The following is a 57,671-nucleotide window of genomic DNA, read 5'->3' as shown; positions in this document are numbered from 1 at the left end:
TGCCCTGAAAGGTGCCGATCAGGCCGCCGGCGATGATGCCGATCAGCAGCGTGATCACCCAGGTGAAGGGGCTGTCGAAGCCGATATATTCCGGCAGGATCTTCGCCTGCGTCACGCCCATGATCATGCCGCAGAGGCCGAGCACGGAACCGACGGAAAGGTCGATGTTGCGGGTGACGATGATCAGCACCATGCCCGTCGTCATGATCGCGATGTCGGTCGTCTGGACCGAGAGGTTCCAGAGATTGCGCGGGGTCAGGAACAGGCCGCCGGTGATGATGTGGAAACCGATCCAGATGATGACGAGCGCGCCGATCATGCCGAGCAGGCGGGTGTCGATCTCGGTCGCGCGGAAGAAGCGGGTCACCGGATTGGCTTCCGCCGTTCGCGGCCCGCTTGAAGTCGTTGATTTTAGCATGTCGGCCATGGGTTTGCCGTTCCCCCATTCTTGTTTAGACGGGCGCCTGCGTGCTGGAGCTTGGCCAAAGGCGTCATTCGTCTGTCTTCAACTGACCACCGCGATGCTTCCGGAAGCCGGTCGCGTGGCGTCGCGACGCTCTTCCGGCAGGGAATGCAAGTCTGCGATGGTGTGGCGAGGCGGAGAAAACTTCGTCTTGGAATTCCCGTCCGCATCCGGCGCCGCAGCGGTCTTCGCTGCGGCGCCGGTCATTCTAGTTCAAAGCTGGCTTACTTGCAGGCGGCAACCGTGCCGGCCTTGACGCCCTGGCAGGCTTCAGCCTTGGAAATCCAGCCGGCGTCGATGACGACGTTCAGATTGTCCTTGGTGATCGCAAGCGGCTTCAGGAAGACCGACTGCATTTCCACGCCCTTCGGTCCGCCCTTGAAGGCCTGGGCGCCGTCGATCTTGCTCATGTCCTTGCCGCCTGCGAGGTCGAGAGCGATTTCAGCGGCGCGCTTGCCGAGTTCGCGGCTGTCCTTCCAGACGGAAACCGTCTGCGTGCCGAGCGCGATGCGGTTCAGCGCCGCCTTGTCGCCGTCCTGGCCGGAAACCGGAACGGAGCCGGCGAGGCCCTGGGCGTCGAGCGCTGCGATCGCGCCGCCGGCCGTGCCGTCGTTGGAGGCGACGACGGCGTCAACCTTGTTGTTGTTGGCGGTCAGGAACTGCTCCATGTTGCGCTGAGCATTCTCCGGCAGCCAGCCGTCGGTATAGGCTTCGCCGACATTCTTGATCTTGCCGGCGTCGATCGCAGCCTTCAGCACTTCCTGCTGGCCCGAGAACAGGAAGTCGGCGTTCGGGTCGGAAGAAGAGCCCTTGATGAAGACGTAGTTGCCTTCCGGCTTGGCCTTAAAGACGCCCTCAGCCTGCAGGCGGCCGACTTCCTTGTTATCAAACGTGATGTAGAAGGCAGCCGGGTTTTCGATCAGGCGGTCGTAGCCGACGACCGGAATGCCTTCGGCAGCGGCCTTTTCGATCGCCGGGCCGATAGCGTCGGAGTCCTGGGCGAGAATGATCAGCGCGTTGGCGCCCTGCGAGATCAGCGATTCGACGTCGGTCAGCTGCTTGGCGGCAGAGGACTGCGCGTCAGCGGAAATATACTTGGCGCCCTTGGCTTCCAGAGCCTTCTTGATGGCGGCTTCGTCGGTCTTCCAGCGCTCCTCCTGGAAATTCGACCAGGAAACGCCGACGACGAGATCAGCAGCCATGGCGGCGGTATGCACGGAAACGAGAATGGCAGCCCCTGCCATGAGTTTCAAAATAGACTTCATAAATTGTCCTCCCGAGTGAGTTGCGACCGGCCCAGCCCATGCTTCCTCCGGCCACCGCGAAAGCTGTCGAGATTTTTTTCTCGACAGTCGAGAAATTAACTGTCAGAGATTTTTTCAACTGTCAACTCTGCATCGCCGGCTTAATTCGCTTGCGCAAGAGCGGCCGCAGATGCAGGGGAAGGTGAGGGCGATGAAGGCATGATGCCGAAAACCGTGAGCGGTTTTTCGGGAAACATCATGCTCTCACGAAAGCAGGAGGAGAGGGCGGCATCCATGCTGACCAAGTCGAGCACGGAGCTGGTCCGGCAGAGAAACAGCGTGCTCGTGCTGTCCGTGCTGCGGCGCCACGGTGCGCTCGCCCATACCGAAATATCCGATTTCACCGGCCTTTCCTCGGCCACCATTTCGGCGATAACAGCCGATCTGGAACGCGCTCAGATCATCGAAAAATCCGAGCAGCAGGCGGCAAGCGGCCGCGGCCGGCCGCGTGTGCTTTTGCGCCAGCGGCGCGAATGCGGCTATCTGATCGTCGTCATCATCTCCTCGGATGCCGTGCAATATTCGCTTGTGGATTATGCAGGCAAGCTGATCGACCGTTTCAGCGATGAGCGCTCGCGTGATCCGTCCGGTGCCGCCCGGTTCGTCGCCGGGGTGCAGGCCGGGCTCTTGCGCATTCTTGATCGCTCGAGGATTTCGCAGGAAAGGGTGCTGCTGATCTCGATCAGTTCCAAGGGGCTGGTCCATTCCACCGAGCCGGTGCTTCTGTGGTCGCCGATCTTCGGCAGCGACCAGATCGATTTCGAATCGGCGCTGCGGCCCGCCTGGCAGGCGAAGGTCATTCTCGACAACGAGACGCTGCTCGTCGCCGCCGCGCTCGGCGCCCGTGAGGAGATCGCCAAGGGCGCTGATTTCCGTTCGCTCGCCGCACTTTCGCTCGGCCACAGCATCGGGCTCGGAATCGTCCGGCGCGGCGGCCAGGCCGGCCAGGAGATCTCCGCCCCCAATTTCGGCCACATGCTGCATATGGCGGGTGGCGGTCTCTGCCGTTGCGGCACTCGCGGCTGCATCGAAGCCTATGCCGGCTTCTACGCTATCCTGCGCAGCGCCTTCGAAGTGCCGCTCGATACGATCCCGGCCAAATTCGTGCCGGTCGCCGAACTCGACAAGATCGCCGCCCGCGCCCGCCAGGGCCACCGCACCTCCGCCTTCGCCTTCCGCCAGGCGGGGCTCGCGCTCGGCAACGGCCTGTCGCGCATGCTCAGCCTGACCGAACGCATGCCGATCGCCATCACCGGCCCCGGCACCCGCTATTACGACCTGCTGCGGCAGGGCATCGAAGAGGGCCTCGGCCAGTCGCATATCGTGCGCATGGAAGGCATGCCCGAAATCCGCGTCGTCCCCGACGAACCCATCCTCGTCTTCGAAGGCCACCTCAACCGGGCGCTCTCTGTGATCGACCAGGACATCGTGCTGTCGGGGGGGCAGGGGACGGATTGAGATGGCTTGCGGCATATCCCTTCTCCCCAGCGGGGAGAAGGTGGCCCGAAGGGTCGGATGAGGGGGCCACACGGCACGCCATTCATCACTCTTCGCTGCGCTCAGCGCACGCGCTCGAACGAAAACCCCTCCCCACAAGGGGGAGGGGCTACTACGTGGCGCCCACCTTGGCAGACCTCCACCTTTCTGCGGATGAAACCGTGGAGTGGGAAGCAGCGGGGTGCGGCAAGTTAGCCCCTCCCCCTTGTGGGGAGGGGTTGGGGAGGGGTCTTGATCGCGCTCTGCCATCCAACGCAAAACGGCCGGGCAGAGCCCGGCCATCTCATGCACGACCTTCGGTCGGGAGAGGACCGTCAGCCGATCTTGATCAGCTTGCCTTCCTTGACCGACTGGACGGCGGCGTCGGCGAGAGCCAGCGCTGCCAGGCCATCCGCGCCGGAGGGGGTGATCTTCGAACCCTTTTCGATCGCGGCGATGAAGGCGGCGATCTCGTTGGCGTAGGCTTCGGTGTAGCGGGTCATGAAGAAATCATGCAGCGGCGGGCGGGTATAGCCGTCGCCGTTCGCCACTTCGATCGAGACCGGGCGCTGGTTTTCGGCTGCCGCCATGCCCTTGGAACCGTGCACTTCGATGCGCTGGTCGTAGCCATAGGTGGCGCGACGGGAGTTGGAGATGACGGCCTGCTTGCCTGAAGCGGTCTGCAGGATGACCGAGACACTGTCATAATCGCCGGCTTCGCCGATCGCCTTGTCGACCAGCACGGCGGCGGTCGCCAGCACCGAGACCGGCTCTTCGCCGAGCAGGAAGCGGGCCATGTCGAAATCGTGGATCGTCATGTCGCGGAAGATGCCGCCCGAACGCTTGATATAATCGACAGGCGGGGCGCCGGGGTCGCGCGAGGTGATCGTCACCATTTCAACGTCGCCGATCTTTCCGGCGTCGATCACCTTGCGCACCGCCATGAAATGCGGGTCGAAGCGGCGGTTGAAGCCGACCATCAGCTTGGCGCCGGTTTCTTCCACCACCTTGATGCAGGCCTTGACGCGGGCGACGTCGAGATCGATCGGCTTTTCGCAGAAGATCGCCTTGCCGGCGCGGGCGAAGCGCTCGATCAGGTCGGCATGGGTGTCCGTCGGCGTGCAGACAACGACGGCGTCGATGTCTTTGGCGGCTTCGATCGCCTCGATGGTGCGGACTTCGCAGCCATAGGCCGAAGCGATGGCTTCCGCCGCCTGCGGAAAGGCGTCGGCGACGGCGACCAGCGTCGCATTGGCATCGCCGCTGACGGCCTTGGCGTGAACCTTGCCGATACGGCCGGCGCCGAGCAGACCAAATCTTACAGTCATTTCAATCTCCCTTGAATTCGGAACAAATAAACCGAATTGCCAAAAATCTGGAATTTTCATTCCATCATCTGCGCGTCTCGTCAAGCCCGCGACTCTTTCACATTTGCAAGATTCAAACTAAAGGACAGTGCGACAAAATGCGACCGCGGGGACAGACATGCAGCTTATCGATCCGAACCATCCGGCATACCAGCGCCTCTGGGTGCGTGTCGGCATCGTTGCAGTCTGTTTCGGCTGGGCGGCGATCGAGATCATCGGCGGCGATCCCTTCTGGGCGGTGATCTCCGCTGCAGCCGGCGCCTATGCCTTCTATATGCTGTTCTGGACCTTCAAGCCGCAGTCGGCCGAGCCGGTTGCGCAGCCCGACGCCGGGGGAGAGGACGAGGCCGATGAGACATCAGCCGAAAAGCCTTCGAAAGACGGGCAGGCGGAATAGTAGCGGGCGGCTTGCCGATCAAGAGATCGGCGAGCATCATCGGCTTCGTCGCAGCCGAACAATCGAAGCGCGCCGCGCTCTTTCCGATGCGCGCCGCGCTTGACATCTTTGTTCGATATTATCGCAAAACCGGCGCACGGCTTCGCGTGCAGCGAGCCTGATCCATTCGCATTCCCGTCCCGTCAGAGCGACAATTCCCTGGCCTGCGCGTCGATCTTTTCGCAGGCATCGCCGAATGGATCGCTTGTCGGTACCAGCGGCGAAACGCCGAGCAGGAGAAGCGCTTTCAAGTGTGACCAGCCACCTCCGAGCAACGGCGCAAAGGGTGTCATCATGCTGCGTTCCCCGCCATAGAGACGCTGGTACTCTGCAAAGTTGCAGAAGTTCTCGTGATTGCTGTTCTTCAGATGGAAGGACTCGGCCGCAGCACCTTCGGCTAGGATAACCTCGTGCGCATCGAGCATGACGGCATAATAGTCGATCGAAGCGTCGGGCGCGGGAGCGACCGGTGCGATCGTCGTGCCGTTCACGAGCTCCTTCACCTGGATCAGAACGCCGTTCAGGTACAGCCCATGGCCAGGCGACAGGTAGAGATCCGAATGGGGTGTGTGCCCGTCCAGCGCGTGACGGCAAACCCGGATCGGCACCACGTCTTTCTGCCAGCGTGCGCCGCTCTTCTTGAAGCTTTGGCGGCCGACCCACTTGACCGCACGGGTGCTGCCGTCCGGAAGGGCAACGCGATCGCCGATGCTGAGATCCTCGACGGGCTTCTCACCGCAATCGGTGAGGATCGCCGTTCCGCGCAGGAAGCAATTTGCGCCGCTGCCGCCATGGCCACCTCTTCCGCCGGAACCCCCGTGTCCACCGGAGCCGCCCCGCCCCCAGCGCCGACCCATCGCTTTGGCCGGAGAGATTGAAATTGCCGTGGCCATGGCCGCCGCGCCGGCGAGACGAGCGCCGGCGGCCGCAACCACTCCTAGAAAATGTCTGCGCGCAGTGTTGCGCGGCTGCTTCGGATCTTCCGTAGACTGCATGTGGGCGATCTCCTGAAAACATTAAACCGCCCGATGCTACAACATGTTGTATCGCATTCAATTTCGCCAGTTAGCGCTGTGCCTTACTGAAAAGGACGTAGGCATGGGTTAGGCGGTCCCGAAATACGCTATGTCAGATACCAAAAAGCGGGAGGTTTATCTGCTACCCCAACGCGAAAGAATCGAACTGAGTACCTTGGTGGGCGGTTGAATCGCTGGAAAACAGCACATATAGCTTGCGCGGACCAAGCCGGATGGCGGCTCCTCCGTGGCGTCGGAGTGTTTACCCGCGCTTGAGATAGCTTCAGCTATGCGGCAGGCGGCGCATCGCCTCGTCGATCAGCAGATTGGCGATCATCATGCGCCTGTTGGCATTGGCGGAAAGGCGCTGCGACACCATCAGGATAGTTGGCCTTGGCAAAGGCGCGCCGATTCGCTGCGAAGCGACCAAGCGCAACCGTCAAATCTCAACCGCCTGATATCCGCCAAGTCATGTTTCAGAGTCCCGAGCGAGGGCGGGAAACTGGAGAAGCTGGCTACGAACTCAATGTCCGGCGAATACCAGGGTCTGAACCGGCAGCAACATCGCCTGTATACGCAGGATCATCGCATGCACGACACCCACCGTGTCGACGACATGCAGGAACATCCAGCGCGGCGTGCTGATATTGGGATCGGCGAGCGCATCGTGGTTGTTGGTATAGGCATTGGCAATGCAGCTGCTGCCCGGCGGCACATCAGCGAGGCCGCCGTCGAAGAGCGGCTGAAGGAACACCGTCAGAGTGCCGGGTTTTGCCATCTGCTGAACATCGACCAGCTGGTCGGTGGGGCGCAACTGGCCGGCCGCGATCACGTCCTGCACGTCGGTCACGACGAGCGGGATGATGGTGAACGGCTTGCCGACGCAGACAGCCTCCGCGACCATTCCGGGTTTCATCACCTGCGCCTCGATCTGCCCGAAACCGGCGATCAGCGTGCCGCGGCCCGCTTCGCTCGGCACCAGGATGCCGGCAGGACGCAGCATGGTGTTCAGCACATCACCGGGCCGCAATGTGAATTGCTGGACGGTGCCCGAAACCCCCGCCTTGACGATTGTCTTGTCGAGTTCCACCTGCGCCTCGGCTTGGGCGGCCTCCGCGCTCGCCTTCTGCGCCGGCAGGAGAACGCTGAGCTTGGTTTGCAGCGTCTCTTTCTTAGCGAGCGCGGCGCTCAGGGAGCCTTTGCGACCTTCGACCGTATTGGTGAGGCGGACCACCTCGCGGCGGGCAACGGCATCGTTTTTCAGGAGCTGCGTCTTCATCTCCAGCTCGTCCTCGGCCACTCGCAAGGCGCCTTCGGCCTCCTGAATCTGGCCATCCATGCTCGCAAGCTCGGTCTGTGAGACCCTCGCTTCCGCCTCGGTCTCGGCAATCTTCCGGCGGGCGGTCTCAAGGGCCGCCTTCTGCTGTGAATCGTCGAGCCGGAAGAGCGGCGCGCCGGCGGCGACCTTTTGGTTGACGCCGACAAAGACTTCATCGACCCGGCCGGACGCCTCCGGCAGGATCGTCACGGTGCGGAACACCGCCGTGACGGTTTTCGTCGAGGGATGGAAATAGAAGATCATGGTGATCAGCGAGACGGTCAGGATCAGGCAGGCCGAGATTCCCCAGCGCAGTTCGTACCACATGCTGTAAAGGGTGATCTCCTGGCCGATGCGCTTGCCCTGGGCATAGCGCCGGTAGAGATAGTCCGGGAAGATGGTCAGCATTGAGCAAAGCATCAATTCGAGCATGATCATATCCCCTCTTCGTGCAGTGTCTTGGCGGGCGCCCGGACGGGTGCTTCCGCCACTGGTTCCGGCGCAGGCGGGCGGACCGGTTCCGGGTGATCGGCTGCGACCGGCGCCTCGTCCTCGAGTTCGGCCGGATCGCGGCGGGCAAGCCTGGCAAGCGACCGGGCGATCGAATAAAGGGGCGTCGAAAAATCGGGAAACCGGATGAATGCCAAGAGCAGGCCGAGGATCCAGTAGAGATGATTGTGGGTGAAGAGCGAGATCAGCGCCAGAACCGCGACGATCTCCATCTGCACCTTGTTCGTGTGATGGGCGATGCGTTCGGGAACGGCGTGCAGCTGGAAGTACAGGTTGCCGACCACAAGGATCATCACGATCAGAAAAATGATGACGCCGACGAACAAATAGTCGGTCTGGCCCGGCGCGGTGATGAAGCCGGGCACGTGATCGGTGAGAGCGGAGTGATAGTCTTCCATCGAAATCTCCTTTCCTGAACGCCATAGTAGCCAGGCCCGCCAGCCGGCAGGCCAAATCGATCATGTCAGCTGGCGGCAGCCGCCAAGGCCTGTTTCTGCGCAGTCAGTGCCTGCTGGGCAGCCGCGGCCGGGTCAGCAACCTTGTCGCCGGCGACCTGGACAGTCGGCACGGCTATGCGGATGCCATTTTCATTAAAGGCCTGATGGATCATTCGCAGCGCCCGGCGCTTCAGCGTGAACTGCTCTCCGGGAAGCGTCATGACCTTCATGCGCAGCAGCAATCCGGAGTCGCCCAGGCTGTCGATACCCTGCATCTTCAACGGCTCGATCGTAATGGGCTTGAACTCGGGGTCAGCGAAGAGTTCCTGGCCGATCTTCTTGATGATCTTGCGAGCCTTTTCGACATCGGCATCATAGGCCACGGTGATCGTCATCTTCTCGATCACCCAGTCGCGGCTCATGTTCTGGATCGCGCCGAGTTCGCTGAAGGGCACGATGTAGACGGCGCCGCGGTGATGCCTGAGCTTCACCGACCGAAGGCTGAAGGATTCGACGCTTCCCTTGTAGTTGCCGCTCTGAATGTATTCGCCGACGCGGAAGGCGTCGTCGAGCAGATAAAACACGCCGCTGATGATATCCTTGACGACGGTCTGGGCGCCAAAGCCGATCGCAACGCCGACGACGCCGGCGCCGGCGATCAGCGGCCCGATCTCGACGCCGAGCGAGGACAGCGCCATCATCACCGCGATCGCGGCAAACAGGATCATCAGCACGTTGCGCAGGATCGGCAGCAGCGTCCGGATCCGGGCCCGGCGGCGTGCCCCGTCGCTGCCGGCCTCTTGGGGCGTATCGGTCTCGCCGAGCTTCCGGTCGATGACGACACGCACTAGGCTCCAGGCGAGATCGATGACGAGAAGGATGATACCGGCGCTCAGCATGCCCCTGACGATCCGCAGCATCGGGGTGTCCTGCATCGTCATGCGGGTCAACTCGACATCGAGAGCCTTGGCAAGCAGGAGGATGGCCCCGACGATGACGGCTGCCCGTACACCGCGCTCCACCAGTACTGAGGTGATGCTTGCTTGCTCGGCTTTTTCCTCGCCGGCAGGAGAGGACAGAATATTGGCGATGGAGACGCGGGTGAGCGCGAGGACGGCCGGCAAGGCGGCGCATACTGCGACGATCCAGAAGAGCCTCATCGCACCGACCACCCAGAGAGCCCAGAGACCGATGAAATAGGCGGTCCATAGCCAGTTGCGGATCGTCCGGCCGATGCGGGGCGTCCGACTCTCGACCGGCTCGTCCACCGGCCGGCGCCACAGGCTTTCGATTGTGATCGCCAACAGCACGGCACCCAGCGTATAGGCGACGAGGAGGCGTGAGGCGGGGGGAAGGCCGAGCGTTGCAAGCAGCCGCACCGTCACCCAGCCGAAGGCGAACCAGCCGCAGAGATAGGCGAGGCGGCGCGCCCAATGGGCCGCGGCCAAATCGCTGACGGGGACCACGCGAAATCCTGGCTGCGCCGCGGCGGGGGGCGTCAGCCAAGCGCGCAGCAGCGCGGCCGCGAGGCGGAAGGCGACGAAGGCGAAGAGGAAGCCCACGACGACTTCGCGTACGAGCGGCGGCCAGTCGAAGATGAGGAAGAAGCCGATGCTGCCGAGCGCGAAAGCGAGCACACGGCATGCTTCCCAGAGAAGCTTGGCGCCGAGAAGGACAAGCCGCTCCCGCACGGTCGAAAAGGGCGCCTGCTCCATCCAGGCGTGCCAGCCGCCGCTGATCCGCCGGAAAAACCACTGGGCGGCAAAACCTGCTGCCATGAAGGCGATCAAGAGCACCACCGGCCGGGTACCGCCGTTCGCCTGGATATCACGCTCGAGCACGGCCGCAGCCGCCATCATCTGCGATGGAAACGAGGTTGCAGCGTTCATCAGATCGGAAGAATGCCGGCGGAATCGGGTGGCGAATTCGGCGAAAGAGGGATCGGTAGGCTTTGCCCCGTCTGGTTCGGCAGCCGCTTTTGCCGCCGCCTGCTGCTTCAGCCAGTCCTGCACCGCCGGATCGGTGGACAAGGCTATGAACTGCTCGATCCTTTCGGCCGGCACTCCGGCCGGCGGCGTCTGCGACATCACGGGCATGGCCGTCAGTGCGGCGGCGAGGAAGGCCATCACCGCCAGGAGCAGCGTGCGAAGACCATTCCTTGATGATACTATCGGCATGATCCCTCCCAATCCCGCGTATCGAATACGGCGCCCTATGGCCGGCATTCCGTCCTGAACGCATTGCCACATGCCGGTTTCGACTTGCCGCCGGGCCCGGCAACCGCGCTGACATCGGCGGCATAGGCGTCGCGTGTGTCCTGATCGACGACGGCGGCAGGCGCCGCCAGTACCAGGCCCGCGGCGGCCGCCGTTTCAGTCGTCGCCGCAAGAATTCTCTCGCCGAGGCCGACGCGGCTGTCGGTCAGCGTCTGTCCTTCCGAAATCCGGGCGCCGATCAGCTGGACGATCGCGGGCGAGGCTGCGAATTTGGCGTGGTTGAGCCGGTCGCTGGTCTTCACCTTCGTCAGGTCGATGACATTGATGTCGTATTCCTCGAGCTCCTGCTTGTAAGGCGCCTGTTCCGGATCGATTGAGCCGAGACGGGCGACATCGCCCCAGACCCTTCGGGAGACGGCGAGCGCCTTATCGTCACGCGATACGAAGAGGGTGAATTGGGGGTGCTGCTTTCCCATGTCGGCGATCTGCTGGCGGAACACGTCGACATCGACGTCGGGAGCCGCGAGCATGACATTCTTGAATTTCGCTGGCAGGCGGCCATTGCGGATCGCCATCTGCCGCAGGCCTTCCATGGCAAGCCAATTGCCCATCGAATGGGCAAGGATCGAGACCTCCTTGATCTCCGGATCATGGTAGAGATACTGAAACAGCTTCTCCAGCGCATTGCGGGTGTAATTGGTACTCTCCCGATCATAACCATAGGCGAGCAGCCGCCCGCGCGAGGGCCATGTCACCAGCACCGGCGCGCTGTGCACGCCGGAATCATGAACGATCTGGGCAAAACGGTAGACGGAGTCCTCGAAGCGGGTGTTGTAGCCGTGGATGAAGACGAAAACGCTCCTGTCGGGGCTTTTACGCACGCTGGCGCTGAGCCAGGCCTTTGCGGCGTCGACATCCAACTCCGTTGCCTTGAGCGTCGCAAAATCGGTCTTGGGGTTGGACGGCAACTTCTTCGGCCAGGCGACTTCGCCGGCTTTGCGGCCAGGCGGAATCGATACGGTGATATCGGCAAAGGTGGGCTGGCGGGCGCGCTCGCCGCTGAACATCTCTCCGGGAACAGGCGAGCGGCTGCGCGTCGTGGCGACCAGCATGTCAACGCGATCGGCGCGAGGAGCAGTCTCCGCGACCGGGGTCAGCACGCCTTTCGGATGCCCGCCGCAGCCTGACAGGCACATCATCGCAACGCAGATCAGAAGCCGTCGCAGCGTCTGCCGAAAAGCGGCCTGACTGCCGCGCATGTTGCTTATGTTCACACTGCTCCCCACCCTGACGCATGCTGCCGGGGGCTGACCCGGTCCTGCATGGAAGAGATTGGGCCAAAGACGAAGCCGCAGGCATGTATGATCCTGTATGTTACAGGTAACAGCACCCTGCGCTTCGTTTGGCCGATGGCGAGGACAGCCGGTCGCACACCGTCGTCAATTCGCCGGCCGGTCGTTTGGAACGGGCAGGCCGGCAGCCTCCAATCCGGCAAAAAAACGTTCCTGGTCCTCGATCCTTGCCAGCCGCCGGACGACCTCACGCCGGACATTAAGGATCAAGGCGGGCGAGCGGGCCTCGATCCAGTCGATTTGCTCCTTTGCCTCCGCCGATTTTCCGAGGGTGCCGAGGATCGAAAGCAGGACGAGGCGATGCATCGGATTGTAGTTGAGGTCCGACATGCGGGACCATAATTCGGCAGCCTGGGTATCGCCCCGCATGAAGGCACAAAGCGCCATCCCAACTTCATAATATCCCTGCGGTCCCGCATTCTTGCTGACCGCCTGCGAAATCAGCTCGCAGCCCCTTTCCCAATTCCCCGACATTTGCCAGGCGCAGGCCGTATTCGCCGGCAACTTCCGTGTCGTTCGAATTGCTGGCGTAGGCCGCTTCACCGGCGCGGAGGGCCTCGGTCGGGTCATTGCCGAAAAAATTGGCAAGCATCAACGCCTGCAGAGCTCGGGCATTCTTCGGATCGAGCCGCACGGCTCGTTCGGCTAGCTCCTTGGCAGTTGCCAGCGTGGCAGCGGTCGGTTTCGTGTCCAGCTGATATGGAAAGCGGAATTCGTCGAGATAGGTGAGCGAAAGAAAAGCCGCGATATTGGAATCATCGGGCATCTTTTCGGCAGCATGCTTCAGGCAGGATTTTGCCGTTTCCTGCGCCTGCGGGGTCATTTCGCTCCGGTAGCTGTAGTAGGACAGGATGCAGGAAAACGCGTCTGCGTTTCCTGCGATGCTGGCGGTGTCCGCCTGAAATATCACGCCGAACGGGCGCGCAACCGCCGTCGCAATGTCCTCGGCAAGACTTGCCTGCGTTTGCAGGAGACCCTGGACTTTCATGTCGGCGTCGTAATTATTGGCCCAGATGACGGTCCCATCGGCTCGCCGCACAAGCCGGGCCGTCGAGCGCAGCGTTTCGCCTTCCAGCCTGATACTGCCCTGCAAGGCATAGATCGGTTGCGACGACAACTGACCATCGCGATTGCGCGGCAGAACGGCGGCGACGACGATATCGTTGAAGGGAACCAGTTTTTCGATGATGTCGTCGGTGATACCCTGGGAGATGTCGGATGCTACCCCGCTGCCGGACGCGCTTTCGAAGCGCTCGACGACGATGATTGGGCGGCCGACAGCTCCGGACGGCATCTCTTTCCCGGTATCGAACAGCCTCACATGCTGAAGCGCCGCGGCAGCGGCGGCAAAAACGACCACCGCGCCTGCGGCGAGCCAATATCGGGGCCATGACACACGCCGGTCCGCCTTGTCCCGGCGGCGCCCATCCGCTGCCGGAGGGACCTGCTGCGCATAGTCTGGGGAGGGCCGCAGCTCAGCGGACTGTCCCGTTTGCGGCCTTTCTGCAGGCTCGGCTCCTCGCCTTACTTCGAAGATGGGCGCATAGCCGCCTCTGGGAATTGTGATGATAACCCGGTCGCTGGCTCCGGCGGTCAGGTAATAATGTTCCAGTTCCCTGCGCAGTCGTCCTGCTTCGATACGGACACACGGATCCTGCTGAGCATCGAAACTTGCATCTCGGCCGAAAACGGCCTGTGCGATGGTAAATGCCTTCAGGTAGTCGCGATGGCCGGCAAGCGTCTCGGTCACCACGAATTCAAGGAATCTTCCTGCCCGCTCCGGAAGACGAAACTCCGGACTGGACAGAATACGCTCAAGTTGCTGCTGCACCTCTTCGGGTGAAGAAATGTCGCTGCCTGCCCTGTCAGCGCCTGCATTTTGCATCGGCTCCCCCAAGACTCCGATTGCGATCAACCTGCAGTATTAGCCATCGACGATAGACCCGAGTCGGCATAACGGCAATGCGATTTGCAAGAATGTGCTAATTAAGGATCACCTTAGTCGATGGTCGCCAACAGCCAATGCAGGCCAGTATAACCCGTATCAGCGTAGGATACCGTATCCTACCGGCGCGGACATGTATTTTACTGCCATCGTCACTCCGTGCGCTCTATCATCGCCTAAACATTCTGGAGGAGGCGACGATGACATCACCCGAAGCGTCCACATCATCCATGACGAGCGCCGAGGACTTGCGCAAACGCGCTTTGGAACTCCAGCTTCTGGAAATCGAGCGCAGCGAAAAGATCAAGTCGCGCGAAGCGAAGAAGCATGCTGACTTCGTCGAGGATTTCTTCCGCAAGCAGATCGGAGAAGCGGAACGCGCTGTCATCAAACGCCTCGTGATGAAGGCGGCCGCGGACGGCAAATACGAGGCGCTGATCTACAGCTTTCCATCGACGTTCTGCACGGACAGCGGCCGGGCCGTCAACAATAACCTTCCTGGGTGGCAGAAGACGCTACAGGGAAAGGCGAAGGAACTGCATGGACTGTTCGAGGAGGTCGCCAAGCCGCAAGGCTACGGGCTCAAGGCGATGATCATCAATTTCCCCGACGGCATGCCCGGCGACGTCGGCTTCTTCCTCACCTGGGAACCCCCCGTCGAGTAACGGCAAAGAGCAGGCGTGAGCAAGGAAATATCCTATTGAAAGCGATAGAGATCGAGCGAAAGTTCCTGGTCCGCGACGACAGTTGGCGCGCTTGCGCCGACGAGCCGCACGTTCTGCAGCAGGCCTATCTCTGCCTCGATCAGAACTGCATACGCGTCCGCCTGATCGACGGGCATTCCGCGCGCCTGACGATCAAATTCCGCTCGCCAGGCCTCGCTCGCGAGGAATTTGAGTATGACATTCCGGTCGAGGAGGCACGCGACCTCCTGCTCCATGCAGGTCATGTCCTTGAAAAGACGCGATACCGCGTCCTGCATGACGGCCGGAGCTGGGAGGTGGACGTATTCGCCGGCGCTTACCAGGGATTAACGCTCGCCGAAATCGAAATGGCGAGCGAGAATGACCGGTTCAATCTGCCGCAATGGCTGGGGCGCGAGGTCACGGGCGAGAAGCGATACTCAAACCGCGCCATGGCAGCTGCTCCCCGTACTCAGCTGGCGGCGCAGGGCACTGCTGGCTGGCCTCTCAATCCTTTACCACAGTCCAGCTTGCGTCCGGATTGAAATTCTTGATCGCCGCGGCACGCTCTTCCGTTGTCGGACCCAGATCGCGCTGGTAGATGACGCTCATCCCGTTGACCATGAACGTCTGCACGCCGGTGACCCTGTATTTGACCGGCCAGGCGATCAGTGCAAAGCCGCCGGTCATATAGCCGTTGATGATATAACTTTGCTTGCCGCCAAGCACGTTGTCGCCCTGGGATGTCAGAATGCGGTAGCGATATCCGTAATAGCCCTCGCCGCGTTTGGCGGCTCCGAAAGCGGCCGTTTCGACCAGCGCGCTTGCCGGGCTTTCCTCGGGGTATACGCTGGGATCCCAGTAAAGACCATCGAGCTTGCCGGGGCTGCTGATCAATTTCTTCGCGAACTCGTAGATGCCGTCGCCGTCACGATCCTCGGATGCGAACCAGTACTGGGCAGCCACATATTCACGCATGGTATCGATGGTGGCGAGCTCGTTCTCGCCGACGCGGCGATTGATGATTTCTTCAAGGCCACGCTGAGTATCGAAGAACCATTTGCCATCCTTGTCTTCGGTCAGCGGAAACGGCAGCGGCCAAAGCCGATCGCCGATCGCAGCGACCTTCAGATTGCCGAGATCCTTCAGAACCACCTGGCGCTCTGCGCCCTCGCGGATCAATCCGTATGCGATCATCGCCTCGTTGCTTGAACGGAGCTTGTCGGCGTTGAGGCCCAGCAAGGCGGCAAGATCGTCGATGTTGTTGGAAGCCAGCACCGACTTCAGTTTGTCGATCGCAAGCTGCGCACTGTCGAACTTGGGCGAGGACGTCGCCGCCTTGTAGGCGGAGAGATCCGCCTGCGCCAGTGAGAGCGTCGGCGTTGCCGAAAAAGTGCAGAGCGCTGCTGCGAACATGAGCGAAATTACAGTCGATTGGCGTCTCATGATGTCACTCCCTGAGCTGAAACAGGTGTTACCGCCGTCCACCGCCGCCACGGCCACCGCCGCCACGACCACCGCCACCGCCACCGCGGCCACCGCCGCCGCCTGGCGGGCGGCGATACTGAGGTGGACGGGCCGAAGGACGCTGGCCCATGCTCTGCGAGCCGCGGTGTGAGGAGACGGCCTCCCGGCGACCCGACTGCGGGTTGCCGAGAGCGCTTGGCTGGCGTCCGCGATTGTCTGGTCTCGCAGCCATTTGCGGCTTGTTGGCTTTCTTGACGGATTTCTGGGCCGGTTTGGCGGGGCGATTGGCGGCCTTCTGAGGACGGGCCTCAGGCCTCGACGCTCCCTGCCGATCGCTTGCCGCCGGTCGATTGGCGGCGGGCTTGGCCTTCAAACCTTGCGCCGTGTTTCTGCGGATGTCTTCAGCGCGTGCGGCGTTACCGCGATTGCCGGGCCTCTGGCTTGCCTGGATATCGTTGGCCCTGTTGCGCAGCTGGTTGCGATTGTCGCTCTGGAGACTGGATTTGATCGACGACCGGTCCAGCTTCGAAAACTGGTCCTTGCCTATACTCAGTTTGCTGCGATCGACATTGCTCCAGTCGACGTCGTTAAGCTTGAGCTTCCCATTGAAATTGCGGTCGTTCAGGCAATTGTTGCAGTCGATGTCGATATCGCCGCCGTCCCAACGGCCGCCCCAGACGCCCCAGTCGTCCCAGTTGACGATGGCCGCCCACGTCAACCCGGTTACCGCAGCCGCAAAAAACCCCGCCCCGGGGTAATAGTAGCTGTCGTAATAATCCGGATAGTAGGAGATAGGCTCCGAGGCATAACCCGGTTCGTAGAGCATTTCCGGTGGATATTGCGGGATATAGATCTTCTCGGGATCGGTCGGCCGGATGATGATATTCTCGTTCTCGGTAACGACGGTCACCTTGTCATCCGTCTTGATGATGTTCTTTTCCACCGCTTCGTCGCGAAGCTGCTGGATGGCAATCAGAACATCCTTTTGCTGATTGGTGAGCGCATCCGCCAGCGATTGCGTCCAGTCGAGGTCCTCGCTCATCATCTTGACGATGTCGGGATAGTTGAGCAGCGAAATGACGCTGCCGTCCCAATCGCTCTTCGGCTTGAGGTCGGAATTCTTCTTTTTTGCCTCCAGGAAACGCTGTGCCTCGATGATCTGCAGCGGAAAGAGCGAGGCAGCCGAGATTGCTGCGACCAACTCGTCCGGATAAAGGGCAATGCGCGCCACGAGCACTTCCAGTTCATCGTCCGACAGAAGCGCCGCAGCGGGCTGTTCGGCAGCAGTCTGGGCCGGCGATGCCGCTGGTGCAGCCGCCTGGGCGCGCGCGGGCAAGGCCGGCTGCAACGCGATGATCGCGACAGCCGACAATCCAGCAATGACTTGGCCAGCGAGGAGCCGGCCAAGTGGGAACCGGCCCCCAAACACTTTGCGGGAAATGGCTTTCATCGCATCGACCTCCCTTGGATCAAACAATGACGCATGCCTTTATGAAGACTTCGGCCTGATGAGAGGCGGTCGCCCCAGCACGACGACTTTCGATTGGGCGATTGCCTCCCCCATCTCTTTCAGCAGAGCCTCTAGCAGGCTCGCATATTCCTGCCGCCGCGCCTCTCGAACCGCCTCCGGCAGACCTTCGAGATGCGCCAGAGCCTGGGCGGCGGCCGCGAGATCCTCACACATGCTGTGAAAGGACTCGTTGACGTAGAAAAGCCGCTGTACCAGCCGCGTCTGGTTGGGAAAATAAGTCTCGGCCGTCTCAAGGGCGGATAGATATGTCGAACCTTTATCTCCCGACGCCATCTCCACCCCCGCCGCCGACTGCGCTCAGCAGATGTTAAGACTATACAACAGCCGCACCCGCGGCTGACGTAAAATACGCGATCCTCTACGGTAGCCGGCTGTTGAGTCACCGGGGGAATTCGAGGCAATGGCCGAATGGCAGGAATCTAGACGATCGCGTCGCGCCGCTTCTCAGGCGCTGACGATCACCGCAAGGGCCTGGCGGCTAGCGATCCGATAGAGATTACACGATGCTACGAGCCTCCACGCCGAAACGGGCCTAATATCGACCGTTGATAGAGATAAAGGGTGAGGCCAGACCGGTCGGAAGGAGCGGCCGTGTTTCGACTATCTTGCCTTGAGCCTCCCTGGTTTCGTCGTCACCATCCTTGTCTGAGACGTGATGGCGATCGGCGTTCAGATCTGATTGCTAACGTATCAAACCACCCTCATCAGCACGCCGCGAACGCTGCCAAACGGGCGGTTTCAATTCGCGGTCTTGCGATTTGGCTATCGTAGTTGACGCCACCGTGCGGCCAAGCAGCGCGATGATCGGGAAGAACAACGGTAAGAGCATAGGAGCCAGCGGTGATAGGTAGCATTCCGATGTTGCGAGGCCTGAGCGGTTTCAGCTGGGATTGGCTTCGCAGCGATATCCCGGCCGGGCTGTCGGTCGCTGCCGTCGGCCTGCCAAGCGCCATCGCCTACCCGGCGATCGCCGGTCTGCCGCCGGAAACCGGCATCTATGCCAGCATTCTTGCGCCGATTGCTTATGCGATTTTCGGGCCGTCGCGGTTGCTGATCGTCGGGCCGGATGCCGCGACGATGACGGTGCTTGCCGCTGCCATGGGCGCCATCATCGCGGCCTTGCCTGCCGGTACCGCTGTCGATCGGGTCGCGATCGCTTCGGCGCTTGCCATCGGTGTCGGCCTCTTCTGCATCGCTGCGAAACTATTGAGGCTCGGCGTTCTCGCAAGCTTCCTGTCCCGGCCAATTCTGGTCGGGTTTTTCGCCGGGGTGTCGCTTTCGATCCTGGTCGGACAGATCGGCCGCTTCACCGGAGTTAAGATCGAATCCGACGGGCTGATCGCGCCGCTCGTCGAAATGCTCGCCAAGAGCGGCCTGATCCATTGGCCTTCGCTCATCCTCGGCCTTGCGATGTTTGCACTGCTATGGATCGTCCGGGCGCTGCACTTGAAGGTTCCCGGCCCGGTTCTCGTCGTAGTGGTGTCTGTCGTTCTGTCGGCGATCTTCGATTTCCGCGGGCAGGGCATCGCCGTGGTCGGCGACTTGCCAAGCGGCCTGCCGGCCCTCTCCCTGCCCGCGTTTCATCAGATGCCTCTCGACAAGATCGTGCTCGGTTCAGCCGCGATTTTTCTCGTCAGCTTCGGTGCGGGCATAGTGGCGGCGCGCAGCTTCGGCTCGCGCACCGGCGAGGAAGTCGATGCAAACCAGGAATTGATCGGCCTTGGCGCGGCCAATATCGCACCTGGTCTTTTCGGTTCGTTTCCGATTAGCGTGTCGGATTCCCGCACAGCCATAAACCTGTCGACGGGAGGTGTCTCTCAACTTGCAGGTCTGGTCTCTGCCGCGACGCTGGTTGCGGCGCTGGTCTTCCTGAATGATGCGCTGCGCATTCTCCCGATCCCGGCGCTGGCGGCCATCCTTGCAACGGCGGCGATCAGCCTCATCGATGTCGATGAACTCAGGAAGATCTGGCGCATCAGCCGCATCGAATTCATCTTCGCGCTGATCGCGATGTGGGGCGCGATCAGCTTCGGCGTCCTCAATGGGGTGATTGTCGCTATCGCGGCGACCTTCGCCTATCTCCTGCGTCAGACGATGTTTCCGCGTGACGGCCTTCTTGGCCGCATCGAAGGGCGCCACGGTTTCTTCGATCTGCAGCGCTTTCCGGAAGCCCGTCCCATCCAAGGCGCGGCCATCTTTGCGGTCCAGGGCAGCATCCTGTTCTACAACGCCGATTATGTGCGCTTGCGCATGATTTCGGTGATCAAGGCGCTTCCCCCCGAGACCCGATGCCTGGTCCTCGATGCAAGCGCCATCACATATATCGACAGCACCGGGGCGACCGCACTCGAGGCCGTGGCCGAAATGCTTGCCAAGCGCAACATCCTCTTCGCGATTGCCGATCTCAGCGATGAAAGCCGCGCCATTCTCGGCCGTGCCGGGGTCATCAAGGCGATCGGCGCCGACAATCTTTTCAACGGTAGGGAAGAAGCCTTGCGGGCGCTGATCGGCGATATCGACCAGACCGACCGCACCGTTTCGGCCGGCAACGCATCCCAGTGACAGAAGGAGGGAGAGCCATGGACGAGAATTATGAGCCGAGACAGGCCGAAGTGGAGCCAACCCGCAACGGCAAGGATAAAAAGAAAAAGAAATCTTGGGATTATGAGAAGGAGATCAACCGGCTGCAGGTGGAACTGGCGCATCTTCAGGCCTGGGTGAAAAAGTCGGGCGCAAGGATCGTCATCATCTTCGAGGGGCGGGACGCCGCCGGCAAGGGCGGCATGATCAAGCGGATAACGGAGAGGGTCAGTCCTCGGGTTTTCCGCGTCGTGGCGCTGCCCGCGCCCACCGACCGCGAGAAGTCGCAGATCTACATGCAGCGTTATATCGCTCATCTGCCGGCGGCCGGTGAAATCGTGATATTCGATCGCAGCTGGTATAACCGGGCCGGCGTCGACCGTGTCATGGGCTTCACCAGCGAGAAGAAGGCGCAGCGCTTTCTCGAGCTTGCCCCTCGCTTCGAAGCGGCGATCGTCGAGAGCGGCGTCATTCTGCTCAAATATTTCCTGACGGTCAGCGAGGAGGAACAGGAGCGCCGCTTCAGGCGCCGGATCGACGATCCCCTGCGGCAATGGAAGCTCAGCCCGATGGATGTCGAATCCTACCAGCGCTGGTGGGATTATACGCGCGCCTATGACGATATGCTGCGGATGACCGACTCCAAACACGCTCCGTGGTGGATCGTGCCTTCCGACGACAAGAAGCGCGCCCGGATCAACTGCATCTCGCACATCCTGCAGTCCATTCCTTATGAACGGCTGAAGTTCGACGAGCCCGACCTGGGCAAACGGCAAAAACGGCCGGCCGATTTCACTGAGGATCGCAGCGTCCGCCATGTCGTGCCTGACATGACATCGTAGGGCATGACGGTCCGGCCTGTAACCCGACGGATGCGACGATGGAGCAGACAGCCGATACGACAACGCAAGGGACCGGCGCAGGTCAGATTTCGATAGAGGCGAGAGTAAGCGATCTCGTCCGTCTGGGCATTATCTGCCTTTTCGCTTATTGGACGATGACGCTGATTGCTCCTTTCGCGCTTATTCTCATCTGGGCCGCCATTCTCGCCGTCGCTCTCTTTCCGATGTTTGCGACGCTCTCGCGACTGATCGGAAACCGGCCGGTGATCGCCGCCATCGTCATCGTCGCCGGTTGCCTCGTCCTGATCATCGCGCCGCTCGCCCTTGTCGCGGTCAATTTCGCCGACACCGCAGAGGCGTTGATCGGCAAGTTACGAACGGGAGAATTTACCCTGCCGGCAGCGCCTGACGCCATCAGGGATTGGCCGGTTGTCGGTGAGCGGCTCCATGACATTTGGAACCGCCTTGCCGGCGATCTGGCTTCGACGATCATCAAGTTTCAGGCGCCCATCCGAGAGGTCATGGGCGCAGTGGTCACAAAGCTTGCCTCGATCGGCGGCGGTGTATTGAGTTTCGTCGTCTCTATAATGCTCTCCGGCCTGTTCCTCACCCAGTCAACGCGCCTGGCGGCAGCGATACAGATTCTGGCAAGCCGGGTCGCGGGCGACAAGGGCGTTGGTTTCGCCCGGCTGTCGGGAACCACGGTCCGGAATGTCTCACGCGGTGTCATCGGCGTGGCTTTCCTGCAGACCCTGCTTTGCGGATTGTGTTTTGCCATCTTCGACGTTCCAGCGCGTGGAGCGCTCACCTTCGTCGTCTTCATCCTGTGCGTCATGCAACTCGGGCCAGCGCTGGTGCTCCTTCCCCTCGTCATCTGGGCGTGGTTCTCCTGGCCATTCGCCAGCGCCTTTGCCTTTACCTGCCTTGCCGTGCCGATCTCGATCGTCGACAACATCCTGAAACCCATCCTGATGGCGAGAGGCCTCTCGACTCCCATGCCCGTCATCCTGATCGGCGTGATCGGCGGCACTCTGTCCCACGGGCTGCTGGGGCTTTTTCTGGGGCCGGTAGTGCTCAGCGTCTTCTACGAGCTGCTGAGAGCCTGGGCCTGGCCTGCGGCAATGACGGAAGGATCAGAACATGATCGCGCGCCGGCCCTTGAGGTCGAGCGCGCCGGATAGTCTTCTTCGGCGTGTCTACCTGTTGGTACAGTAGACCACGACCTCCTGCTCTATGTCGCGACAGAGCTCCTCATATTCCGCAACGAGCCTGTCTTCTCTCGGGCTCTGGGTCCGGAACCGATCCAGCGCATCGACTGCAAGATCGTAGGCCTCGAACAGTTCTCCGAGGGTCTCGTTGGTTATGTCCGCCAGCAGATGGCGGATATCCGGAAGCCGCAACATCAGTTTTCTGCGGCCGCGTTCTTGGCTCATGAACTAGCTCCGCACTGGTACCGCGTCCTGCAATTGATACGAAGTCAGAAAGGTGCCGGATTGTTCCCGTGGTAACATTAACTGTATCAGAAAGACAACATTAGTTCGGTAGCGGACAATCGGCGCCGCTCATCCGCGCCAAGAACGGTCCGCGCCCAAATTTGGGGCGTTCTGCGCGAATCCCAAAGCAAAACTTGCAACCAAAGGCTGGCGCGGTATGATGTATTAGAACGGGCTTAGATAATGCGTGACTTGTCGTGGGGCGATCATGAGGAACGCAAAGGTCAATGTTTTGGGCAGTCTCGAGCCGACGGTTGATGAAATCTGCCGTCAGGTCGAGCGAATTCTCGCAAGCGAGGAATTTCATGCGCCGAAGCGGGGGCGGGATTTCCTCGAGTTCGTCGTCAACGAGACGCTCGCCGGCCGATCGGGGTTCCTGAAAGCTTTTACGATAGCGAATGTTGTTTTTGGCCGCGAGGCTTCATTTGACCCGCAGAATGATCCGGTCGTCCGGATCGAGGCCGGTCGGATCAGAAAGGCGCTCGAGCGTTATTACCTCGTCGCAGGCCGCACGGACGAGGTCGTCATTACCGTGCCCAAAGGCGCATATGTGCCCCATTTCGAATATGCACAGGAAGTCCCGCCTCCGTCCTCGATAAATCCGGAAGAACCTCAGGCTGCAGAGCTCAACGTCCAAGACAGCCCTCGTAGCACGATGCGTGCTCCGACGCTCTCGGCAGCTCGGGGCTTCGGGATCGTCATATCAGTGGGGTTTGGGGTCTTCGCCTTGGCCCTTGCAATTGCGCTGTCTGTTTGGAACGGGCGACCGACTGCGACGCTGCCGCTGGCGAGCGCCCATCCGAAGGTGCTCGTCGAATTCTTTTCCGAAAGCGGTTCCGCCGGCGCCGGTTCGGACATCGCTCGCGGCCTGAGGGACGATGTAATCGGTCAGCTTGCCCGGATCGACGACATCATCGTCGTTGCCGATCCGCTACGCGGCGGGCAGGCCGCCGTTGCCGACTACTCGCTCCACGGCAATGTCCAGCTCGACAAAAGCAGGTTGCGCGCCTCAGCGAGGCTCGTGCGCCAATCGGATGGCGCGGTCATCTGGGCCAGAAATTTCGATGCCGATCTTCAAGCCGAGAACAAGCTCGTCATCCAAGCCAACATTTCCCGGCAGATTTCCACCGCTATCGCGCATCCTAATGGCGCCATCCTTCAAACCGAGACGGATAAGATCGTCGGACCAGCGCAGAATGGCGACCAGGATGACTATGCCTGCACGCGCGCCTATTACAGCTACCGTCAGGCCATGACCGCGCAAAGCCACGCTGCCGCACTGGAATGCCTCCGGCAGGCGACACAGCGTTTCCCCGATAACGTTGCTTCCTGGACATTGCTTTCCATGGTCTATCTTGATGAGGTGCGGTTTCGCTACAAGCTCAGCACCCCCTCTTCGGTTCGACCGCTCGAAATGGCAAACGCTGCGGTGGAGAGGGCGGCATCACTCGCGCCCAGCGATTCCCGGGTTCTGCAGGCACTGATGTTGGTGGGCTTCTTCCAGGGAGATGTCGACAAGGCGCTGAAGGCTGGCACGGCGGCCTACGCCGCCAATCCCAGCGACGTCGAAGTCGCGGGCGAATATGGCTATCGACTGGCGCTTTCCGGGAAATGGCAGTCAGGCTGCGAACTACTCTCGATCGCCCTCAACAGAGGCGTCGGTCCCAGCGGATATTATGAAGCCGGCATGGCGCTCTGTGCATTCATCAAAGGCGATCTCGAACAGGCGGAGCGCTGGTCGCGAAAATCCGATCTCGGCTCGAACCCTGTCCATCGTCTCGTCCTGCTATCCATTCTCGGGGCCGCCGGCAAGACCGAGGAAGCCGAAGCGGAAAAGCGCTGGCTTTATACCCATGCGCCGGCATTGATGGTCAATATCCGCGAGGAAGTTTCGCTGCGCTTGCAACGGCCTGAAGATCAGGAGCGCTTGCTGAACGGATTGCGTGCCTCGGGGCTTGATATCGACGCCACCGCGGCAAGATAAGGCGCTTATCGATCGGGCGGTGTGGTGCTCTGCTTGCGGCTTTCCGCAATTTCCAGAGCGATTTGCATGGCGATCTCGTCCTCGATATCGAGAATGGTCCGGCCTTGGAGCTCGCGATCATATCGATTTGCCCATATGACCGTGCCGTCGGCGCCATTGATCAGGCGGACATGCAGATGAAGGGCCGATCCCTCGATAACCACGCTTCCCTGCAGATTGAACTGTGGAACGATCGGTTGGGCACCTGGCCGATCGGGCCCGAGCACGACAAGATTTTCCGCTCTCATCAGCTTCGTCAGCAGCTGGTCTGCTAAGCCTTTCGCAAAATTTAAGCCTTCGGAGCTGCCGCCGAGAGCCGCGAAGGGCTCGACGACGATGCTGGCCTTGCTTGCAAGCGTCGACGCGGCGGGCGCCGGCGGCGCCTTTGGCCTTGAAAAATAAGATTCCAACGGGCGGATGACAGCCAGAATCGCGATCACGCCCAACAGCGCCGGTAGGCCAATCGGCAGCAGAAGATCGCGGTAGGCGATCGGCCGATCAAGACCGCCCTGCTTGTTTCCGGGGTTTTGAGAATTCGTTCCAACGCCGGAATTCGAGGTGCCATTGGTGCTTGAAAAATGCGGCGAATAGCCTCCTTTGGGGATGGTTATACCGATCGGATCGCTTCTTCCGCTGACGAGGTAATATCGCTCGAGCGCGCGGCGAATCCGCCCCGCCTCGATGCGCACGACCGGGTCATTCTGCGCATCGAAAGAGGCGTCGCGCCCGAAAACCGCCTGCGCAATCGTATAGGCCTTGAGCTGTTCGCCGCGTCCTTCCAGCATCTCTTCGACGATATATTGCAGGAAACGCCTCCCACGCTCGGGAGCATGAAATTCGGGACTGGCGAGGATGCGATCGAGCTGCTCGCGAACGGCTGCGGGATCGTGATGTGCGGGGCTGGTTCTTCCCTCATCCGATACCATCGAGCCCTCCCGCGACGCTACCTGTTGCCTTATACACCCGCTGATGGCTCTGGACTTCCGTAGCAATACGTAACTGAGCGGCACTCCCGGGCGCGTCTTGCGCAATGATTGAGAACTAAGTCCGGCCGCCGGCGACGCCGTTGCAATAGCGCAGCAGAGCAGGAATCAAGGCTCCTGGTCGTCCGCATTCAGAGCTTTCACCGTAACGGCCGCGACGACGCCGGTCAGCACGATGCCCGCAAAGCCGATCACCAGCGCCAAAATCCGCGACGTAATATGTTTGGGGGTAAAATCGCCGTAGCCGATCGTCAGGCCGGTGACGAAAGTGAAATACATCGCTTCGTCAATGCGCCAGTTTTCGATACGCCAGATTGCAAGCCCGGATCCGACCATCAGGGAGACGATCCCTGACACGATTGGCCAGATCACACGAAGCTGCGTTGCGAGCGCGATGAAAAACAGGCGCCGCATCCGTCTATGGCTCGACTTTCGGCCAGCTCTTACCGACACCTTCCGGCCTTCCTGCAGTTGGATCAGGGCATTGGTCAGACTTACGCAGCATTATCGCCGGCAACCGAGCCTCACGTCGATCTCGCGCAGTTTGTTTGCCAAGCCATTATGCGGCCTCAAGAGCCCCGATCGGGCAAAACATACAAAGTCGTGGCGAAGATCATGTAAACCATCAGCACCAATATGCCGACGAACCACGCTGAACGCCCGCTGTTGGTGACGAACATCGCCGTCATGGTCGCCAGCAAAACCATGACGACCACGCCCGGAGAAAACTGCAGATCCATCGGCGTCGGCCCGATGACGTAGCTCAACAGCACCAGCACGGGCGCCACGAAAAGGGCTATCTGCGAGGCGCTTCCAAGCGCTATGCCCACGCTCAGGTCGAGGCGGTTCTTGCGTGCACCGGAAAATGCCGAAGCCATTTCGGCTGCGCCGCCCACCAGTGCTACGACGATGAAACCGACAAAGGCGGACGTCATTCCAAAAACCTTGGCAGCCTCCTGCACCGACTCGACGAAGATTTCGCTGACCAGGGCGACCAGTATCGTCACACCGGCGAGTGTGGTCAGCGCCACCCCGATCGGCCACGGGGTTTCGTCGGTCTCGGCGTGCTCGGCGGCAGCAAAAAACTCCCGATGCGTCTTGAGGGTGAACAGCAGTCCCAGCGCGTATCCGACGATAAGCAGGACCGCCAAGCCTAAGCTGAGCTTGTTGATCACTTCCGTAGCCGAGGTCGAATCCATTGACGCAACCGCCGATGGCATCAGCAGGCCGATCGTGGCGAGGAAGAGCAGACCGGCCTGAAGACGCGCATTGGCTCGGTTGAATTCCTGGCTGTGATGTTTGAGGCCGCCGAGCAAAAACGATGCCCCCAGCATGAACAAGGTGTTGGTGACGATCGCACCGGCAACCGATGATTTTACCAGCGTATATTGGCCTGCACTTAAGGCCGTCAGCGCGATGACGAGCTCCGTCAGATTGCCAAGCGTGGCATTGAGCAGCCCGCCAGCGGCGTCGCCGGTTTTCGCCGCAACGGATTCGGTAGCGTGACTGAGGAGCCCAGCCAGGGGTATCACGGCAAGCACCGACAGGATGAAGAGCACCGTATGAGCCTCGGGGGCAACGCCCGCAGCGACGAAGACCACCGGCACCGCGGCGAGCAGCCACAGCATGGGATTGTGACGGATTTCTTTCCAGAGAAGACTCACCCCGTCGCTCCCGTTCAGTTACTTCAGCCGTTCAGCGGGTTTGCAGATCAATATGGTCCGCTCCGGAGCACGCCACGTGTTTGGCGGCTCGATCCGTCGCAGTGCTATTCCGGCAGCGCTGTTTGCTGGAAAAATGTCACGGTCCCTTCGTCCGGCGGCCCGAACCAGGTTGTGAAGAATGTCCGGAAATCCGGCCCGGCATAGGCCTGGCTGAGCGCGCGATCGACGGCAAGGCGGAAGTCCTCATCGCCGCGCGCGAGCTCAAGGCCGAGCGGTTCGTAGGTGAAATGGCGCTGCAGGACGATCAGATTGCCGGAATTGTCACTGCGGGCGGCGGCATCCATCAGGATTGGCATGTCGCCGAAGAGCACCGCCGAACTGCCATCTACGACGCGCTCGATCCCCTGCTGGTAATTGTCGACCGGCGCAGCCGTCGCAGCGAGTTGAAAAGTCTTGATCCTGTCGCTTAGCCAGCCTTCGCTCGTCGTGCCGGCAATTGAGGAGAAGGTCTTGTGCTCGAGGATCGTGCGCGCCGGTGAACCGCGCCAGACGGGGCGGGTCGAAGGTTCGCCATACTGCAGCACTTCCCGCAAGGCCAGCGGCGAGCTGGCGCTCAGGAGCGCGCCGGTGCCGCTCGGGAAGATCGGGATGGAAAACGACACCTGCTGCCGGCGCGTCAATGTCACCGGCTCCGCACCGCAGACAATATCAGCGGTACCGCTCTCTATCGCTCGTGTCTTGACGTCGCCTGAAAGCGAAACCCATTCGACATCGAGCTTCGGCAGGTTCAGCTGTGCCCTCAGGCTATCGGCAATCTTGTTGCAGAGGGCGACGGCATAGCCATCCGGCCGTCCCTGTTCGCCATTGAACGAAAAGGGCCTCGCATCCGGATCGTAGCCGAGCTTCAGCGCGCTGCTTGTTCTGACGCGATCGAGCGTCTGAGCCTGCGTGGGCGTGCTGAGGGCAAACAAAGCCGTTGCGGCGAGGACAGAGGCTGTGATACCCGCCCACCGAGCATTTTCTCGTGACATGTCTGATCCTCCTCTGTTACTCGGCCGGAAGCCGGTTCGTGCCGCTGGCGAAACGCGGGGCGATCAAGCCGTAGATGATGAAGCCGATGCCTGTGACGATCATGCCGCCGAGCACCGCATCCTTTCCGGAGGCATAGATGGCGAAGACGCTGTAGGCCATCCCGACCAGGGCGATGGTCGCATTCAGCCGGTATTTCGGCTGTGGCACGCGGGCAGCCTTCATCATGACGAACAGCGACGAAAGCGCGATGATATAGGGCAGTACGTTGGTGACGACGGCGAGGTTGACGAGCGCTGAGAACTGTTCGCTCAAAGTCGGCGATATGGTCATTAAGGCAAGGCATGTCTGCACGATGCCAAGAATGATCATGCCGGCCATGGGAGCCCCCATCTCGTTCACCCGCGAGAATATGGATGGGAACATTCTCTCATCGGCGGCGGTTTTCGCCGTCTGCGCGATCGTAAACTGCCATCCGAGTAGCGAGCCCAGGCATGCCAGCACGGCAAGCGCCATGACGATGGAGCCAATGGTGGAATTGAACATGGTGGCATAGGCGAGTGCGAAAGGTCCCGTTGAGGTAGCAAGATCCGCATTCGGCACGATGCCTTGAATGACCGTCGTCGACAGGATGTAGATGACGGCGGCGCCCAGCGTGCCGAACATGCAGGCGAGCGGTACGTCACGCTTGGGATTTTCGACGGCATCGGAATTCTGCGCCGCGGACTCCATGCCGAGGAAAGCCCAGAGGGTAAGCGAGATGCTCGATCCCATTCCCTGCCCAAGTGTCAAGCCTTGCGGGTTCCAGGCGGCGGCGAAGGTACTGGAGCTGAACCAGAGCCAGCCGAGGATCGACAGCAGGCCGACGGGAAGGATGACGCCCCAGACAGTGACCGAGCCGATGCGGCCGGTAATGCGCGGTCCACCGAAATTGGCGGCCGTGGTCAGCCACAAGAGCACGATCAGCGCCAGGCAGGTCATGATCGGCGTCGAGGTCAGCACCGGAAAGAAACCGGCAAGGTACCCGACGGCCGAGATGCCGATCGCCACATTGCCGACGGCAAGCGACAGGAAATACAGGAAGAACACCATGAAGTAGCCGTCCTTCCCATAGGCATCCTCCGCATAGGCGGACATGCCACCGGGGCGCTGGTTGAACAGCCCGGCCTGGGCGAAGCCATAGGCGATCGCCATCGAGCCGATGGCGGTCACGAGCCAGGAGAGCAGCGAGATCGCCCCGACCTGCGCCATATTGGCAGGCAGCATGATGATCCCCGACCCCATCATGTTGACGGCGACGATAAAGGTGAGCTGCACCAGGTTCATCTTTTTCTTGGTTGTGGCCTCGGCCGCAAGATGCATCGTGTTGTCGGTCATGACGAAATCCTCCCTAAAGCGCGTTGCGATCCTGCAGGTTGGCTTGGCTCACGCTTTAACTCTCTGTTTTCACACATGTCGTTTCCGCAAAAACCGCTTCGCACTTTTCATGACTGCTCCAGCCCTACTCGCGCACGACATATGTGTGGAACTTGATCCGCCCATCGATCCGCTCCTGGAACACGCCTTGGACCTCGTAATTGAAGCCGGGGAAGCGGTTGAAGGATTCTTCGAAGGCGAGGAAATAGTCCCGCATCGGCCGCGCCCTCTCGTCCCAGCGTTCTCCAGGCACGATCACGCCGATACCGGGCGGATAGATCAGCGCCAAGGTTGCCGAGATGCGGCCGGCGGCTTCCGTCAGCGGCACATAGTCGACATTGTTGGCGACGAGTGCCTCATAGGCCTGTTTGGGTGCGATTGCCGGTTCCGGGAAGCTTTCGGAGCGGAAGCACAGGCGCTGCAGCTCCTTGACACCCGCCTCGCGATAGAAGGAATGCATCTCCCTGCAGACCTGGCGGACGCTGTAGCCGGCATAACGCTCGCGATTGGCCGCAAAGACGGTCGGCAGCACTTCTGGCAAGGGTGCGTCGCGATCCCACAGGTTTTTGAACTTGACGAGCTTGGCGACCAGCGTGTTCAGCTTGCTCTCGTCTTCAGCCGGCGTCAGCAAAAAGAGCAGGCTGTTCAAGTCGCATTTTTCCGCCACGACCCGCTGCTCGCGCAGATAGTTGGCGACGACGGTCGCCGGAATGCCGAACTCGCGATATTCGCCGGTCTTCCGGTCGATGCCGGGTGTCAGTATTGCAAGCTTGTTGGGGTCGACCATGGTGTAGCCGGGCGCGTAACCTGAATAACCGTGCCAGCTCGCCTCTGGATCGAACCGCCAGCATTGCTGCTCGCGTTTCAGCACCTCCGTCGGGACATCTTCCCACTTGGCGGCGGCAAGATCGCCGGTGTGCTTCGAGCGCGAAACCGTCACCCTGTCCGGCACGAAAGGATCGAAGAACCACTGCTCTTCCGGGTGCGCGGCCTTGGTTTCGTAATGCTCCACGAAACCGCGCAGCTTCTTGCGAACCTCGATCCCGAGTTCGATGCAGCGGTCCCAGAGCATCTCGCCAGCCTTGCCCTCATGCACCTTGGCATTGACATCGAGCGAGGCGAACAGCGGGTAGAAGGGAGACGTCGACACATGCATCAGCAGCGATTCATTGAAGCGCTTATGTTCGACGAAGCGGCGCTGGCCGCTGATATGTTCGTCGCGTTTGTGGATCTGCGATGCCTGCGAGAAGCCGGCGCCCTGCTTGTGCACCGATTGCGTGGAGAACAGCCCGGGCATGTCAGCCCTGAGATCCTTGAGACGCATCGGGCTGTGACCCTCAAAGAGGGGGTGGAAGGCGTTGTAGCCGATCCAGGCCTCGTCCCACAGCACGTAGTCGCAGAGATGGCCGAGCTTCTCCATCACCTGGGCGACATTGTAGATCGTGCCGTCATAGGTCGCGAGCTGGATGCAGGCCAGACGGAAAGGCCTCTCCGCCTGCGCACGGCTCTTGTCGGTGACGAGTGGATGTTCCTCTATCTTTTGCCGCAGCCAGGCCTCGTCCCAGGCCGCCCAGTCGACAGCGCCGATCATGCCGAAGGAGTTGCGGGCGGTCGGCAGAAAGATCGGGATTGCGCCGGCCTGTACGAGGGCACCCTGGTGCAGCGACTTGTGATTGTTGCGATCGAAGAGCACGAGATCGCCGCTGCGCAAGACCGCGTTCGCTACCACCTTGTTGGAGGTGCTGGTGCCGTTCAGGATGAAATAGGTGCGGTCGGCGCCGAAGATGCGCGCCGCCGCTTTCTGAGCTTCGACGGCAGGCCCTTCATGGATGAGCAGATCGCCGAGATCGACATCTGCATTGCAGAGGTCGTTGCGGAAAATGCTTTCGCCGAAATATTTGAAGAAGAGCTGGCCGGCCGGTGACTTTCGATAGAACTGGCCGCCCTGGTGCCCTGGGCAATCAAAGGCGATATTGGCTTCGCCATCATAGGCCATCATGCCGCCGAAGAATGGCGGGAGCAGCGATTTGCCGTAGTTGACGGCGCTGGACACGATCTGCTTGGCATAGAAGACTGGTGTCTGCTGACCGAGATAGACGAACCCATCCACTTCGCCAGCCATTTCCACGACATCCATATCCGCGATGGTCAGCGTATCGGCCATCGCCCAGATCGGCGTGCGAAAACCGATCTCCCTGACGCAGCGAAGGAAGCTGCGTGCCGAGAGCAGCCGCCCGTCCTCGACCGAGCCGATATAAGCGCCGACGTCGGCATCCTCGGATACATCGGCTGAATAGTCGCCCCGCACTTCCACCTCGAAGCCCTGGGCGGTGATCTGCGCCACGAGCTCCTGCGCCTGGGGATTGTCGCGGTCGACGACGGCGACGATTTTCAGCAGCTTGTGGAACGGTATGGCGACCGTTGGAGACTTCACATCGCGCGGGATCATTCTGGCGCCTCCTCTGCAATGCAATCGACGAGATAGCGGCGTCCGCCGTCGCCGGGAGCGAAGCGAAGACCATGGATATCGGTTTCGAAACCGGGGAACTTGCGATCGAAATCGCGGGCGTAGAGCAGGTAATCCTGAATCGATCCGTCGATTGGGTGATCCTCTCGCCGGGCATGATCAGCGGAATTCCCGGCGGATAGGGAACGATCATCACGGCGAGGATGCGGTTCATGAGATTGTTAATCTCGACGCTCTCGATCCTGCCTTTGACCAGCCGGTCATAGGCGTCCGCCGGACGCAATGCCATTTCGGGCAGGGCAGTGTACATCGCGCGCTGCGCCTTCGGGACGTCATCTTTGCGGTAGATCGCATGGATCTGCGCGCAGAGATCCTTCAACCCCATGCTGGCATAGGCTTCCTGATGCGCGGCGGCGAGCGCGGGCAGCGCTCGCGTCAACGGCGCGTTGGCATCATAGAGATCCTTGAAATTGAGGAGCTCAGTGATCAGCGTGCTCCATTTGCCGCGGGTAATACCCATCGAGAAAAGCACGAGGAAGGAATAGAGACCGGTTTTTTCGATCTCAATGCGCCGCGACGACAGGAACTTGGTGATAACGGCAGCCGGTATGCCGTGCTCATCCATCACTCCGCTCGCCGACAGGCCCGGCGACAGGATTGTGACCTTGATCGGGTCGACCATGACATGGTTTTCGGCAAGGCCGGCAAAACCATGCCAGGCATCATCCGGCTTCAGGACCCAATCGGCACGGGTATCGCTCGGCGTCTGTCCGGCAGCCGTCGGCTCCCAGACGTCAAACCACCAGGTGCCTTCCGTCTGTTTCCTCACCGCGTTCATCGCCCGGCGGAAGCTGATCGCCTCATCGATCGTCTCCTGCACCAGGGCGCGGCCGGCTGGCTGTTCCATCATGGCGGCCGCGACATCGCAGGAGGCGATGATGCCATATTGCGGCGAGGTCGAGGTATGCATCATGAAGGCTTCGTTGAAGCGGGTGATGTCGAGACGCTTGGTCTCGGCATGCTGGATATGGATCATCGATGCCTGGGAAAGGGCGGCCAGCAGCTTGTGCGTCGAGTGCGTGGCAAAGGTGATGGCGTTCTTCGACCGTGCCGGCTGGTTTGACGATATCCCGTGGAAACCGTCGTAGAATTCGTGGAAGTTGGCATAGGCGTACCAGGCTTCGTCGAAATGCAGCACCTCCACCGCGTCGCCGAGCGACGCCTTGATCGCATCGACATTGTAGCAGAGGCCATCATAGGTCGAGTTGGTGATGACCATCAGCCGGACTTTGCCGCTGGTCTGTCCGGCAAAAGGGCTGGCGGCGATCTTGCCGGCGATGGCTTCAGGCGTGAACTGATCCTTGGAAATCGGACCGATGATGCCGAGCCCGTTGCGCGACGGCGTCAGATAAATTGGCGTGGCGCCCGTCATGATGAGGGAATGCAGGATTGATTTGTGACAGTTACGGTCGCACAGGACGAGATCGCCGCGCCCGACCATGCCGTGCCAGATGATCTTGTTGGCAGTCGACGTGCCGCCGACGACGAAGAGGGTTTCATCGGTGCCGAAGATGCGCGCGGCATTGCGCTCGCCCTCGGCGATTGGCCCGACATGATCGAGAAGCGAACCGATGCTGCCGACCGATACGGAAATATCCGATCGCAGCGTATTTTCGCCGAAGAACGTGTAGAAGAGCTGGCCCACCGGACTCTTGCGAAACGCAATGCCGCCGCCATGGCCGGGCGTATGCCATGAATAAGCGCCTTCCAGCGTATAATCCATCAACGCCTTGAACATCGGCGGCGGTAGCCGGTCGAGATAGTTGCGGGCAGCCTGCGCGATGGCGCGCGCCATGAATTCGGCCGAATCCTCGAACAGCCGAAAGAAGGCATTGGCATGGCGCAATACCGGCGTCGGCACGTCTTCCGCCGTCGTGTCGTCGCCGAAGAGGAAGATCGGCAGGCGGTCGTTCCTCTGCCGCTTCGCGGCGAGCACCTCTCCCAGCACCTGCCAGCGCGTTGTCTTGTCTTCGGTGCCGTCGACGGAGACCAGCCAGCAGGACTCTGTGTTGAAGACATGGACGAGACGGCGGGCATCTTCATAGGAAACGCCGGAAACGATCCGGAACCCTTCCCTTTCGATGGCGGCAGCGAGGTCGCGCATACCGCGTCCGGCAGCGCTCTTGCCGTCAAAATCCTCGTCGATAACGGCTATCGGAAATGCCATCTGGAATTCCATGCGTTCCTCCAGAACCGGACGTCAAAGGCTGCGGCCGCCATGCAGCCCGCGTGCATCTCAGGTTGGAGGATCGTACATGACGGGTCGTGCAGCGTCCTTGATTGCAATCAAGGTGACCCGAAGCATTTCGACGTCGTCGGGGGAACTTGGATTTTGATTAGGCTATTCGGCCCACTCCGCATCGGCGGTGAAGGCGATCGTCAGCCAGCGATTGGCGCTTTCGTCGCCGATCGCGTTCCCTATCTCGTCGCGGAGCGCGTCCCACTCCTCCACGGTCTTTGCAGGAAGGCCTTGAGGGACGATGAAATAAAGTTCGATCTGCATCGCGCGGCCGACCCGGGCAACATAGGAGCGGTGGTAGAGGAAGCCGAGGCGGCGGACCGTTTCCGAGGCGACACGATCGACGTGCTCCTGGAGGTCGACAGGGGCGATCAGCAGGATCTCCGTCAACGACCTCCAAACGACGCCAATCGGAAGCGGAATCATGATGAGGCAAACCAGCGCCAGAACCGCCGGGTCCATATAGCTAGCAAGCCAGGCAGCCGGGGTCGCCTGCACGGCCATGCCAATTAGGAATGCAATGAGCAGGGCAAGCGCAATGCCGCCCGACATGATCCAGGCTTGATGTCGAGCGAGATGAAATCGGATTTGGTGTGGGCATTCACTCTGACGCCGAGGAAGGCCATGGCGGCGCAAACGAGCAGGGTCGCCGCAGAATAGGCGATCGCCACGCCGAAGCGCAGTTCGTGACCGCCGTTTAAGATGCTGATGATCGCGCTGATCAGCGCATAGATGCCAACCGTCATCAACAGGCAGCCGTTGAGCATCAGCACGATGGGCTCGAGATGCCAGAATCCCATGGTGAAACGGTTCCGGATTCTGCCGGATCGAGCGTCGCTCTGCGTCGACTTCAGGATCAGGCTGGAAACCCAGAGCGCCAGTCCGGTCATCGCCGCATCAGCCAGCGAATAAACGCCGTCGAAGGCGATCGAGAAGGAGCCGGAAAAAATGCCGAAGACGACGCCAAGCGTGGCGACCACGACGGTCGCTGCAATCGATGTCCGGAGAAACCCTTGCTCGCTTAACACTTGCCCCGCCTCGACATCCGCAGCCCCAATACTCAATCTAAGCATCGGCCCGAAAACCGGAAGCGATTTTCGAGCCGAGCGCTAGTACTTACGCTGGTCGCTGAGGCGCGGTTTGAAACGGTGGGGTCGACAAGGAGGCCGTGTGGCCTGCTGCAGCCTGAAGTTAGCCTGGCGGAGACCGGTCATTTTGTGTAGAAAGTCATGTTGCCATTGCGGGCCCGCGAAACCCATTCGATGTCGTTCGCAGTGAGTTTCTTCGTCTTGAGCTGCGCTACGAGCCATTTGTTCGAGCGAATCGCGTCTCTTATGGCTTTGACATGCTCTTCGCTTCCCGGTGTAGGATGTGAGCCGGTCTCTGAAAAATCTGCAACTCGATAACTGACGATCGTGAATCGCCTGTCGTGGTAAGCTCGCACCGCGTCAGGCAGGTTCTCGCTCCAGTTCATCCTCCGATATTCACGTCGAGTCTGTTGAGCCTCGACCGGCGCAATCCCAGCGACGGCAGTTACTACGGCAAGTCCAATTATCATGGCCATCTTCATCACTCTAACTCCCGAGGACTGATTGATGTTCGGTTGCGGAAGATAGCTCATGCGCAGGAGCTCGGCATTGAGTAGGATCAATGATCCTCCAACAACTGGACTACGGACAGCAACCAGATTTTCCGAAAGCGCGACGCCTGAGGTCAACGCAACTGTTCAGGCGGTCGCCCCACTACGCATTGAACCGGATTGCGGCGCCCATCCTTTGAGTGGAAGATTGTCACCGAGAGCCGATGTCCGAGGCGACATCGGCACCGGAAAGGGCATCTCTCGGAGGGAACCATGACAACCTCGCCAAATGGCAAGAGCCTCGGACTTGCTGCCTGCACCGCCATTGTGGTCGGCAATATGGTGGGATCAGGCTTTTATCTTTCACCGGCCGCGGTTGCGCCCTATGGCAACCTTGCGATTGTCGTCTGGATCATCATGGGCGCCGGCGCGATTTGCCTGGGTCTGACCTTCGCGCGTCTGGCGAGCCTCGTGCCCGCTGTCGGCGGCCCCTACGCCTATACCAGACTCGCCTATGGCGATTTCGCCGGCTTTCTGATCGCCTGGGGTTACTGGATCTCGATATGGACATCTCTGCCCGTCATCGCGATTGCCTTTGCCGGCGTGATGGTCGATCTCTTCCCTGCTCTCGCCAACCGCTTCGCCGCGACCGTGTTGACGCTCGGTGTGATCTGGGCGATCGTGCTGGTCAATCTTCGCGGCGTTCACGCGGCGGGTGTCTTCGCGCAGGTCACGACTTACGCCAAGCTGCTGCCGTTCGGCGCCGTTGCCATTATCGGCCTTCTCTACATCGATACGTCGCATTTCGCCGAATTCAATCCGAGCGGTCAGCCGCTGCTGCAGTCCTTTGCGACACTGGCGCCCCTCACCATGTTTGCTTATCTGGGGCTGGAATCGGCGACCGTTCCAGCCGGCGACGTGGAGAACGCGGAGCGGACAATCCCGCGATCCACCGTGCTCGGCATTTCCATCGCCGCTGCCCTCTATGTGCTCGGCACGATCGTGGTGATGGGCCTCGTACCGCGAGAACAGCTCGCTCAGTCTGTCGCGCCATTTTCCCAGGCGGCGGGGATCATGTGGGGACGCACCGGCGAGTTGGCGATCTCGCTTGCAGTTCTGGTCTCCTCGATCGGCGCGCTCAACGGCTGGACCCTGCTGATGGGGCAGGTTCCGATGGCTGCTGCCCGCGACGGACTGTTTCCGCCGCTGTTTGCCCGGCTTTCCCCGCGAGGCGTGCCGGCGTGGGGCATGATCATCTCGGCCTCCTTCGCAACGCTCCTCGTGCTCGTCCAGGCGCTCGGTTCCGAAGGCTTTGCCGCCGTCTATCGGCTGATGGTCGGGCTCAGCACCATGGCCGCCGTCGTTCCCTATGCTTTCTGCGCGCTTGCCAGATGCCTCATTGGGGGCGTGTCTGAAGGGCGAATGCCGCGGGCAAGCGCGATCGAGCTCATCGCGTTCCTCTTTGCGATCTTCACCCTTTACGGCTCCGGCGCCGAACCGGTGCTCTACGGCCTCGTGCTGCTGATGCTCGGCATCCCCGTCTATGTCTGGCAAAGACGCAATGCGGCTGGCGCGACAGACAAGGAGACGGCAGCGAGCGCGGTAACGCAACCGCTGCCGTCTCAGGATAAGTTTGCCTGATCGACCGGGCCCTCAGGCATGCCAGCTCAGGGTGTCAAAACGCTCGTTGATGATCGTCCCGCGGTCGCCGCGCACCATCCCGGCGATTTCGGCAAGAGAGCCGATTGCGGCCGTCTTGCCGTTTGCCCGGGCAAAATGGCAGGCAGCATCGACCTTCGGCCCCATAGAGCCGGCCGGGAAGGAGAACTGGGCGAGATCGTCAGGACGAGCGCGGTGGATCGCCTTCTGTGACGGCTTGCCCCAATCGATGCACACAGCCTCGGCATCCGTCGCCATGATCAAAAGATCGGCCTGGAGTTCTCGCGCCAGCAGTTCCGAGCACAGATCCTTGTCGATCACGGCCTCGACGCCGATCAGTTTTCGATCGGCGCCCTTTTCGTACATCGTTGGAATTCCGCCGCCGCCGGCACAGATGACGATGGTGCGCTGCTCCAGAAGCCAGCGCACGGGCCGGATCTCGAAGATGCGCTTCGGCGCCGGCGAGGCGACGACACGTCGCCATTTTTCGCCGTCCTGCTTGAACACCCAACCCTTCTCCGTGCGGATCCGATCCGCCTCGCCCTTGTCGTAGACCGGCCCGACGAATTTGGTAGGATTCTGGAAACCGGGATCCTCGGCGTCGACTTCAACCATGGTGAGAAGCGTTGCCAAGGGCTGCTCGAACGGCAGGAGATTGCCCAGCTCCTGCTCCAGCATATAGCCGATCATGCCCTCGGTCTCGGCGCCGAGAACATCGAGCGGATAGGCCTCTTCTGGTTTGTAGGCCGCCCCCTGGAGCGCGAGCAGCCCGACCTGCGGCCCGTTGCCGTGGGTTACGACGATCTCGTGTTCGGCCGCCAGGGGCGCGATCGCCTCAGCGGCGATGCGCGCGTTCCGCCTCTGGGTATCGGCGGTCATCGCTTCCCCGCGCCGGAGAAGCGCGTTGCCGCCAAGCGCAATGACCACACGCATGCTAATCTCCCAAGGTTGCAACGAGTAGGGCCTTGATCGTGTGCAGGCGGTTTTCTGCCTGTTCGAAGGCGACGTTGGCTTCGGATTCGAAGACGTCGTTGGTCACTTCGAGCCCGTTCTCCATGCCGTAATCTTCGGCAATCTGCTTGCCGAGCGTTGTCTCGGTGTCGTGGAATGCCGGCAGGCAATGCATGAACTTGGTCTGCGGATTGCCGGTCGCCTTCATCAGGTCCTGATTGACTTGGTAAGGGGTGAGCAGCTTGATGCGTTCGCGCCAGACGTCCTTCGGCTCGCCCATCGAGACCCAGACGTCGGTGTGGATGAAATCGACGTCCTTGACCGCCTCTCTCGGATCTTCGGTAACCAGGAGCCGCGCGCCCGAGGCCTGCTGCAAATCCCTGGCGATCTTCATGTATTCTTCCGAAGGCCACAGCGATCTCGGGCCGCAGATGCGCACATCCATGCCGAGTAGGCAGCCCACGATCAGCAGGGAATGCCCCATATTCGAGCGGGTGTCGCCGACATAGGCATATTTGATCTCAGCGATCGGCTTGTCGCTGTGCTCGCGCATGGTCATGACGTCTGCGATCATCTGCGTCGGATGATACTCATCGGTCAGGCCATTATAGACCGGGACGCCGGCGTATTTTGCCAGCGTCTCCACTCCCTTCTGGGCGGAGCCGCGATATTCGATCGCATCATACATGCGCCCCAGCACCCGCGCCGTGTCCTTAAAGGATTCCTTGTGGCCGATCTGTGAGCCGGACGGATCGAGATAGGTCACGTTGGCGCCCTGGTCCGAGCAGGCGACTTCGAAGGCGCATCTCGTTCTTGTCGAGGTTTTCTCGAAGATCAGGCAGATTTCCTTGCCCTTCAGATGCTCCTGCTCGGTGCGGGCATATTTGGCCCGCTTCAGATCGCGGGCGAGATCGAGGAGATAGCGGAATTCCCGCGGCGTATAGTCCTGCACGGTCAGAAGCGATCGATTGCGCAGATTGAAACTCATGGTCTTGCTCCGTCGTCTGGTTCGTGGATGGAAGGTCAGTAAGCGGGGTCGCGCCAGATTGGGCACGTCATGCAGTGCCCGCCACCACGGCCACGTCCGAGTTCGGAGCCGCGAATGGTGATGACCTCGACACCCGCCTTGCGCAGCAGCGTATTCGTGTAGGTGTTTCGGTCGTAGGCGACGACGACGCCGGGTTCGAGTGCAACGACATTGTTGCCGTCGTCCCATTGTTCGCGTTCGGCCTGATAGGAATTGCCGCCGGTCTCGACGGTTCGTAGCTTCGGCAGGTCGAGCGCTTCGGCGACGACATCGAGCATCGGCGTATTTTCGAGATGGATCTCGAATGTGCCGTCGTCGTCCTTGGGATGGATGCTGTAGCAGCGGATCTGGTCGACCACCTCGGCAAACAGCGTAACGACGTCGCGGTCGCAGAAGCTGAAAACCGTATCGAGATGCATTGCCGCGCGGCTCTTCGGCATCAGGCAGCCGATCACCCGTTTCGCCGCCTTGCTTCTGAAAAGGGCCTGAGCCACCTGGCCGACGGCCTGATAGGTGGTGCGCTCGCCCATGCCGATCAGCACCGTGCCGTTGCCGATCGGCATGACGTCGCCGCCTTCCATCGAGGCGTTGGCGAATTGATGGTCGGCATCACCCCACCAGATCTGGAAACCGCCGCCCTGGAAGATTGGATGAAATTTGTAGATGGCACGCTGAACCAATGTCTCGGCACGCCGCGCGGGCCAAAACATCGGATTGCAGGTCACACCGTTGTAAATCCAGCAGGAGGGGTCGCGTTGGAACAGCGTGTTGGGGATTGGTGGGATGACGAAATCGCTTTCCGGCAAGGCGCTGAGCATCAATGCCTTGGCCTTGACATCGGGCAGGTCGGAGATTGCGATGCCGCCGATCATGAATGCGGCAAGCTGTGTGGCCGGCATTTCGTCGAGCCATGGCCGCATCGCCTCGGCAACCTGCGAGCCAAGCACGTTCGGGGTTATCCGCCGATCGAGAATGAAATCGCGCGCCTGCTTGTTTGAGAGCGTCTGACCAAGCAGCTCGTGGAGCTCGAGAACCTCGACCCCTCTTTCCTGCATCTTCAAGACGAAATCGTAGTGGTCCTTCTGCGCCTCATGGACCCAGAGAACATCGTCAAAAAGAAGATCATGGCAGTTTGCAGGCGTCAGGCGCTGATGAGCCAGGGATGGTCGACAGACCATGACTGTTCTCAGCTTTCCGACCTCAGAATGAACACCGAAACCACGCATGTAGTCCTCCTTCCAGCCATAGGGGATAGCGGCCGCGCGGCCGGCTCTTTGAACCGCATCAGAATATTTTGGCCGGTCCACTCATGTCATTGATTGCAGACAAGGTGCGGTGCAGCATTTGAGCCCGGCGCCGCCCAGCACCTGGAAGCGCTCAGTGAAGATCGGACAGATCATTTCGCGGTATCTGCCATGGGCGCCAATGGGTGGGATGAACGTCCAGGATCTCGCCCGTCAGGGCATTGGCCCATCCGCTTGTGAAGCGCTGGCAGGGAAAAACCAGGGCATGGATACCATCGCCGTCTATGACGGCGAGCTCGATATCCTCGTCGAAGGGCGCTTCGACCACCAACCGCCACATCACCGATCCCTCCCCGATGATGCACGAGCGTCGATCGGATACGGTGCTATTCGTAGGCAACCCGGTTGCTCGTCCGGAACAGCTTTTCCAGCTGGCGTTTTGCGGGCGGCGGCGTAACAACATCATCATCCCGCCCTTCCGATCTTCCTGCTCATTGGTGGCCGTGTACCAATCGCCTATAAGAGTAGCGGAAGAATGAGGCCGCGGCATTGAGCCGGATCAATGCAAGCAGCCGATCAAAACCGAGGCAGGTCAGGCCTTTCGACCGGTCATTTGCACGGAGATACCCATAGAGGCTACGCGATACTACACCGACCCTTTTTCCAAAAGTGGTAATCTCAAGTCTTGTGAGAGGCAAAAAGCCCGTCAAGGGGCTGACCGGCTCAAAGGGCGGAGGAAACCATCGTGACTATCAAGATGGAGGCGCCGCATGTTGACGAATGCGATAGCACTGAACCGGACGTCGCGGGAAGGACCTCGTTCATAGAATCTCGCATGACGCGCCGCGACCGGCCAGGCGCTTTGCGCGAGGAGGATGACGGACCGTCGACGGACTGGATCCGGCAATTCTATCAACAGCTGCCTGACGCGGTATTCTTCGTCACCGATTGCCACCGAATTTCGGCCTGCAACAGGGCTGCTGTGGCGTTGTTCGGTTATGAGGAAGACGAATTGCAGGGTCAGAGGATCGACCTTGTCTGGTATCCGACGCCGGATGTACCGTTGAAGGGACGTTGGGCGGACCGCGGAGTGGTGCGGGCCGGTATGGCGATGACCAGAAGCGGCGTTCAATTTCCAAGCGTCCTGACGATCATCAGAGAGCAGGGTGGCAAAGGACACTTCTCTGCGGTGATCTTCGAGGACTTCCGCACGGAGCGCGAGACTTTGCAGCGTGTTCAGGAGCTTCAGCGTGAGCTTGCCCGTGTCGCCAGAATAGTTGCGCTCGGGGAGATGGCATCGACCCTGGCTCACGAACTTGCCCAGCCGCTGACATCGATCGCGGCATACGCGCAAGGTTGCGAGCTGCTTGTGAGGAAGGATCGTCGTGGCCACGGCGAAGAACTCCGTGAGGCCTTGTCCGAGATTACGCAGCACGCCCTGTGGGCGGGAAAAATCGTGCAGAACATCGGGGAATTCGCGAAGCGCGGCGCCGAAGAGAGAAAGATTGAGGCGATGCACGCGCTCATCCATGAGGCGACGGCTTTCGCGCTTGCCGGATCACAGCGAAACGGCCTTTGCGCCGATTTTCGGCTCGAAGCGGAGCGGGATGTCGTGCTTGCCGACCGTGTCCAGATCGTGCAGGTGCTGACGAACCTTGTTCGCAACGCCGTGGAGGCTACCGACGGTATTGCGCGGCCGCATATCACCATCCGAACCAGAACCGACGATTTATCCCGTCTCATTGTCGACGTGTCCGACAACGGCTGCGGAATTGCGGCCGATATCGAAGAGGCGCTGTTTCGTCCCTTCGTAACCAGCAAACCGCGCGGCCTCGGCATGGGCCTGGCACTGTCCAAGCGCATCATCGAGGCGCATGGCGGCCGCATAAGCGCGCAAAATCAAAGGGATGGCGGTTCCATCCTTTCGTTTTCCCTTCCGCTGCTGGAGACAACAACCAATGGCAAACGACCTTACGATCCATCTCGTCGATGACGAGGAGTCGCTCAGGCGATCTTTGACGTTTCTGTTGGTATCGGCAGGTTTCGCCGTTCGGACGCATAGTTCTGCCAAAGCCTTTCTGGAACTGTTGCCGCTTTCGAGACGAAGCTGCCTCGTGACGGACCTGCGCATGCCCGAAATTGATGGCATCGAGCTGCTCCAGCGCCTGCGCCGTTTGAGACTGAACGTTCCGGTCATTGTCATTACCGCTCAGGGCGACATCGCCGCCGCCGTCCGGGCAATGAAGGCCGGCGCATCGGATTTCCTTGAAAAGCCCGTCAGAGAAGAGGCGCTGATAGCGGCGATCAACGCGGCGGTAGGACAGAAGCGCTCGGGTGGGATCATCGCAGATTCCGAGAGCGTTGCAGCACGGCTTCGCCAGCTCACGGAGCGCGAACACCAGGTTCTGGCCGGCGTTCTTGATGGCTTGCAGAACAAGATGATCGCGTATCAGCTTGGTATCAGTGCACGCACCGTCGAAGTCCACCGCGCCAATGTGATGGCGAAAATGGGCGCCCGTAATCTGGCGGAGCTCATGCGAATGGCCATTGCGGTAGCGCAGCCTATCGAAAACGCCAAGGCCCTTTCCGGCCACGGTGCTTGGGCGCCTGCCCGATAGGCCAGGCGCCGCGGCAGAGAGCTGTCGGTGACCAGGCTTCCGTAGCGATACTTAAGGGGTTTCTCGAATATCGGGGCAGGCGGCGATTGGTTATGTTGCCAAGCGGATTTGGGGGGCAACGCATATGCTTCAACACCACGCGACCATAAGGCAAACGGCAATTCCGGCCAGTCGACACGGAACAGCTGTCGGAACAACCAAAGATCAGTCGATCAAGCTCAAGGCCAACGAGACAATCTACAGCGAAGGCGAACATGCACTTGCGATCTATCAGGTCGAAACCGGTGCGGTGCGAATTTATCGCCTGATGGCCAGTGGACAGCGATATATCCTAGCATTTTGCGGCGAGGGCGAATGGTTCGGCCTTGAAACGAATGTTCGAACCGACTTCGCGGAAGCCGTCTGCGAGACCTCCATCAAGCCCTTTCGAACCAATCAGAACGCAGTCGTTCCTGTCGATCTTCTTCACATCGCCCTGACGAACCTCGCAAAGGCGCAGCACAAGCAACTCGTCATCACTGAGCAAAGTGCGCTGAAGCGGGTCGCGGCTTTCGTTTGTGAAATGGCCGACCGTCATCCGAAAGATCTGGAATTCGACATGATGATGTCGCGCAGCGATGTCGCCGACTATCTCGGGCTGACAGTCGAGACGGTTGCCCGCTGCTTCACGAAACTCCGCGAAAAAGGCGTCCTTTGCCTGAAAGGCAAGCTGCAGCGTGTCGTTCGCCTTCTGGATCGTGATGCGCTCATCGCGCTCGCCACCTGACGCATGTCGCCCGGACGTCGGGGGCGCTTCGGGAACAAGGTAATGCAGAAGCACGGAAGCAAAAGCCGCGATGGATTGAAGATCGATCGTTCAAAGAGGGGTTGAACAATGAGATACTTATTCGGCCGGAGATCGAATGCCGCGGTCACTACATGCGTTGCGGGTCTGCTGTGGCTGGTGACCTTTCTACTCGCCGTACAGGCTCAAGACGATCTGTTTGAGCAATTTCCGTTGGTCATCCAGTGCAAGTACAATGAAACCTACCACACCTTCTACTTGTCACGCATCTCGCAGGATGGCGTTGCAACCTATCAGGCGTCCGAACGCATCGCCGGCACGATCACCCTTGACGGCAAGGCCAAGGCGATCGGCGGCGAAGGTGGAGGCACCTGCGTCGGCAAAACCTTGGCGGAGCTTCGCGCATCCCATCAAACATATGATCTGAAACGCTAGGCCATGGAGACATCCTTGATGGGCTTCGTCAGACTCCAGGAAAGGCCGATCCCTCGATAACCACGCTTCCCTGCAGATTGAACTGTGGAACGTTCGGTTGGGCACCCGGCCGATGGGGCCCGAGCACGACAAGATTTTCCGCTTTCATCAGCTTCGTCAGCAGCTGGTCTGCTAAGTCTTTCGCAAAATTTAAGCCTTCGTGCACCGGAAAATGCCGAAGCCATTTCGGCTGCGCCGCCCACCAGTGCGACGACGATGAAACCGACGAAGGCAGGTGTCATTCCAAAAACCTTGGCAGCCTCCTGCACCGACTCGACGAAGATCTCGCTGACCAGCGCGACCAGTATCGTGACACCGGCCAGCGTGGACAGCGCCAGCCCAATCGGCCACGGGGTTTCGTCGGTCGCGGCATGCTCGGCGGCAGCAAAAAACTCCCGATGCGTCTTGAGAGTGAACAGCAGCCCCAGCGCGTATCCGACGATAAGCAGGATCGCCAAGCCTAAGCTGAGCTTTTTAATCACTTCCGTAGCCGAGGTCGAATCCATAGACGCAACAGAAAAGCAGCACACATAGCTGTCGCAAATCGACGGCTCCTCAAAGCCCGGAAAATTTGCCTGCATGGGAGACAGTTTTCAGCTACGCGGCAGGCGGCGCATCGCCTCGTCGATCAGCAGATTGGCGACCATCATGCGCCTGTTGGCATTGTCGCGGAAAGGCGCTGCGACACCATCAGGATGATTGGCCTTGGCAAAGGCGCGCCGCTTCTCGTTCAGCGTCTGTTGCGTATCGGCGGCAGCGATCGCCAGTTCGATGGCGATCTCTTCGGGGGCAATGCGGGCGAGATGGTTCGGCATGACGGGCTCCGGCTGCGGTGGGGGAGCCTCCTCGGCCGCAGGCCCGCCGCCCAGATTATCGAAATAGGCTTCGCCAATCCGCTGCGAGGCGACCGAGATGCCTTGCATGACATCGAATGCGAGGCCGGTGGCAAGCCCGGAAACGCGGTGGGCAGCCGGCGCTTGCGTCTCTTCGGCCGGTTCTTCTTCCGCCCTCAGCCGCTCGAGCACTGATTGAAATACCGATTGTCCGAACAGCATGCGCCTTCCTCTCGAAGACATTAGATCCTGGCAAGATGGCGCAGGGCTTGCCGGGTTAAATCGGTGGAGCATCTGTCGTCCGAGAACCGCGGCCCGGCGCCGGGGATCTAACCGGCCTGCTTGCGGCTCTCCTCGATGATGATGTTGTAGAGCAGCTTGGCGCTCGGCGGCAGCGCCCGTTCTCTCGCGGTGATCAGGCTGTAGGGCTTGACGTTGATGTCGAAATCGATCGGCAGCATGCGCACGTCGGACGCCCTCGCGCCTTGGCTTGCGAGGAAATGGGCGACGTCGACGGCGACGGGGGCGATCGCATCGGTTTCGCAGACGATGGCGCAGGTGAGCAACAGCGACGAGGTGTTGACGATGTTCTCCGGCAGTGCCACGTCGTGTGACAGGAAGATGTCCTCGATCGTGCGGCGCAGCAGCGTGCCCGGCGGCTGGAACACCCAGTCGTAATCCCGGACATCGATAAGGCTGCTGGTCTTCTTCCTTTTCAAGAGCGGATGGCGGTTGCGCACGATCAGGCAGGCCCGTTCGACGCCGATCTCTTTCACCTCGAACAGGCGCGGGTTGAGGTCGTCGGGAATGCGGCCGATGATGAAGTCGTGACGGGCGGCAAGCAGTTCGCGGGCGAGCACGTTGCTCGTCTCCACCTGGATGTTGATCTCGATTCCAGGATAGGCCTTGCGCACCCTGTCGATCGCCGGCACGACGAGGCTCATGGCCGGCGCCGTCACCGCACCGATGAAGACCGAGCCGCCCTTGCCGCTCTTCAATTCGCCGATCTCGCGGCTCGCCTCTCGCAACTCCAGAAGGATCTTGCGGGCGCGTCTGGCAAGCGCCGCACCGAAGGTCGTCAGCACCACGCCGCGGGCGACGCGCTCATAGAGCGATGTCTTGGTAATCGCCTCCATTTCCGACAGCATGCGCGATGCGGCGGGCTGTGAGATGTTGAGAACTTCTGCGGCTGCGGAAATCTGTCCACTATCTTCGATTGCGACGATAATGCGCAGGTGATTCAGCTTAAGTCCCGAACGGAGAAAGCTGTCGTCGCCAAAATTGTCGCTGTGGATATCGACGTGATCCATCAAAACGGGCTCTGAAACGATCGTCATGGTTGCAGCCTCCCCACTGCCCTCCATCAAAAGTAATACTTTTTAACGATATACCAAAATTGTTATGCACATTACCACTTATTCTATTTGACAGTTATAGGAATCCATACCAGTTTGCCGCCGTGTGCTGGTTGGCACTCAACACGTGTGAGATCGTGGAGGAGACCTACTTCGTTTCTCACCATCTGAAGTAACTATCCAATACGGAACCTGCCACAGTTTCGGGGCGGGCGATTTTTCGTCCGCTGCTCTATTAACAAGGGAGAGAGAAATGAAATCCATTATCTCATTGATGGCTGCGGCTGCCTTCGGCGTCGCTTCATTCGTTGCACCGGCGATGGCCGCGGACAAGGGCACCGTCGGCATTGCAATGCCGACCAAGGCTTCGGCTCGCTGGATCGACGACGGCAACAACATTGTCAAGCAACTGCAGGCCGCCGGTTACGGCACCGACCTGCAGTATGGCGACGATGACATTCCGAACCAGCTGTCGCAGATCGAAAACATGGTGACCAAGGGCGTCAAGGTTCTCGTCATCGCTTCGATCGACGGCACGACGCTGTCCGACGTTCTCCAGAAGGCCCATGATGCCGGCATCAAGGTCATTGCTTATGACCGCCTGATCCGCGATTCGGCAAACGTCGACTACTACGCCACCTTCGACAACTTCCAGGTCGGCGTTCTTCAGGCCAACTCCATCGTTGACGGTCTCGGCCTCAAGGACGGCAAGGGCCCGTTCAACATCGAACTCTTCGGCGGTTCGCCGGATGATAACAACGCCTTCTTCTTCTATGATGGCGCCATGTCCGTCCTGCAGCCCTACATCGACTCGGGCAAGCTCGTCGTGAAGTCCGGCCAGACCGGCATGGACAAGGTCGGCACGCTGCGTTGGGATCCGGCAACGGCCCAGGCCCGCATGGACAACCTGCTCTCGGCCAACTATACCGACGCCAAGGTCGACGCCGTCCTGTCTCCCTATGACGGCCTCTCGATTGGCATCATCTCCTCGCTGAAGGGCGTTGGTTACGGCACTGCCAGCCAGCCGCTGCCGATCGTCACCGGCCAGGACGCTGAAATCCCGTCGGTCAAGTCGATCATCGCTGGCGAACAGCACTCGACGATCTTCAAGGACACCCGCGAACTCGCCAAGGTCACGGTTTCCATGGTCGATGCTGTCATGTCCGGCAAGGAGCCCGAGGTCAACGACACCAAGACCTACGACAACGGCGTCAAGGTCGTACCGTCCTATCTGCTGAAGCCGGTTGCCGTCGACAAGACCAACTACAAGCAGGTCCTGATCGACAGCGGTTACTACACCGAAGACAAGCTGAAGTAAGTTAAGCTGGAGGCCGGAGCCTGCGCTTGCGGGTTCCGGCCTTCGATTTTATGATTACCCACCCATTGACGGGCTGGGGACGCTGGAAATTTGACTATGGACAATACCATCCTCGAAATGCGGAGCATCACCAAGACGTTCCCGGGCGTCAAGGCGCTGGAGAACGTGAACCTCAAGGTTCGCAAGGGTGAAATTCACGCATTGGTAGGCGAAAACGGGGCCGGCAAATCGACCCTGATGAAAGTGCTATCGGGTGTTTATCCCACCGGAAGTTATGATGGCGATATCGTCTATGAAGGCGAGACGCGCCACTTCAAGGCGCTGAGGGACTCCGAAGAAATCGGCATCGTCATCATCCACCAGGAACTGGCGCTCGTGCCGTTGCTGTCGATCGGCGAAAACATCTTCCTCGGCAACGAGAACGCCAAGAATGGCGTCATCAGCTGGGATGAGACCTTCAACCGTACCAAGCAGCTGCTCAAGAAGGTCGGCCTGTCCGAATCTCCGAACACGCTGGTGACCGACATCGGTGTCGGCAAGCAGCAGCTCGTCGAGATCGCCAAGGCGCTGTCGAAGAGCGTCAAGCTGCTCATCCTCGACGAGCCGACGGCCTCGCTCAACGAAAGCGATTCCGATGCGCTGCTCATGCTGCTGATGGAGTTCCGCAAGCAGGGCATCACCTCCATCATCATTTCTCACAAGCTGAACGAAATCCGCAAGGTCGCCGACCAGATCACGGTCCTGCGCGACGGCATGACCGTCAAGACGCTCGACTGTCACGCCGACGAGATCAGCGAAGACATTATCATCCGCAACATGGTCGGCCGCGATCTCGAAGACCGCTATCCCCCGCGTTCGGTGCCGATCGGCGAAACCATTCTCGAAGTGAAGAACTGGAACGCCTATCACCAGCAGCACCGCGACCGTCAGGTCCTGCACAATATCAACATTACCGTCCGCAAGGGCGAGGTCGTCGGTATCGCCGGGCTGATGGGGGCAGGGCGCACCGAATTCGCCATGAGCCTGTTCGGCAAGTCCTATGGCCACAAGATCTCGGGCGAAGCATTGATGCACGGCAAGCCGGTCGATGTCAGCACCGTGCGCAAGGCGATCGACGCCGGTCTCGCCTATGTCACCGAAGACCGCAAGCAACTCGGCCTGGTGCTCAACGACACGATCCTGCACAATACGACCCTCGTCAATCTGAAGGCTGTGTCCAATGCCTCGGTCATCGACAGCGTCAAGGAATCGCGGGTTGCGGCCGACTATCGGTCGAAGCTGCGCATCCGTTCCTCCAGCATATTCCAGGAAACGGTCAATCTTTCCGGCGGCAACCAGCAGAAGGTGGTGCTGTCGAAGTGGCTGTTCTCCGGCCCCGATGTCCTGATCCTGGACGAGCCGACGCGCGGCATCGATGTCGGCGCGAAATACGAAATCTATACTATCATCAACCAGCTTGCCGCCGATGGGAAAGGCGTTCTGATGATCTCGTCGGAAATGCCCGAACTGCTTGGCACTTGTGACCGCATCTACGTGATGAACGAAGGACGCATCGTCGCTGAACTGCCGAAGGGAGAAGCAAGCCAGGAAACCATCATGCGCGCTATCATGCGCTCAGGGGAGAAGAAACAATGACGCCGATCAATCAACCCATCGCTGAGCAGGGGCGTGTCGTCTCGATCGGAGACTACATTCGCGGCAACATCCGCGAATACGGCATGTTCATCGCACTCATCGCGATCATGGTGTTCTTCCAGTTCTCGACCGGCGGCGTTCTCTTCAGGCCGCTCAACCTGACCAACATTATCCTGCAGAACTCGTTCATCGTCATCATGGCGCTCGGCATGCTGCTCGTCATCGTCGCCGGCCATATCGATCTGTCGGTCGGCTCCGTCGTCGGCTTCATCGGCGCCATCGCCGGCGTGATGACGGTGCAGTGGCACATGAATTATGTCCTGGCAGGCGTCGTCTGCCTGGCGCTCGGCGCGCTGGTCGGCGGTCTGCAGGGCTATTTCGTCGCCTATCACAAGATCCCGTCCTTCATCGTCACACTCGCCGGCATGCTGGTTTTCCGCGGTCTGACGCTGTTCGTGATGACGGCATCGGGCACCGGCACCAGCATCGGTCCGTTCCCGCCGGAGTTCCAGCTGATCAGCATCGGCTTCCTGCCCAACCTCTTCGATATGGGCGGCATCAACTCGACCTCGATCATCCTGACCGTCGTCGGCGCCGTCACCCTGTTCTACTTGGCCTGGCGCAAGCGCCTGTCGAACGAGAAGCACGGCAATGACGTCGAGCCGATGGGCTTCTTCCTCGCCCAGAACATTATTGTCTCGCTCGCTATCCTGGGGCTCGGCTACCAACTGTCGATCTATCGCGGCTTCCCGAACGTGCTGGTCGTCATGCTCGTTCTCGTCGCCGCCTATGCCTTCATTACCCGCCGTACGACGATCGGCCGCCGCATCTACGCCATGGGCGGCAACGAGAAGGCGACGAAGCTTTCCGGTATCAATACCGAGCGGCTGACCTTCCTGACCTTCGCCAATATGGGCCTGCTTGCCGGTCTTGCCGGCCTCATCGTTGCGCTGCGCCTCAACTCGGCGACGGCCAAGGGCGGTTTCGGTCTCGAGCTCGACGTAATCGCCGCCTGCTTCATCGGCGGCGCATCGGCCCAAGGCGGCGTCGGCAAGGTGACGGGTGCGGTGATCGGCGCGCTTATCATGGGTATCATGAACAACGGCATGTCGATCCACGGTCTCGGCACCGACTCGCAGCAGATGGTCAAGGGTGCGGTGCTTCTCGCCGCCGTGTTCTTCGACGTCTACAACAAGAACAAGGGCTGAGCGCCTAAGCGCAGTCCAGGCATTCGCAGTCATATAAATGATGGATTCCGGCTCCCGTGGGAGCCGGACAGGCGGAGCTTTTCTGAGACTCGCCGAAACGAGAAGGATTGAAGTCGTGCTTATTTCCCAGATCAAGGGTGCCAACGGAGAGATCGTCGTCGCCGTGCGCGAGCAGGGCGGCGCGGCAAGGTCGGTCAAGAATGCCGGCAGTGTCTATGCGCTGGCGATGGAAGCTGCCGACGGCGGCAAGTCGCTTGCCACGGTTATCGAGGCTCATGGTTACGGCGATGCCGTCGATCTCGAAAATGCCTATGCGGAAGGCCGCTTCCTGCCGCCGATCACCCATCCCGACGCCGCCCACCTGCATCTGACCGGCACTGGCCTGACCCATCTCGGCTCCGCCGCTACCCGCGATTCGATGCACAAGAAGACCAGCGAGGCGGCCGAGGAAACGCTGACCGACTCGATGAAGATGTTCAAGATGGGCCTGGAGAACGGCAAGCCGAAATCCGGTGAAAAAGGCGTGCAGCCCGAGTGGTTCTACAAGGGCAACGGCTATGGCACGGCTGCCCCCGGCGCTCCGCTCATCTCACCCTCCTTCGCGCTCGATGGCGGCGAAGAGCCTGAAATGGCCGGCATTTACGTCATCGCCAAGGACGGTACGCCGTTCCGCATCGGCTTTGCGCTGTCGAACGAGTTTTCGGACCACGTCACCGAACGGATCAACTATCTCTATCTGGCCCACTCCAAACTGCGCCCGGCAGCCTATGGTCCGGAAATCCGCATCGGCGCCGCACCCGACGATATCCGCGGCACTTCGCGCATCAAGCGCGGCGACAAGGTGATCTTCGAAAAGCCCTTCCTGTCGGGCGAGGCGAACATGTCGCACACCTTTGCGAACCTCGAATATCACCATTTCAAATATGGCCTCTTCCGTGTTCCCGGCGATGTCCATGTCCATATGTTCGGCACGGCGACCCTGTCCTTTGCCGACGGCATCAAGACGGAAGAGGGCGACGTCTTCGAGATCGAAGTCGCCGAATTCGGCCTGCCGCTCAGGAATCCGCTGAAGATCGCGGCCGAAGAAGAAATCGCCGTCAAGCAGCTCTGATTTTTGAGATCCGGCCGCCTGGTGGCCGGATCGTGATGTAAACGGTAAAGGAGGCTTGTTCAGCCCATGACCATTTATCAAAACCTGATCGCCGGCGAATGGGTCGGCACGAACGCGACGAAGAACATCAATCCGTCGGATACGAACGAGGTCGTCGGCCTCTATGCCGACGGCAGCGCGGAAGATACGAGAAACGCCATCGCCGCCGCCAAGGCCGCATTTCCGGCCTGGTCGCGCTCCGGCATCTGGGAACGCCACGTCATCCTGAAGAAGACGGGCGACGAGATCATGGCGCGCAAGGACGAGCTCGGCGCGCTGCTCGCCCGCGAAGAGGGCAAGACCCTGCCTGAGGCGACCGGCGAAGTCATCCGCGCCTCGCAGATCTTCGAATTCTTCGCTGGCGAGGCCCTTCGGCTCGCCGGCGAGGTCATCCCGTCGGTTCGCCCGAATATCGGTGTCGAGATCACCCGGGAGGCGCTCGGCGTTATCGGCATCATTACGCCGTGGAACTTCCCGATCGCCATTCCCGCCTGGAAGATCGCGCCGGCGCTCTGCTATGGCAACACGATCGTCTTCAAGCCGGCCGAGCTGGTGCCGGCCTGCTCCTGGGCGATCGTCGATATCCTCAACCGGGCAGGGCTGCCGAAGGGCGTCCTGAACCTCGTCATGGGCAAGGGCTCGGTCGTCGGCCAGGCCATGCTCGAAAGTCCCGACGTTCACGGCATTACCTTTACCGGTTCCACCGGCACCGGCCGGCGCGTCGCTGCCGCCTCCATTGAGCATAACCGCAAGTTCCAGCTCGAGATGGGCGGCAAGAACCCGATGGTCGTGCTCGACGATGCCGACCTCAACGTCGCCGTCGAGGCAGCCGCCAATTCGGGCTTCTTCTCGACCGGCCAGCGCTGCACGGCGTCCTCGCGCCTGATCGTCACCGAAGGCATCCACGACAAGTTTGTCGCGGCGCTCACCGACAAGCTGAAGACGCTCGTCGTCGACAATGCGCTCAAGGCCGGTACCCATATCGGTCCCGTCGTCGACGAACGGCAGCTGAAGACCGATACCGACTATATCGAAATCGGCAAGAAGGAAGGCGCCAAGCTCGCCTTTGGCGGCGAGGTCATCTCGCGCGAAACACCCGGCTTCTACCTTCAGCCGACGCTGTTTACCGAAGCGACCAACCAGATGCGCATTTCGCGCGAGGAAATCTTCGGGCCTGTGGTCTCGGTGATCCGGGCGAAGGATTACGACGAGGCGCTTGCCATCGCCAATGACACGCCGTTCGGCCTTTCGGCCGGCATCGCCACTACCAGCCTGAAACATGCGACGCATTTCAAGCGCAATTCCGAAGCCGGCATGGTCATGGTCAACCTGCCGACGGCAGGCGTCGATTTCCACGTTCCGTTCGGTGGCCGTAAGGGGTCGTCCTATGGCCCGCGTGAGCAGGGCAAGTACGCCGCCGAGTTCTACACAACGGTCAAGACCGCTTACACGCTGGCTTGAGATATCCGATGATCCGGGCCGTACGAGGCGGCCCGGCAGTCACCTGAAGGACAGAGATTATGAAGAAGAAAGCGGAATGGCCGCGCAGGCTGAGGTCGCAGGAATGGTACGGCGGCACGAGCCGCGACGTTATTTATCATCGCGGCTGGCTTAAGAACCAGGGTTATCCGCACGATCTGTTCGACGGACGACCGGTCATCGGCATCCTCAACACCTGGTCGGATATGACCCCCTGCAACGGTCATCTGAGAGAACTCGCCGAGAAGGTGAAGGCGGGTGTGTGGGAGGCCGGCGGCTTCCCTCTTGAGGTGCCGGTGTTCTCCGCGTCCGAAAACACCTTCCGCCCGACCGCGATGATGTATCGCAACCTTGCTGCGCTGGCGGTAGAAGAGGCGATCCGCGGCCAGCCGATGGATGGCTGCGTGCTGCTCGTCGGCTGCGACAAGACCACGCCGTCGCTGCTGATGGGTGCTGCCTCCTGCGACCTGCCGTCGATCGTCGTCACCGGCGGACCGATGCTCAACGGCTATTTCCGCGGCGAACGCGTCGGCTCCGGCACGCATCTCTGGAAGTTCTCCGAGATGGTGAAGGCCGGCGAGATGACGCAGGCCGAATTCCTCGAAGCGGAAGCGTCGATGAGCCGTTCGTCGGGCACTTGCAATACGATGGGCACGGCCTCGACGATGGCGTCGATGGCAGAGGCGCTCGGCATGGCGCTGTCAGGCAATGCCGCGATCCCGGGCGTCGATTCCCGCCGCAAGGTCATGGCGCAGTTGACCGGCCGCCGTATCGTGCAGATGGTCAAGGACGATCTGAAGCCCTCAGAGATCATGACGAAGCAGGCCTTCGAGAACGCTATCCGCACCAATGCGGCGATCGGTGGATCGACCAATGCCGTCATCCATCTGCTCGCCATTGCCGGCCGCGTCGGCATCGATCTGACGCTCGACGACTGGGACCGCTGTGGCCGCGACGTTCCGACGATCGTCAACCTGATGCCGTCAGGCAAGTACCTGATGGAAGAGTTCTTCTATGCGGGCGGCCTGCCTGTCGTGCTGAAGCGCCTCGGCGAAGCCGGCCTTCTGCACAAGGACGCGCTGACGGTCTCCGGCGAAACCGTCTGGGACGAAGTCAAGGATGTCGTCAACTGGAACGAGGAGGTCATCCTGCCCGCCGAGAAGGCGCTGACGTCGTCCGGCGGCATCGTCGTGCTGCGCGGCAACCTCGCGCCCAAGGGCGCAGTGCTGAAGCCCTCGGCGGCTTCGCCGCATCTTCTGGTGCACCGGGGCAGGGCGGTCGTGTTTGAGGACATCGACGACTACAAGGCCAAGATCAACGACGACAATCTCGACATCGACGAGAATTGCGTCATGGTGATGAAGAACTGCGGCCCGAAGGGTTATCCCGGCATGGCCGAGGTCGGCAATATGGGCCTGCCGCCGAAGGTGCTGAAGAAGGGCATCCTCGACATGGTGCGGATCTCAGACGCCCGCATGTCCGGAACGGCCTACGGCACCGTCGTGCTGCACACCTCGCCGGAAGCCGCTGTCGGCGGACCGCTGGCGGTCGTCAGGAACGGCGACATGATCGAGCTCGATGTGCCGAACCGTCGCCTGCATCTCGACATATCAGACGAGGAACTGGCGCGCCGTCTCGCCGAATGGCAGCCGAACCATGACTTGCCGAAATCAGGCTATGCCTTCCTGCATCAGCAGCATGTCGAAGGCGCCGATACCGGCGCCGACCTCGATTTCCTCAAGGGATGTCGCGGAAACGCTGTCGGCAAGGACAGCCACTGAGTGGACGCATTCAAGATTTGAATCGTTGAAAAGGCGGGGCGAGAGCCCCGCTTTTTTGTTGCACTTGTTCAACGAAGAAATGACGCTATATTCTGTGAAGGTGTACAGGAGATATGGTCATGTCGAAAGTGGTGGGCGCAGCCGAGTTCAAGGCGAAATGTCTGAACCTTATCGATCAGATGCGCAGCGACGGTGAACCGATCGTCATCACCAAGCGCGGCAAGCCGGTTGCCGTGCTTTCCCCGGCGCGAAACACAGACGAAAGCAAGAGCATCATCGGCGCGATGAAGGGCAGCGTGTTGCGCTATGACGATCCGCTGTCTCCGGTCGTCGAGCCGGAGGATTGGGACGTCCTCCGTTGATCGTCATCGATACGCATATCCTCGTCTGGGCAATGCAGGACGACGCTCGCCTCGGTTCACAGGCCCGGCGCATCATCGACGAGATGACCGGGAAAAGCCGGATTCTGATGTCCGCGATCACACCTTGGGAAATTGCGACGCTCGTGCAGAAGGAGCGCTTAGCGCTCGGCGACGATGTCGGGCGTTGGATCAACAGCGCTCTGTCGCTGCCCGGGCTTCAGCTCGCGCCGATCGAGCCTTCCATCGCGATAGACAGCGTTCGGCTGCCCGGCGAGTTTCATGCCGACCCCGCGGACCGCATCATCGCCGCCACCGCCCGGTTCCATCGCGTACCGTTGCTGACGGCCGACCAAGCGATCCTTAGCTACGGTGCACTCGGCCATCTCCAGGTCCTTGCGGCTGGTTAGACGTTGCGGATGTCAAGATCTTGCGCGAGACCGTCATGCGATGTTCCTCGTTGGCGCTCTGCTCAAGAAATCGCGCGGATCCCTGGCCCTTTGCGCCGGAAAGCGGACGCGTTTTATCCCGCCGCGCCTTCACTGGACGAATGGCCACCCGTCGTTGCGGTTATCGCCTGCTGTATCCACGTTCGGAAGCGTGCCTGCGTCACCTCGTTCCAGCGTTCGCGCGCTCCGACAAAATAATAGCCACCCAGGCGAACGTCCGTTTCAAGCAGTTCGACGAGCCGGCCCGCGCGAAGATCGTCTGCGGCGATCAGGCGTGTGGCCAACGCGACTCCCTGGCCCGTGACGGCTGCGTCCACCGTGAGATTGGCTGACCACAATCGCGGTCCGTTCAACACGATCTCCTGTTCGAAGCCCGCCTTGCGGAACCACTGTCGCCATTGATCGCGACTTTCCTCGTGGATCAGCGGCTGGCGAACCAAATCGTCAAGGGTGCGCACGGGGCCATTCCTGCTGATCCAATCCGGGCTCGCGACCGGGAACATGCGAGGCCGTTCCAGCAGAATCCAACGGACATTTCCTCTTGGTTCCTCCGAATAGCGGATGTCGACATCGGCCTCATAGCGGGTGAAATCCGGCTCGAGGTCGGTCGCACGCATGACAAAGTCGATCCCGGGCAAGGCGAGCTGAAGCTGGTTGAAGCGCGGCGTCAGCCAGCGCGTTGCAAGACCGGGCACGCACCAGACGCGCAGGACGGTGCGGCTGACGGCGGGCCGCAGCTCAGCGGTCGATTTGGCGATAAGGTCGAAGGCCGTTCCCACAGTCTCGGCAAAAACCCTGCCTTCCACCGTCAGCCGGATGCCGCGCGGGCCGGCATCGACAAGCCGCGTGCCAAGCCAGGCTTCCAGATTTCGGACATGCCGGGATATGACGGTATGGCTGAGATTGAGATCGTCTGCGGCCTTGCGCATCGAGCCCAATCGACTGACTGCTTCGAAGGCGCGAACCATGGACAGGGGCGGCAAACGCCCGCGTGGCGGATCGCCGTCCAGCTCGGTTGCCACTGATTTCCCTCTGCGCAAGCGTATCCCCAATGAAATGGGCTGCGATCGAACCAAAGTCAGACTGCTGTGCACGACCCGTTATGCCACAGAACCCGAAGATCCTGTGTAATGAAGAGTGGTGCACCGTGGTGCATATTATGCACCACTGATTCCTCGAATGGAATTCGCAATTTTCGATCACAAGCAGGCGGATTCCGGGCAGGGCCGGTTGAAACTGGCGGCGGCTGGTCTGGAGTGGTGCATCCATGGTCCCACCGCGGCCAAGAAAAAGCGCCTTCTCGCCTCCCGGGACATAGGACAGCATTGCTGCATCACTAACAAACAGGGGAAAAAGAATGAACCTCAACAAAACCTCAACGATTGCAGCTCTGGGCTTGTTGTCGCTGACGCTTGCCGCCGGGCCGGGCATGGCCCGGGATCTCACCGTGG

Annotated in this window: 48 protein-coding genes and 4 pseudogenes (2 of these 52 cut by a window edge); 22 read left to right on the top strand and 30 right to left on the bottom strand. The window is 60.7% G+C overall.

The window, feature by feature from the left end; genetic code table 11:
* Together AC13QO_RS02765 and xylF are read right to left on the bottom strand one after the other, a co-directional pair.
* Positions 1-427 carry the beginning of a sugar ABC transporter permease gene (locus tag AC13QO_RS02765; protein ID WP_085779056.1) on the bottom strand. It extends 887 nt beyond the left edge of the window, so the window shows 427 of its 1,314 coding nt (coding positions 1-427); the start codon lies at positions 425-427; its stop codon lies beyond the left edge, outside the window.
* A gap of 260 nt (positions 428-687) precedes the next feature.
* Positions 688-1,728 carry a D-xylose ABC transporter substrate-binding protein gene (gene xylF, locus AC13QO_RS02760; RefSeq protein ID WP_003581351.1) on the bottom strand — a complete coding sequence of 347 codons (1,041 nt, stop codon included), beginning with the start codon at positions 1,726-1,728 and terminating at the stop codon, positions 688-690.
* Between the two features lie 273 nt (positions 1,729-2,001).
* Here xylF and AC13QO_RS02755 point away from each other — a divergent pair, with 273 nt between their 5' ends.
* The gene (locus tag AC13QO_RS02755) at positions 2,002-3,225 is read left to right on the top strand and encodes an ROK family transcriptional regulator (protein WP_488539893.1); all 1,224 of its coding nucleotides are present in this window, start codon (positions 2,002-2,004) and stop codon (positions 3,223-3,225) included.
* Between the two features lie 353 nt (positions 3,226-3,578).
* Here the strand turns inward: AC13QO_RS02755 and iolG are convergent, their stop codons facing one another.
* Positions 3,579-4,571, bottom strand: a complete 993-nt coding sequence (iolG, locus tag AC13QO_RS02750) for an inositol 2-dehydrogenase (protein ID WP_488539855.1) — start codon at positions 4,569-4,571, stop codon at positions 3,579-3,581.
* 157 nt (positions 4,572-4,728) lie between these two features.
* Between iolG and AC13QO_RS02745 the strand changes: the two genes are divergently transcribed.
* Complete coding sequence (locus tag AC13QO_RS02745) at positions 4,729-5,007, top strand: hypothetical protein (RefSeq protein ID WP_488539854.1); 279 nt, start codon at positions 4,729-4,731, stop codon at positions 5,005-5,007.
* 182 nt (positions 5,008-5,189) lie between these two features.
* On the opposite strand, the gene AC13QO_RS02740 is transcribed toward AC13QO_RS02745, so the two are convergent.
* The 6 genes and pseudogenes from AC13QO_RS02740 to AC13QO_RS02715 all read right to left on the bottom strand — a co-directional run bounded on the left by AC13QO_RS02740 (position 5,190) and on the right by AC13QO_RS02715 (position 13,780).
* Positions 5,190-6,041 (bottom strand): Hint domain-containing protein, encoded by an 852-nt coding sequence (locus tag AC13QO_RS02740; protein ID WP_488539853.1) that lies wholly within the window; start codon positions 6,039-6,041, stop codon positions 5,190-5,192.
* Positions 6,042-6,585: 544 nt separating this feature from the next.
* On the bottom strand, positions 6,586-7,812 hold the full coding sequence (locus tag AC13QO_RS02735; protein WP_285195619.1) for an HlyD family secretion protein: 1,227 nt from the start codon (positions 7,810-7,812) through the stop codon (positions 6,586-6,588).
* A gap of 2 nt (positions 7,813-7,814) precedes the next feature.
* Complete coding sequence (locus tag AC13QO_RS02730) at positions 7,815-8,288, bottom strand: hypothetical protein (protein WP_488539852.1); 474 nt, start codon at positions 8,286-8,288, stop codon at positions 7,815-7,817.
* A gap of 65 nt (positions 8,289-8,353) precedes the next feature.
* Complete coding sequence (locus AC13QO_RS02725; RefSeq protein WP_488539851.1) at positions 8,354-10,504, bottom strand: mechanosensitive ion channel family protein; 2,151 nt, start codon at positions 10,502-10,504, stop codon at positions 8,354-8,356.
* A gap of 35 nt (positions 10,505-10,539) precedes the next feature.
* Positions 10,540-11,739 carry an alpha/beta hydrolase gene (locus tag AC13QO_RS02720; RefSeq protein WP_488539892.1) on the bottom strand — a complete coding sequence of 400 codons (1,200 nt, stop codon included), beginning with the start codon at positions 11,737-11,739 and terminating at the stop codon, positions 10,540-10,542.
* 243 nt (positions 11,740-11,982) lie between these two features.
* Positions 11,983-13,780 (bottom strand): annotated as a pseudogene (locus AC13QO_RS02715) (hypothetical protein).
* A 260-nt stretch (positions 13,781-14,040) separates the two neighbouring features.
* On the opposite strand from AC13QO_RS02715, the gene AC13QO_RS02710 reads away from it, so the two are divergent.
* On the top strand, positions 14,041-14,505 hold the full coding sequence (locus AC13QO_RS02710; protein ID WP_488539850.1) for a hypothetical protein: 465 nt from the start codon (positions 14,041-14,043) through the stop codon (positions 14,503-14,505).
* 35 nt (positions 14,506-14,540) lie between these two features.
* Positions 14,541-15,068, top strand: a complete 528-nt coding sequence (locus AC13QO_RS02705) for a CYTH domain-containing protein (RefSeq protein ID WP_085779045.1) — start codon at positions 14,541-14,543, stop codon at positions 15,066-15,068.
* Here AC13QO_RS02705 and AC13QO_RS02700 read toward each other — a convergent pair.
* The 3 genes from AC13QO_RS02700 to AC13QO_RS02690 are packed head-to-tail and all read right to left on the bottom strand — an operon-like array spanning position 15,031 to position 17,794.
* Positions 15,031-15,969: a DUF2950 family protein gene (locus tag AC13QO_RS02700; protein WP_085780155.1), complete on the bottom strand. Its 939-nt coding sequence runs from the start codon at positions 15,967-15,969 to the stop codon at positions 15,031-15,033. The genes AC13QO_RS02705 and AC13QO_RS02700 overlap by 38 nt on opposite strands.
* A 28-nt stretch (positions 15,970-15,997) precedes the next feature.
* Positions 15,998-17,440 carry a DUF3300 domain-containing protein gene (locus AC13QO_RS02695; RefSeq protein ID WP_488539849.1) on the bottom strand — a complete coding sequence of 481 codons (1,443 nt, stop codon included), beginning with the start codon at positions 17,438-17,440 and terminating at the stop codon, positions 15,998-16,000.
* 39 nt (positions 17,441-17,479) lie between these two features.
* On the bottom strand, positions 17,480-17,794 hold the full coding sequence (locus AC13QO_RS02690; RefSeq protein WP_285195626.1) for a hypothetical protein: 315 nt from the start codon (positions 17,792-17,794) through the stop codon (positions 17,480-17,482).
* A gap of 567 nt (positions 17,795-18,361) precedes the next feature.
* Here AC13QO_RS02690 and AC13QO_RS02685 point away from each other — a divergent pair.
* Genes AC13QO_RS02685 through AC13QO_RS02675 form a run of 3 tightly spaced genes read left to right on the top strand, consistent with a single transcriptional unit; the run spans position 18,362 to position 22,124 of the window.
* Entirely contained in the window at positions 18,362-20,083 is a 1,722-nt protein-coding gene (locus AC13QO_RS02685; RefSeq protein ID WP_488539848.1) for a SulP family inorganic anion transporter, read from the top strand.
* Positions 20,084-20,100: 17 nt separating this feature from the next.
* Complete coding sequence (gene ppk2 / locus AC13QO_RS02680; protein WP_285195628.1) at positions 20,101-20,943, top strand: polyphosphate kinase 2; 843 nt, start codon at positions 20,101-20,103, stop codon at positions 20,941-20,943.
* A gap of 38 nt (positions 20,944-20,981) precedes the next feature.
* The gene (locus tag AC13QO_RS02675) at positions 20,982-22,124 is read left to right on the top strand and encodes an AI-2E family transporter (RefSeq protein WP_488539847.1); all 1,143 of its coding nucleotides are present in this window, start codon (positions 20,982-20,984) and stop codon (positions 22,122-22,124) included.
* A 15-nt stretch (positions 22,125-22,139) separates the two neighbouring features.
* On the opposite strand, the gene AC13QO_RS02670 is transcribed toward AC13QO_RS02675, so the two are convergent.
* Positions 22,140-22,376 (bottom strand): hypothetical protein, encoded by a 237-nt coding sequence (locus AC13QO_RS02670; protein ID WP_097597054.1) that lies wholly within the window; start codon positions 22,374-22,376, stop codon positions 22,140-22,142.
* A 268-nt stretch (positions 22,377-22,644) separates the two neighbouring features.
* On the opposite strand from AC13QO_RS02670, the gene AC13QO_RS02665 reads away from it, so the two are divergent.
* Positions 22,645-24,420, top strand: a complete 1,776-nt coding sequence (locus AC13QO_RS02665) for a hypothetical protein (protein ID WP_488539846.1) — start codon at positions 22,645-22,647, stop codon at positions 24,418-24,420.
* Between the two features lie 5 nt (positions 24,421-24,425).
* Here the strand turns inward: AC13QO_RS02665 and AC13QO_RS02660 are convergent, their stop codons facing one another.
* The 9 genes and pseudogenes from AC13QO_RS02660 to AC13QO_RS02620 form a co-directional block, all read right to left on the bottom strand.
* On the bottom strand, positions 24,426-25,385 hold the full coding sequence (locus AC13QO_RS02660; RefSeq protein WP_488539845.1) for a hypothetical protein: 960 nt from the start codon (positions 25,383-25,385) through the stop codon (positions 24,426-24,428).
* Positions 25,386-25,550: 165 nt separating this feature from the next.
* Positions 25,551-25,856: a potassium channel family protein gene (locus AC13QO_RS02655; RefSeq protein ID WP_085779036.1), complete on the bottom strand. Its 306-nt coding sequence runs from the start codon at positions 25,854-25,856 to the stop codon at positions 25,551-25,553.
* A 155-nt stretch (positions 25,857-26,011) separates the two neighbouring features.
* Entirely contained in the window at positions 26,012-27,106 is a 1,095-nt protein-coding gene (gene cax, locus AC13QO_RS02650; protein ID WP_085780154.1) for a calcium/proton exchanger, read from the bottom strand.
* 104 nt (positions 27,107-27,210) lie between these two features.
* Complete coding sequence (locus AC13QO_RS02645) at positions 27,211-28,137, bottom strand: amino acid ABC transporter substrate-binding protein (RefSeq protein WP_488539844.1); 927 nt, start codon at positions 28,135-28,137, stop codon at positions 27,211-27,213.
* Positions 28,138-28,153: 16 nt separating this feature from the next.
* The gene (gene potE / locus AC13QO_RS02640) at positions 28,154-29,512 is read right to left on the bottom strand and encodes a putrescine-ornithine antiporter (protein WP_488539843.1); all 1,359 of its coding nucleotides are present in this window, start codon (positions 29,510-29,512) and stop codon (positions 28,154-28,156) included.
* Between the two features lie 124 nt (positions 29,513-29,636).
* A complete protein-coding gene (gene speC / locus AC13QO_RS02635; protein WP_488539842.1) occupies positions 29,637-32,000 on the bottom strand; it encodes an ornithine decarboxylase in 2,364 nt (787 codons plus the stop codon).
* Positions 31,997-34,257: pseudogene (locus tag AC13QO_RS02630) on the bottom strand (Orn/Lys/Arg family decarboxylase). Before AC13QO_RS02630 ends, speC begins: the two are co-directional and overlap by 4 nt.
* Positions 34,258-34,419: 162 nt before the next feature.
* Positions 34,420-35,390 (bottom strand): annotated as a pseudogene (locus AC13QO_RS02625) (cation diffusion facilitator family transporter).
* Positions 35,391-35,527: 137 nt separating this feature from the next.
* Complete coding sequence (locus AC13QO_RS02620) at positions 35,528-35,875, bottom strand: hypothetical protein (protein ID WP_350223863.1); 348 nt, start codon at positions 35,873-35,875, stop codon at positions 35,528-35,530.
* 294 nt (positions 35,876-36,169) lie between these two features.
* On the opposite strand from AC13QO_RS02620, the gene AC13QO_RS02615 reads away from it, so the two are divergent.
* Positions 36,170-37,537 carry an amino acid permease gene (locus AC13QO_RS02615; protein ID WP_488539841.1) on the top strand — a complete coding sequence of 456 codons (1,368 nt, stop codon included), beginning with the start codon at positions 36,170-36,172 and terminating at the stop codon, positions 37,535-37,537.
* A gap of 12 nt (positions 37,538-37,549) precedes the next feature.
* Here AC13QO_RS02615 and arcC read toward each other — a convergent pair whose 3' ends face one another.
* The 4 genes from arcC to AC13QO_RS02595 all read right to left on the bottom strand — a co-directional run bounded on the left by arcC (position 37,550) and on the right by AC13QO_RS02595 (position 41,117).
* Complete coding sequence (arcC, locus tag AC13QO_RS02610) at positions 37,550-38,488, bottom strand: carbamate kinase (protein WP_085779029.1); 939 nt, start codon at positions 38,486-38,488, stop codon at positions 37,550-37,552.
* Position 38,489: 1 nt separating this feature from the next.
* The gene (locus tag AC13QO_RS02605) at positions 38,490-39,494 is read right to left on the bottom strand and encodes an ornithine carbamoyltransferase (RefSeq protein ID WP_097597043.1); all 1,005 of its coding nucleotides are present in this window, start codon (positions 39,492-39,494) and stop codon (positions 38,490-38,492) included.
* Positions 39,495-39,529: 35 nt separating this feature from the next.
* Positions 39,530-40,759 (bottom strand): arginine deiminase, encoded by a 1,230-nt coding sequence (arcA, locus tag AC13QO_RS02600; protein WP_488539840.1) that lies wholly within the window; start codon positions 40,757-40,759, stop codon positions 39,530-39,532.
* A gap of 151 nt (positions 40,760-40,910) precedes the next feature.
* Entirely contained in the window at positions 40,911-41,117 is a 207-nt protein-coding gene (locus AC13QO_RS02595; RefSeq protein ID WP_085779026.1) for a hypothetical protein, read from the bottom strand.
* A gap of 405 nt (positions 41,118-41,522) precedes the next feature.
* Here AC13QO_RS02595 and AC13QO_RS02590 point away from each other — a divergent pair, with 405 nt between their 5' ends.
* The 4 genes from AC13QO_RS02590 to AC13QO_RS02575 all read left to right on the top strand — a co-directional run bounded on the left by AC13QO_RS02590 (position 41,523) and on the right by AC13QO_RS02575 (position 44,614).
* On the top strand, positions 41,523-42,770 hold the full coding sequence (locus tag AC13QO_RS02590) for a sensor histidine kinase (RefSeq protein WP_488539839.1): 1,248 nt from the start codon (positions 41,523-41,525) through the stop codon (positions 42,768-42,770).
* Positions 42,736-43,395: a response regulator FixJ gene (gene fixJ / locus AC13QO_RS02585; protein WP_285195640.1), complete on the top strand. Its 660-nt coding sequence runs from the start codon at positions 42,736-42,738 to the stop codon at positions 43,393-43,395. Before AC13QO_RS02590 ends, fixJ begins: the two co-directional genes overlap by 35 nt.
* A 124-nt stretch (positions 43,396-43,519) precedes the next feature.
* The gene (locus AC13QO_RS02580; RefSeq protein WP_488539838.1) at positions 43,520-44,161 is read left to right on the top strand and encodes a helix-turn-helix domain-containing protein; all 642 of its coding nucleotides are present in this window, start codon (positions 43,520-43,522) and stop codon (positions 44,159-44,161) included.
* A 108-nt stretch (positions 44,162-44,269) separates the two neighbouring features.
* A complete protein-coding gene (locus AC13QO_RS02575; RefSeq protein ID WP_085779022.1) occupies positions 44,270-44,614 on the top strand; it encodes a hypothetical protein in 345 nt (114 codons plus the stop codon).
* Positions 44,615-44,808: 194 nt separating this feature from the next.
* On the opposite strand, the pseudogene AC13QO_RS02570 reads toward AC13QO_RS02575, so the two are convergent.
* The 3 genes and pseudogenes from AC13QO_RS02570 to AC13QO_RS02560 form a co-directional block, all read right to left on the bottom strand.
* Positions 44,809-45,135 (bottom strand): annotated as a pseudogene (locus AC13QO_RS02570) (calcium/proton exchanger); the annotation flags it as partial.
* Positions 45,136-45,246: 111 nt separating this feature from the next.
* On the bottom strand, positions 45,247-45,708 hold the full coding sequence (locus AC13QO_RS02565) for a hypothetical protein (protein WP_285195641.1): 462 nt from the start codon (positions 45,706-45,708) through the stop codon (positions 45,247-45,249).
* 107 nt (positions 45,709-45,815) lie between these two features.
* Positions 45,816-46,823, bottom strand: coding sequence for a LysR family transcriptional regulator (locus AC13QO_RS02560; RefSeq protein WP_488539837.1), 1,008 nt, complete (start codon positions 46,821-46,823; stop codon positions 45,816-45,818).
* 271 nt (positions 46,824-47,094) lie between these two features.
* On the opposite strand from AC13QO_RS02560, the gene chvE reads away from it, so the two are divergent.
* The 8 genes from chvE to AC13QO_RS02520 all read left to right on the top strand — a co-directional run bounded on the left by chvE (position 47,095) and on the right by AC13QO_RS02520 (position 56,181).
* The gene (gene chvE / locus AC13QO_RS02555) at positions 47,095-48,159 is read left to right on the top strand and encodes a multiple monosaccharide ABC transporter substrate-binding protein (RefSeq protein ID WP_488539836.1); all 1,065 of its coding nucleotides are present in this window, start codon (positions 47,095-47,097) and stop codon (positions 48,157-48,159) included.
* Between the two features lie 96 nt (positions 48,160-48,255).
* A complete protein-coding gene (gene mmsA, locus AC13QO_RS02550; RefSeq protein WP_085779017.1) occupies positions 48,256-49,794 on the top strand; it encodes a multiple monosaccharide ABC transporter ATP-binding protein in 1,539 nt (512 codons plus the stop codon).
* Positions 49,791-51,002, top strand: a complete 1,212-nt coding sequence (mmsB, locus tag AC13QO_RS02545) for a multiple monosaccharide ABC transporter permease (protein ID WP_085779016.1) — start codon at positions 49,791-49,793, stop codon at positions 51,000-51,002. The genes mmsA and mmsB overlap by 4 nt, the downstream gene beginning before the upstream one ends.
* A 115-nt stretch (positions 51,003-51,117) precedes the next feature.
* Positions 51,118-52,113: an AraD1 family protein gene (gene araD1 / locus AC13QO_RS02540; protein WP_488539835.1), complete on the top strand. Its 996-nt coding sequence runs from the start codon at positions 51,118-51,120 to the stop codon at positions 52,111-52,113.
* A 66-nt stretch (positions 52,114-52,179) separates the two neighbouring features.
* Positions 52,180-53,613 (top strand): aldehyde dehydrogenase family protein, encoded by a 1,434-nt coding sequence (locus AC13QO_RS02535; RefSeq protein ID WP_221113372.1) that lies wholly within the window; start codon positions 52,180-52,182, stop codon positions 53,611-53,613.
* Positions 53,614-53,672: 59 nt separating this feature from the next.
* Positions 53,673-55,412, top strand: a complete 1,740-nt coding sequence (araD, locus tag AC13QO_RS02530) for an L-arabinonate dehydratase (protein WP_488539834.1) — start codon at positions 53,673-53,675, stop codon at positions 55,410-55,412.
* A gap of 119 nt (positions 55,413-55,531) precedes the next feature.
* Positions 55,532-55,774, top strand: a complete 243-nt coding sequence (locus AC13QO_RS02525) for a type II toxin-antitoxin system Phd/YefM family antitoxin (RefSeq protein WP_488539833.1) — start codon at positions 55,532-55,534, stop codon at positions 55,772-55,774.
* Positions 55,771-56,181 (top strand): type II toxin-antitoxin system VapC family toxin, encoded by a 411-nt coding sequence (locus AC13QO_RS02520; protein ID WP_488539832.1) that lies wholly within the window; start codon positions 55,771-55,773, stop codon positions 56,179-56,181. The genes AC13QO_RS02525 and AC13QO_RS02520 overlap by 4 nt, the downstream gene beginning before the upstream one ends.
* 113 nt (positions 56,182-56,294) lie before the next feature.
* On the opposite strand, the gene AC13QO_RS02515 is transcribed toward AC13QO_RS02520, so the two are convergent.
* A complete protein-coding gene (locus AC13QO_RS02515; protein WP_488539831.1) occupies positions 56,295-57,242 on the bottom strand; it encodes a LysR substrate-binding domain-containing protein in 948 nt (315 codons plus the stop codon).
* A 407-nt stretch (positions 57,243-57,649) separates the two neighbouring features.
* Here AC13QO_RS02515 and AC13QO_RS02510 point away from each other — a divergent pair, with 407 nt between their 5' ends.
* Positions 57,650-57,671, top strand: the beginning of a protein-coding gene (locus AC13QO_RS02510; RefSeq protein WP_488539891.1) for an ABC transporter substrate-binding protein. It continues 956 nt past the right edge of the window; the window shows 22 of its 978 coding nt (coding positions 1-22); its start codon is at positions 57,650-57,652; the stop codon falls past the right edge of the window.

This window comes from Rhizobium sp. CNPSo 3670 (assembly GCF_057784555.1).
Note: the sequence above shows the minus strand (reverse complement) of the source record. Positions and strands in the feature narration are given on the sequence as shown.

What these genes read in the sequence shown, in the direction of transcription:
- xylF (WP_003581351.1), bottom strand. Translation starts at nt 1,728, where the DNA reads ATGAAGTCTATTTTGAAACTCATGGCAGGGGCTGCCATTCTCGTTTCC.
- AC13QO_RS02755 (WP_488539893.1), top strand. Translation starts at nt 2,002, where the DNA reads ATGCTGACCAAGTCGAGCACGGAGCTGGTCCGGCAGAGAAACAGCGTG.
- iolG (WP_488539855.1), bottom strand. Translation starts at nt 4,571, where the DNA reads ATGACTGTAAGATTTGGTCTGCTCGGCGCCGGCCGTATCGGCAAGGTT.
- AC13QO_RS02745 (WP_488539854.1), top strand. Translation starts at nt 4,729, where the DNA reads ATGCAGCTTATCGATCCGAACCATCCGGCATACCAGCGCCTCTGGGTG.
- AC13QO_RS02740 (WP_488539853.1), bottom strand. Translation starts at nt 6,041, where the DNA reads ATGCAGTCTACGGAAGATCCGAAGCAGCCGCGCAACACTGCGCGCAGA.
- AC13QO_RS02735 (WP_285195619.1), bottom strand. Translation starts at nt 7,812, where the DNA reads ATGCTCGAATTGATGCTTTGCTCAATGCTGACCATCTTCCCGGACTAT.
- AC13QO_RS02730 (WP_488539852.1), bottom strand. Translation starts at nt 8,288, where the DNA reads ATGGAAGACTATCACTCCGCTCTCACCGATCACGTGCCCGGCTTCATC.
- AC13QO_RS02725 (WP_488539851.1), bottom strand. Translation starts at nt 10,504, where the DNA reads ATGCCGATAGTATCATCAAGGAATGGTCTTCGCACGCTGCTCCTGGCG.
- AC13QO_RS02720 (WP_488539892.1), bottom strand. Translation starts at nt 11,739, where the DNA reads ATGTGCCTGTCAGGCTGCGGCGGGCATCCGAAAGGCGTGCTGACCCCG.
- AC13QO_RS02710 (WP_488539850.1), top strand. Translation starts at nt 14,041, where the DNA reads ATGACATCACCCGAAGCGTCCACATCATCCATGACGAGCGCCGAGGAC.
- AC13QO_RS02700 (WP_085780155.1), bottom strand. Translation starts at nt 15,969, where the DNA reads ATGAGACGCCAATCGACTGTAATTTCGCTCATGTTCGCAGCAGCGCTC.
- AC13QO_RS02695 (WP_488539849.1), bottom strand. Translation starts at nt 17,440, where the DNA reads ATGAAAGCCATTTCCCGCAAAGTGTTTGGGGGCCGGTTCCCACTTGGC.
- AC13QO_RS02690 (WP_285195626.1), bottom strand. Translation starts at nt 17,794, where the DNA reads ATGGCGTCGGGAGATAAAGGTTCGACATATCTATCCGCCCTTGAGACG.
- ppk2 (WP_285195628.1), top strand. Translation starts at nt 20,101, where the DNA reads ATGGACGAGAATTATGAGCCGAGACAGGCCGAAGTGGAGCCAACCCGC.
- AC13QO_RS02675 (WP_488539847.1), top strand. Translation starts at nt 20,982, where the DNA reads ATGGAGCAGACAGCCGATACGACAACGCAAGGGACCGGCGCAGGTCAG.
- AC13QO_RS02670 (WP_097597054.1), bottom strand. Translation starts at nt 22,376, where the DNA reads ATGAGCCAAGAACGCGGCCGCAGAAAACTGATGTTGCGGCTTCCGGAT.
- AC13QO_RS02665 (WP_488539846.1), top strand. Translation starts at nt 22,645, where the DNA reads ATGAGGAACGCAAAGGTCAATGTTTTGGGCAGTCTCGAGCCGACGGTT.
- AC13QO_RS02660 (WP_488539845.1), bottom strand. Translation starts at nt 25,385, where the DNA reads ATGGTATCGGATGAGGGAAGAACCAGCCCCGCACATCACGATCCCGCA.
- AC13QO_RS02655 (WP_085779036.1), bottom strand. Translation starts at nt 25,856, where the DNA reads ATGCGGCGCCTGTTTTTCATCGCGCTCGCAACGCAGCTTCGTGTGATC.
- AC13QO_RS02645 (WP_488539844.1), bottom strand. Translation starts at nt 28,137, where the DNA reads ATGTCACGAGAAAATGCTCGGTGGGCGGGTATCACAGCCTCTGTCCTC.
- potE (WP_488539843.1), bottom strand. Translation starts at nt 29,512, where the DNA reads ATGACCGACAACACGATGCATCTTGCGGCCGAGGCCACAACCAAGAAA.
- speC (WP_488539842.1), bottom strand. Translation starts at nt 32,000, where the DNA reads ATGATCCCGCGCGATGTGAAGTCTCCAACGGTCGCCATACCGTTCCAC.
- AC13QO_RS02620 (WP_350223863.1), bottom strand. Translation starts at nt 35,875, where the DNA reads ATGATAATTGGACTTGCCGTAGTAACTGCCGTCGCTGGGATTGCGCCG.
- AC13QO_RS02615 (WP_488539841.1), top strand. Translation starts at nt 36,170, where the DNA reads ATGACAACCTCGCCAAATGGCAAGAGCCTCGGACTTGCTGCCTGCACC.
- arcC (WP_085779029.1), bottom strand. Translation starts at nt 38,488, where the DNA reads ATGCGTGTGGTCATTGCGCTTGGCGGCAACGCGCTTCTCCGGCGCGGG.
- AC13QO_RS02605 (WP_097597043.1), bottom strand. Translation starts at nt 39,494, where the DNA reads ATGAGTTTCAATCTGCGCAATCGATCGCTTCTGACCGTGCAGGACTAT.
- arcA (WP_488539840.1), bottom strand. Translation starts at nt 40,759, where the DNA reads ATGCGTGGTTTCGGTGTTCATTCTGAGGTCGGAAAGCTGAGAACAGTC.
- AC13QO_RS02595 (WP_085779026.1), bottom strand. Translation starts at nt 41,117, where the DNA reads ATGTGGCGGTTGGTGGTCGAAGCGCCCTTCGACGAGGATATCGAGCTC.
- fixJ (WP_285195640.1), top strand. Translation starts at nt 42,736, where the DNA reads ATGGCAAACGACCTTACGATCCATCTCGTCGATGACGAGGAGTCGCTC.
- AC13QO_RS02580 (WP_488539838.1), top strand. Translation starts at nt 43,520, where the DNA reads ATGCTTCAACACCACGCGACCATAAGGCAAACGGCAATTCCGGCCAGT.
- AC13QO_RS02575 (WP_085779022.1), top strand. Translation starts at nt 44,270, where the DNA reads ATGAGATACTTATTCGGCCGGAGATCGAATGCCGCGGTCACTACATGC.
- AC13QO_RS02565 (WP_285195641.1), bottom strand. Translation starts at nt 45,708, where the DNA reads ATGCTGTTCGGACAATCGGTATTTCAATCAGTGCTCGAGCGGCTGAGG.
- AC13QO_RS02560 (WP_488539837.1), bottom strand. Translation starts at nt 46,823, where the DNA reads ATGACGATCGTTTCAGAGCCCGTTTTGATGGATCACGTCGATATCCAC.
- chvE (WP_488539836.1), top strand. Translation starts at nt 47,095, where the DNA reads ATGAAATCCATTATCTCATTGATGGCTGCGGCTGCCTTCGGCGTCGCT.
- mmsA (WP_085779017.1), top strand. Translation starts at nt 48,256, where the DNA reads ATGGACAATACCATCCTCGAAATGCGGAGCATCACCAAGACGTTCCCG.
- mmsB (WP_085779016.1), top strand. Translation starts at nt 49,791, where the DNA reads ATGACGCCGATCAATCAACCCATCGCTGAGCAGGGGCGTGTCGTCTCG.
- AC13QO_RS02535 (WP_221113372.1), top strand. Translation starts at nt 52,180, where the DNA reads ATGACCATTTATCAAAACCTGATCGCCGGCGAATGGGTCGGCACGAAC.
- araD (WP_488539834.1), top strand. Translation starts at nt 53,673, where the DNA reads ATGAAGAAGAAAGCGGAATGGCCGCGCAGGCTGAGGTCGCAGGAATGG.
- AC13QO_RS02525 (WP_488539833.1), top strand. Translation starts at nt 55,532, where the DNA reads ATGTCGAAAGTGGTGGGCGCAGCCGAGTTCAAGGCGAAATGTCTGAAC.